The sequence below is a fragment of the Metapseudomonas phytobenefica genome (genome assembly GCF_043392685.1).
GTDB lineage: Bacteria > Pseudomonadota > Gammaproteobacteria > Pseudomonadales > Pseudomonadaceae > Metapseudomonas.
In genome coordinates this window covers 55,069-99,819 of sequence record NZ_JBHZGM010000021.1, presented here as the reverse complement: position 1 = coordinate 99,819, position 44,751 = coordinate 55,069, and the positions used below count along the sequence as shown (strand labels likewise).

Sequence of the window (44,751 nt, the reverse complement as noted above, 5' to 3'; positions counted from 1 at the left end):
GGGCCGGAGTCGGAGGGTTGTTTCTGGATCACCGTCCAAGGCCCTCGAGACCAAGGACGGTGAAGATCTCCAAGTCCCGCTATCCGGTAGATCGCAAGGCTGCTCCTCTAAAGTGAACAGCATTACGGCCAAGCGCCGGGCTTTCTCATTCAACGTGGCGCGATTCAGTCGATGACCGCGCGGCCCTTGGGCTGCGCTTCGCCGCCGCCGAGGCTGTGCAGGGAGGCCAGGTAGCGCTGGCCCTTCTCGGCGTCGTACATGCCTTCCCACTTGGCGATCACCAGCACCGCCAGGGCGTTGCCGATCACGTTCAGGGCGGTGCGCGCCATGTCCATGATGCGGTCGACACCGGCGATGAAGGCCAGGCCTTCCAGCGGGATGCCGACGCTGCCCAGGGTGGCCAGCAGCACCACGAAGGACACGCCCGGAACCCCGGCGATGCCCTTGGAGGTGACCATCAGGGTCAGCACCAGCAGCAGCTGCTGGCCGATGGACAGGTCGATGCCGTAGAGCTGGGCGATGAAGATCGCAGCGATGCTCTGGTACAGGGTCGAACCATCGAGGTTGAAGGAGTAGCCGGTGGGCACCACGAAACTGCTGATGGCACGCGGCGCGCCGTAGGCTTCCATCTTCTCGATGATGCGCGGCAGCACGGTCTCGGAGCTGGCGGTGGAGTAGGCGAGGATCAGCTCGTCCTTGAAGATGCGCATCAGCCTGGTGATGGAGAAGCCGAACAGGCGGGCCACCAGGCCCAGCACCATGAAGGCGAAGAAGGCGATGGCGAAGTAGACCAGCACCACCAGCTTGGCCAGCGGCAGCAGGGAGGCGAAGCCGAAGTTGGCCACTGTCACGGCGATCAGTGCGAAAACACCGATGGGCGCGTAGGCCATGATCATGTGGGTGACCTTGAACATGGTTTCGGACACGCCCTGGAACACCTTCACCAGGGGCTCGCGGGTCTCGCCCGGCAGGCTGGACAGGCCAAGGCCGAACATCACCGAGAAGAAGATGATCGGCAGCATCTCGCCACGGGCCACGGCGGCGAAGATGTTGGAGGGGATCAGGTTCAGCAGGGTCGAGATCAGTGCATGGTCATGCTGCACTTCCTGGGCGGTCTGCTGATACCTGGAGATGTCCACCGTGCCCAGGGTGCTCATGTCGATGCCGGAGCCGGGCTGGAAGAAGTTGGCCAGCAGCAGGCCGACCACGATCGCCACCGTGGTGATGATCTCGAAGTAGAGGATGGTCTTCAGGCCGATGCGGCCGAGCTTCTTGGCGTCGCCCACGCCGGCGATGCCGACCACCAGCGAAGCGATGACGATCGGGATGACGATCATCTTGATCATGCGGATGAAGATATCGCCCGCCGGTTGCAGGACGTTGGCGATCCACCAGGCCTTTTCCGCGCTGAAGTGGTTGAGCAGGGCGCCAATGGCGATACCCAGCACCAGCCCAATGAGTATTTGCCACGCGAGGCTCAGTCTGGCCTTGGTCATAGTCGTCACCCTCTGATTTCTTGTGGAAGTCGGGAGCACGGCACCGTCCGGGATGGCCGGGCGGACCGCAAAAGGGGCGACATGATTCATAGGAGGCTAACGATCGTCTAATGCCGTAACCGCCTACCCTATGCCGAATCAGCATGACGAATAACAGATGGAACGGCGGTTCCAGAGGCTGCGAAATAGCAATTTCGACATGGGCAGGGCCCCGATGGGGCAGTAGAGGGTGGATTGATGAAGCGCGATCCACCCGGTTCTGAAGGCGATCCGGGTGCGCCATGCGCACCGGCGGTTTGACCTGGTGCGCACAGCGCACGGCCATCTGCTCGGGCTGGCAGTCAGCAAGGTTGCAGGGTGGATAACTGGAATGGCGCTTCCGCTGCCCACCGGGAGCTGGAGGACATCCAGCTCCCGGCAGCAGCTCTCCCGACCTGGCCCGCATGGCTGCGGAGGCACCCCATCTGCCCCTAGGTCACGCCGCTCCTGACGACGCGGAACAACCCGGCCCCCTGGTCCCTCGGCCCGTCAGCGGGCCTTGATCCCTATGGCCTTCAATGCCAGTTCGCGTCCGCCTTCATGGCTCGTCGAGCCAGCGGAAACTGGCATGTCGACTGGACGACTTACCGGACGGCAATGCATCCGGCACCTGCACATAGAGTCCCCCAACGTCGCCCTTGTTCCAGCGGCAGGCGACATGCGGCGCGGGCAGGGCGACCAGCGCCTTGCTCCGGCCTGCCATGCGACCGCCTCAGGGCGCTCGTCGGCCAATGATGAAGGACACCACGAACAACACCAGAAAGATGACGAAGAGGATCTTCGCGATGCCTGCGGCCGTCCCGGCGATGCCGCCAAATCCCAGCACGGCGGCAACGATGGCGATGACGAGGAAAGTAAGTGCCCAACTCAACATGGACTTCTCCTTCTGCTTTGGTGTTTTCAGCGCAGCGGCCGACGGCACGGCTGCGTCCTGGCGACCGGCACGGCGCAGGGCGTCGTGTCGAAGGGTGTTGCAAAGCCGTGGATGGCCCGGCGCAACCAGGCAAGGCCGCACAGCGAAGCGCTCATGACAACGGTAAGACTCCACATGGCGAGACTCCTTCTGCGAAATCAGAAGACCCAGCGCAGCTGGGTAGCGACTTCGCTCTGCACGGGCTGACTCACTTCGTGCAGCGGCCCGTCGGCCCGCACCGGTGCCGTGCTACTGCTCTGTTCCGCGGGGATCTGCGGCAGCGCAGGCCGGGCACCTTCGTGCAGGAGGTAGTCGGCGAACATGCCGAGCACTGCCAGAAGCCCGATCACCAGCACCATGAGCCACCTGGGCGAGTGCCACTGGAAACCTTTCATTCTCGAATCCTCCCCTTGGGCGGATGTTCGATCGACCTCGGGACCACGAGCGCGGCCCGTGCCACCCGGGGCTCCGAATACAGCTGAAGTTCACTCGCTTGCGCCGGCTTCCCTGTCAACTCCAGCGGACACTCCCGCCCGGCTCCGCGGACGGCTCGCCGCCTTTCAAAAGGCCCGGAACCTCCCTGTTCCAGGCGGAGTGCTCCTGCGGTGCGCAGAGGTCACAAGAGGTGGAAAGACCGACGCGCCTTCAGGTACCGGGAATATCGCAAGGCCTGTGCCAGTCGCTCGATTGGAAGAGTTTCCCTGTCAATCAGCGAGTTAGCGTCCAGCCCAGGCATTGCTGTGCTTGCATGCTGCAAGGCCTGCAGAAAAAGCACGTGCAACTTGCACGACGATTCTTGGACTAACTTTCTATGACGCGGAAATGGAGCGAGATCATGGAACAGGCAAGCGAGAACCAGGGACGAATTCTCTTGGTGGATGACGAAGCCGCCATCCTGCGCACTTTCCGTTACTGCCTCGAGGACGAGGGCTACAGCGTCGCCACGGCGGGCAGCGCGGCCCAGGCCGAGGCGATCCTGCAACGGCAGGTGTTCGACCTGTGCTTCCTCGACCTGCGCCTGGGCGAGGACAACGGCCTGGACGTACTGGCGCAGATGCGCGTGCAGGCGCCCTGGATGCGTGTGGTGATCGTCACCGCGCATTCGGCGGTGGATACGGCGGTGGACGCCATGCAGGCCGGTGCCGCCGATTACCTGGTCAAACCCTGCAGCCCGGACCAGCTGCGCATGGCGGCGGCCAAACAGCTGGAAATGTGCCAGCTCACCGCCCGCCTGGAAGTCCTGGAAGGCGAGATGCGCCGCGCGGGCGATGGCCTGGCGTCCGAGAGCCCGGCGATGATGACGGTGCTGGAAACCGCGCGACAGGTGGCCGGCACCGACGCCAACATCCTTCTCCTCGGCGAATCCGGCACCGGCAAGGGTGAGCTGGCCCGCGCCATCCACAGCTGGAGCAAGCGGGCGAAGAAGTCCTTCGTCACCGTCAACTGTCCTTCGCTCTCGGCCGACCTCATGGAAAGCGAGCTGTTCGGTCACAACCGTGGCGCCTTCACCGGGGCGAGTGAAAGCACCCTCGGCCGGGTCAGCCAGGCCGATGGCGGAACCCTGTTCCTCGATGAGATCGGCGACTTCCCCCTGAGCCTGCAGCCCAAGCTGCTGCGCTTCATCCAGGACAAGGAATACGAGCGTGTGGGCGACCCGGTGACCCGCCGTGCCGACGTGCGCATCCTCGCCGCCACCAACCTCGACCTGGAGGAAATGTCCCGCGATGGCCGCTTCCGCGAGGACCTGCTCTACCGCATCAATGTGATCGCCCTCAGCCTGCCGCCGCTGCGCGAGCGCCACGAAGACATCCTCGACCTCGCCGAACGCTTCCTGGCGCGCTTCGTCGGCGAATACGGGCGCCCCGCGCGCGCCTTCAGTGAAGAGGCGATCGCGGCGCTGCAGGGTTACCGCTGGCCGGGCAATGTGCGCGAGCTGCGCAACGTGATCGAGCGCGCCAGCATCATCTGCAACCAGGAGGTGGTGGACGTCAGCCACCTGGGCCTGGGCGACGCGCCCGCCGCCAACGCGCCGCGTGTGGGCGGACCGCTGAGCCTGGAGGAACTGGAGCGGGCGCATATCGCCGGGGTGCTGGCCAGCAGCGACACCCTGGACCAGGCCGCCCGCACCCTCGGCATCGACGCTTCCACCCTGTACCGCAAGCGCAAGCTCTACGGCCTCTGAACGAGGCAACGGCGATGCGACTGCGCACGCGGCTGTTCCTGAGCATCTCGGCGCTGATCACCGTCGCCCTCGTGGGCCTGCTACTGGGGCTGGTCAGCGTGACCCAGATCGCCGGCTCCCGGGAGCGGCTGATCAACCAGTCCTTCACCACCCTCGACCTCGGCCAGCGCATGCGCCAGCACCTGGGCGACCAGATGGTCAATCTGCTGGGCGAGGAAGTAGACGTCGCGGCCCTGCAGGACGCCCAGCAGAAGTTCATGGAGGCGCTGCAGGAAGGCCTGGATTCGACCGCCGACCCGCAGGCCCACGAGCAGTTCGAAAAGATTGCAGCCTCCTACCAGGTCTTCCTCGATGTTGTGCGCCAGCCTGCCGACCTGCGCACGAGCCTGCTGGACCAGCGCGAGACCGACCGCGCCCTGGAAGCCCTGCGCGGCGATCTGGCGGAGCTGCAACGTCATGCCCTGGCCATCGTCAGGACGGCGGAAACGGCGACCCGTGACCGCGCCCAGCTGATCGCCGGGCTGCTCGGACTGGTCAGCGTTGCCGTGCTGTTGATCGGTTTCATCACCGCCCAGGGCATCGCCCGCCGCTTCGGCGCCCCCATCGACGCCCTGGCCAAGGCGGCCGACCAGGTGGGGCGGGGAGATTTCCAGGTCACCCTGCCGTTGTCGCCGGTGAACGAGATGGCTGCGCTGATCCGCCGCTTCGGCCTGATGACCGAGGCCCTGCGCATGTTCAAGGAAACCAACGTGGAGAAATTGCTGGGCGAGCAGCAGCGCCTGAAGGCGGTGCTCGACAGCATCGATGACGGTTTGCTGATCCTCGATCGCCAGGGACGCATCCAGCACGCGAATCCGGTGGCCCTGCTGCAGTTGTCCTGGGAGGAGCCGCCGTACGGCCTCCTCCTGTCGAAGGCACTCGGCCGACCGGAACTGGACGAGCAGGCCCAGCGCGTACTGCGCGGCGACGCTCTGGAGAGCGAGCCCGAGGACCTGGTGGTCATGGTCGACGCCGAACAGCGCCTGCTGAGCTGGCGCATGGTCCCGGTGGCGCTGGAAGGTGGGCGCCTGCTCGGCGGCGTGATGGTGCTGCGCGACGTGACCGAGGAACGCGCCTTTGAGCGGGTACGCAAGGAGTTCGTGCTGCGTGCCTCCCACGAATTGCGGACGCCGGTGACCGGCATGCAGATGGCCTTCGGGCTGCTCAATGAGCGCCTGCGCTTCGACCCGGAAAGCCGCGAGGCCGACCTGCTGACCACGGTGGACGAAGAGATGCAGCGGCTGGTGCGGCTGATCAACGACCTGCTGGACTTCTCCCGCTACCAGAGCGGCGTGCAGGCCCTGGAGCGTACCCCTTGCGACCTGGAAGAGCTGCTCTGCGCCTTGCGCCAGCGCTTCAGCGCCCAGGCCGGCGAACGCGGCATCGAGATCGAGCTGGAACTGCACCCGCCGCTGCCGCAGGTGAAACTGGACCGCCTGCAGATCGAGCGGGCGCTGGACAACCTGATGGGCAATGCCATCCGTCACAGTCCGGACGGCGGACACATCCGCCTGGAGGCCCGGCGTCACGGCGAACGGGTGCTGGTCAGCGTGACGGACGACGGCGACGGCGTGCCTTTCAGCCAGCAGGCGCGGATCTTCGAACCCTTCGTGCAGGTCGGCCACCGCAAGGGCGGCGCCGGCCTGGGCCTGGCGCTGTTCAAGGAGATCGTGCAATTGCACGGCGGACGTGTCGGCCTCTATTCACGGCCGGGGCAGGGTGCGCAGTTCTATATGACCTTGCCGGTGTAGGGGCTGAAGTCCCTCACAGGCGCTGCTTTCATGCCGCTCGTCCCCCTGCGCAACGATTCCGCGCGGTGTCCGGGAGGACTACGGCGTTTTGGTCCGTTAGACATGCAACAGCTCACGCAAACATAGCCGATTCATTCGCCAAGCAGGCCGAAGGCATGCCAGCAGGGTTGAAAGGGGCAGCTACGCTGCCTTTGGCCAATGAATTCACCCGTACCACGAGAAGTCCGTACCGCAGGTGGATTCGTCGCTCGAGCCCTAATGCGGCATCCCGTTGAGCACCAGCAACAGCGCGGCGGTTTCGGCGTCGGGCTGGCCGTCGAACAGCCGCTGGCGGTACTTCATCTGGAAGGCGGCGATGACGTTGCGGGTTTCCTTGTCCAGCACGCCGGTCTGCGGCGTGGTGTAACCCTGGCGCGCCAGCTGCTGCTGGAACCAGCCGACGGTGGGCAGGGCCATGGCAAAGCGTGCCTGCTGGCGGGCCACCGCGCTGGCGTCCGGCCAGGGCACCAGGCCAGCGTCGGCCAGGCGTTTCCAGGGGAACAGCGGGCCCGGGTCGACCTTGCGCTGGGGAGCGATGTCGCTGTGACCGATGATGCTGCCGGGGGGCAGGTTGTGGCGCTGGACGATGTCCTTGAGGAGCAGGATCAGGGCGTCGATCTGCTCGTCGCTGAAAGGCTGGTAGACGCGGCCACCCGGGGCTTCGCGATAGCCATCGTTGACCAGCTCGATGCCGATGGTGCTGGCGTTCAGCCAGGTGCGGCCCTGCCATTCGCTTTCCCCGGCATGCCAGGCGCGGCGGGTTTCGTCCACCAGGCGGTAGATCTTCGCCGGGTGGTCGCCGATCAGGTAATGGCTGCTGACGCCGTCGCGGGTCAGCAGGCGCAGGGAACTCTGCATATCGGTGGAGGTGTAGTGCAGCACCACGTACTGCACGCGGCTGCTCTGGCTCACCGAGCGATGGCTGTCGTCGATTTGCAGCCCGCCGGCGCAACCGCCCAGCAGCAGCAAGGCGAGGCTTAGAACGAAGGACTTCATGGGGTCAGGTGCAGGATGCTTTGCAGGTTGTCGAGCAGCATGTCGATGCTGAGCATGATCAGCAGCATGCCGGTCAGGCGTTCCACGGCCATCAGCCCGCGATCGCCGAGGAAGCGCTGGAGAAAGGCGGCCTGCAGCAGGATCAGGGCGGTGCAGGCCCAGGCCAGGATCACCGCCACATAGAGCTCCCAGAGCTCGCCCTGGTGGGTGTTGCGCAGGGTCATCAGCACGGCGAGGGCCGACGGACCGGCCACGGCCGGGGTGGCCAGGGGCACCAGCATCGGCTCGCCGCCGGGCAGGTCGCCGAGCACGCCTTCCGGACGCGGGAAGATCAGGCGCAGGGCGATGATGAAAAGGATGATCCCGCCGGCGATGGCGATGGACTCGCGGGACAGGCCCAGCCCGCTGAGGATCTTGTCACCGAAGGTGAGGAACAAGAGGAGCAGGGCGAGGGCGAACAGCAACTCGCGCAGCGCCACCTTGAGACGGCGCTCGGGGGCCACGCCCTTGAGGGCGGCGATAAAGATGGCGATGTTGCCGAAGGGATCGGTGACCAGAAAGATCAAGACGGCAATGCCGAGGATTTCCATGGGTTGCTCCCCTGAACCAATGGGCAGAAGTGTAATGGGCCGCTGCGCTGGCGTCTGCGCGCAGCTCCCGGGGTGGAGGGTGAAGCTGTTGCGAAATCTTCCCCGGAGGCTGCCCCGGGAGAAAAAGGGCGCGGATTATAGCCCACTGCCACCGCGGGTTATCGGACATGGGGCCTGTCGGCGGGGATGAACGGCAAGGTGAAAAAGACTGCCGCGGGTAATGTTGTAGGTAAGGGAAGTCCCCGCCGAGGAAGACCGCCATGCGCCGCGCGCTGCTCTGGTTGAAGCAGGATCTCAGGCTCGACGATCACCCGGCGCTCCAAACAGGGCTCCAGGCGGAGCGCCTGTTGCCACTCTATGTCTTCAATCCCGACCTGCTGCGTCCCTCGCCCTTCGGCACGCGCCGGCTCGGCGTGCATCGCGCGCGTTTCCTGCTGGAAAGCCTGGCGGCGCTGGATGCGGGCCTGCGCCAGCATGGCTCGCGGTTGATGGTGGTGCAGGGCCGCGCCGAACTGGTGATTCCCACCCTGGTGGAGCACCTGGGCCTGGATGAAGTGCTGACCCTGGAAGAGATGGCGCCCTACGAGCGCGATGAGCTGCGCCGGGTGCGCCAGGCGCTGGAGGTGCCGCTGACCGAGCTGCCGGGCAACAACCTGCTGCGCGAGGAAGAGCTGCCCCGTCCACTGACCGAGCTGCCCTCGGTCTTCAATCAGTTCCGCGATCTGCTGGAATCTCGCCTGCATGTCTTCCAGCCGCGCCCCGCCCCCCAAAGCCTGCCTCCGCTGCCCAGTGGTGCGGCCAGCCTGATGGAGCCGCTGCCGACCTTGTCCCGCCTGGGCCTTGGCGAACCCCAGGGGGTGCCGGCCACCGCCTTTCCGTTTTCCGGCGGCGAACCGGCGGCCCTGGCGCGGCTGCGCGATTACCTGTGGGAAACCCAGGGCGTGCATCAGTACCAGGAATCGCGCAACGGCATGATCGGCAGCGAGTATTCGTCCAAGCTGTCGCCCTGGCTGGCCAATGGCAGCCTGTCGCCACGCCGCGTGGCCGCCGAGCTGCACCGCCTGGAGGGACAGCACGGCCGCAACAAGTCCACCGAGCAATTGCGGATGGAGCTGCTCTGGCGCGAGTTCTTCCGCTGGACGATGCTGCGCTACGGCAATGCCCTGTTCCGCGCCGATGGCCTGAAAGCCACCGCACAGGCCGCGAAAAACCTCGATGAGCGCTACCTGCACTGGTGCAACGGACGCACCGGCATGCCGCTGGTGGACGCCAACATGCGCGAGCTGATGGCGACCGGCTGGATGTCCAGTCGTGGTCGCCAGATAGTCGCCGCCTACCTGGTCAACGACCTGCAGCAGGACTGGCGCTACGGCGCGGCCTGGTTCGAAGAACACCTGCTGGACTACGACCCGGCGAGCAACTGGGGCAACTGGGCCTACCTCGCCGGCGTCGCCAGCGACCCGCAACGCGCTAGGGCCTTCAACGCCCTGCGCCAGGCCCGCCAGTACGATCCGCAAGCGACCTACGTCAGCCTCTGGCTACCGGAGCTGCGCGGCCTGCCGATTGAACAGCGGCACACGCCGTTCATGCTCAGCGAACCGCAGTTCGCCGGGCTCGACTATCCGCGCCTGGAGCACATTCCGGAAAACTGGAAGCCTTATATCTCCAGCGCGGCCTGACCCTGCGCGCCGGTTTCGCCGCGTCCGGACGGCGGCTGCGCCAGCACGACGCGATTGCGCCCCTGATGCTTGGCCCGATAGAGCGCCTGGTCGGCACGCTGGAAGACGGCGTCACCGGGCTCACCGGGCACCAGGCTGGCCAGCCCGGCAGAGAGGGTGATGGACACCCGCTCGCCCTTGAAGTGGAAGGGGCAGGCTTCGATGGCCGCACGCAGGTCTTCCAGCAATCGCTCGCCGCCCTCCACGGGGGTGGAAGGCAGCAGCAGGACGAACTCCTCGCCGCCGAAGCGGGCAATGAAGTCGGTCTTGCGCAGGCGCCGGCTGAGCTCGCCGGCGATGATCTTCAACACCTTGTCGCCGGCCAGGTGGCCGAAGCCGTCGTTGATGCGCTTGAAGTGGTCGATGTCGATCACCGCCAGCAGCAGGTCGCCGCCGTAGCGCTGCTGCCGGGCCTGTTCGAGCTCCAGGCGCTCGTTCCAGGCGGCGCGGTTGGGCAGGCCGGTCAGGGGGTCCTGCAGGGCCTTCTGGCGCTGGGCCTCGAGGTTGTCGTGGAAAGCCCTGGCTTCGTCTTCCATGTTCGCCACCCGGGCCATCAGCGCCTGCAGGCGCTGGTTCACTTCCTGTTCGCGAGCCGAGCGCTGCTGCTGGTAGCGGTCCATGGTGTCGAGCAGACCGTCGAGGCGGTGTTCCAGGCTCTGCTTCAGATGCTCCAGGTCGGTGGCGTCCTGCACGCTGGCCTGCAGGCCGCTGACCTGTTCGCGCAGCTGCTGGTCCAGGGCGCGGGCGCTGTCCAGCGACTCGGCATAGCCTTCCTGGGCGGCGCCGAGGTGTTCGAGAAACTGCGCCAGGCGCTGGTTGAGCTGTTTCAGGTAGCCGGCGAACTCGCGGTGGCCAGTGTCGGTCACCGCCAGCACCAGCACGCGGAAGTCATCCAGCACCGGCACCAGTTCGTACCAGTTGAGCCCGCCCTCCAGGCGCTGGCGCAGCATCGCGGCCTGGGGCTGGTGATGTTCCGGCAGGTCCAGCTCATCGAGCAATGAACGCAGGCTGTCGGCCACGTGGGGCGCGATGGCGCTGTAGCCGGGCTCCGGCATGGCCGGCAGGGCGTACTCGGGGTCGCCCTCCCCGATCAGGATGGCGGCGGCCAGCGGCAGGCTGTCGAGGGTGCTGTTGTGCGCCGGGGCAGCCGCGGCGGGCTCGATGGAGGCCGGCAGCGGGCGGGGGGAAGCAGCTTCGGCTTCGCTCGGCGGTCGCTGATCAGCGGGCTCGGGCAGGGCCTCTGCCGGAGGAGCGGCTTCGCCCGCCGGGGAAGGCTGTTCGTCTTGCGGAGTGGCAGGCGCGGTGTCGGCCGAAGGCGCGTCGCGCCCGCTGCCGAGCAGGCGCTGCAGCAGACCGGGCCTGGCGACCGCCGTGTCTTCACCGACCAGCGCCTGTAGCGCCTGGCCCTGGAGCATGCCTAGCTCGGCCAGCACGGCCGGCAGCTCACGGGACTGGCGCGCACGTTCATCAATGCGCTTGGCGAACTGCTTGAGACCCTTGCGCACTTCACGCGGCAGGTCGAGGGCGAGCAGGCGGCTGGTGATGCCGGTCAGGGCGCTGACGTTCTGTTCCACACGCTGCTGGCGGCGTTGCTCGGAGTCCAGCACGGCCTTTTCCAGGCGCGGAATCAGGGCCGCGAGGCCGGCGTCCATCTGCTCGCCGCGGATGATTTCGCGCAGCTCCTGCATGCACTGGTCGACCGCCTTGTCGGAGCCCTCGGCCGCCAGGGAGCTGCGCACCAGGCCACGACGCAGCAGGTCGAGACGGGCATCCCAGCGCTTTTCCAGCTTTTCCTGTTCTTCGAGGCTTTCCAGGTATTTGCTTTTCCAGCGCTGGGCGTCGTCGCTCATGCAGGGATTCCGCGCTTGGGTTGGCTGAGGGCCAGGGGTAGGTCGGCCTGCAGTTCGGCCGGCAGGCGGATGTCCACGGCCACGGGCAGGTGGTCGGATATGGGCTGGCTGAGCACCGCCACCCGCTCCAGGGTCAGGCTGGGGCTGAGCAGGATGTGGTCGAGGCAGCGCTGCGGCCGCCAACTGGGGAAGGTCGCTTCGACCTGAGGGGCGAGGAGGCCGAGGTCGCGCAGGGGCGAGCGCTCCAGCAGGTCGTTGGCGTGGGTGTTCATGTCACCCATCAGCACCAGGTGGCGATAACCGGCCACCAGCTCACGGATGTAGGCCAGCTGACGAGTGCGGGTACGGGCGCCGAGGGACAGGTGCATCATCACCACGGCAAGAGCCCCGGGGCCCTTGCCGAAGCGCATCAGGATCGCGCCGCGACCGGGTGGCCCCGGCAGCGGATGGTCTTCCAGCAGGCTGGGTTGCAGGCGGCTGAGCAGGCCGTTGCTGTGCTGGGCGATGCGCCCGAGATTGCGATTGAGTTGCTGGTACCAGTAAGGAAAGTCGCCAAGCTGGGCGAGGTGTTCGACCTGGTTGACGAAGCCGGAGCGGATGCTGCCGCCATCAGCTTCCTGCAGGGCGACCAGGTCATAGTCGCCGAGCAGGCTGCCGATGCGCTGGAGGTTTCCGGCGCGGCCCGTGTGCGGCAGCAGGTGCTGCCAGCCACGGGTCAGGTAGTGATGGTAACGCTCGGTGCTGATGCCGACCTGGATGTTGAAGCTGAGCAAGCGCAGGCGGCCATCGGCAGGCAGCCCACCCTTGTCGCAATGGGGGTTCACCCGTGCATCGCACGAGCTCGCCGCCCGCTCACCCACCCAGCGTCGCAGCATAGGGCGAATGCGCCGCTTACTTCGCGGCGCGCTCCTTCTCGATCAGGTGATCGGCGACCTTGAGGGTCTGCTCCGGGCCGCCCGAGGAGCTGATGTCGAAACGGTACTTGCCATTGACCACCAGGACTGGAACGCCGGTGATCTGGTAGGCCATGGCCAGCTTCTTGGCTTTCTCCATCTGGCCCTTCACGGCAAAGGAGTTGTAGGCCTTGAGGAAGGCGTCCTTGTCCACGCCCTGGGTGGCGAGGAACTCGGCCATTTCCTCCGGGGTAGCCAGCTTCTTGCCTTCCTTGTGGATGGCATCGAACACCGCTTTGTGCACCTGATGCTCGACCTTCATGCTTTCGAGGGTGATGAACAGCTGGCCGTGGACGTTCCACAAACCGCCGAACATCGCGGGAATACGCACGAAATTCACGTCTTCCGGCAGCTTCTCGGCCCAGGGGTTGAGGGTCGGTTCAAACTGATAGCAGTGCGGGCAGCCGTACCAGAACAACTCCACCACTTCGATCTTGCCGGGCACGGATACCGGAACCGGGCTGCTCAGCTCGACGTACTGCTTGCCGGCCACGATGTCGTCAGCCTGGACGGCGCTCATGCCCAGCAGGCTGGCGCCAGCAAGAACGGCGGAAAGAATCAGGTTACGCATGCTTCACTCCTTGAGGGGTAATGGGGCCGCGAGGGCCATGATTCGACCTGCGGCTACACAGCGGGTTCCGGCCATTGTAGCGGGCCGCAGAACGAAAAAGGGTGGCCGAGGCCACCCTTGTTCAGATTCCAGACCACGGGCCTTAGTGCAGGCCCTGGATGTAGCTGGAAACCGCTTCGATATCCTTGTTGCTCAGCTTGGCCGCGATGCTGCGCATGACCATGCTGTCGCCATCGTTGGTACGGGTGCCTTCGCGGAAATCGGTCAGCTGCTTGGCCACGTATTGGGCATGCTGGCCACCCAGGTGCGGGAAGCCGGCAGCCGCGTTGCCGGAGCCGTCGGGAGCGTGGCAGCCGGTGCAGGCCGGCATGCCCTGATCCAGCTTGCCGCCACGGAAGAGGGCTTCGCCAGCGGCGACCACTTTCGGGTCGGCGGCGCCGACGCTGCCCTTCTGGCTGGAGAAGTAGGCGGCGATGTCGGCCATGTCCTGCTCGCTGAGGTTGTTCAGCAGGCCGGTCATTTCCAGCACGGTACGGTTACCGTCCTTGATGTCCTTCATCTGCTTGAGCAGGTAGCGCTCGCCCTGGCCTGCCAGTTTCGGGAAGTTCGGGGCGGCACTGTTGCCATCCGGACCGTGGCAGGCGCCACAAACAGCGGCCTTGGCCTGGCCAGCCTGGGCGTCGCCAGCGGCGTGGGCCATGCCGGTGATGCCCAGGGTCAACAGCAGACTCACGATTACTTTGTTCATCAGCTAATCCAACTACGGCTAAAGGGTGAAGGTGTTATGCGCCGGGCTACTTTATTGGCTCATCCACTGGATGACGGCCTTGTAGTCCTCGGCACTGCAATCCATGCACAGGCCTTTCGGCGGCATGGCGTTCAAACCATTGGTGACGCTCTGCACCAGAGTGTCCATGCCCTTGGCCAGTCGCGGTTCCCAGGCAGCCTTGTCGCCTTTTTTCGGCGCCATCGGCAGCTGACCAGAGTGACAGGCACCACAGGCCCTGTTGAAAACCGCTTCCGGGTCCTGAGCCGCCTGAGCGGCGAAGGACAGCGCCGCAAGGCTAGCGACGAGCAGTACTTTCTTCATGATCAACCTCATCGGAGGGCATTGCCGCGCATTCTTACGTGCGTCGGTCGTTGCCGTGGACACCAGACCCTGGGGGATAAAGCGCACACTAAATCCGCGGCATTATATACTGGCGATGCATAAACGGAAACGAAACCGCCCTATGCGACACCACGTCGCACCCCTGGATTCCCCATGTCATTGAAGAACCCCATTCTTGGTCTGTGCCAACAGGCCCGCTTCCTCATCAGTGCCGCCAAGGTCGACCAGTGCCCGCCGGACAGCGGCCTGGAAGTGGCCTTCGCCGGACGCTCCAACGCCGGCAAGTCGAGCGCGCTGAACACCCTGACCCACGCGAACCTGGCGCGCACCTCGAAGACGCCGGGCCGCACTCAGCTGCTGAATTTCTTCTCCCTCGACGAAGAGCGTCGCCTGGTGGACCTGCCCGGTTACGGCTATGCCAAGGTGCCGATCCCCCTCAAGCAGCACTGGCAGCACCACCTGGAGGCCTACCTCAGCAGCCGCGAAAGCCTCGCCGGCCTGGTGCTGCTGATGGACATCCGCCACCCGCTCACCGACTTCGACCGCCTGATGCTGGACTGGTCCAGCGCCGGCAACATGCCCATGCATATCCTGCTGACCAAGGCCGACAAGCTGGCCTTCGGCGCGGCGAAGAACGCCCTGCTCAAGGTGCGCCAGGAAATCCGCAAGGGCTGGGGCGAGGGCGTGAGCATCCAGCTGTTCTCCGCGCCCAAGCGCCAGGGCGTCGAGGAAGCCCATGCGGTGCTGGCGCACTGGCTGCAGCTGGATCAGGAAGAAGACGAGGCCGAGCAAGCCTGAACTCCGGACAAAAAAAACCCCGGACTTCGTATGGGGAGGGGGAAGTTCGGGGTCTAAGTCTGAACCGCTAGGGCGGGGTTCAGATATCTGCCAACACTAAACACAGCAAAAGGAGCATCGAAAGGCTTCACCAGCCATTCAAGTCTGTGACTCCCGCGCTTTGCAAAAAGTTCAGAGCCTTTCTGAAAACACTTTGCTATCAAAAAAATCTGCTTATTCGATTCAAGACTAAACATCTGTTTCAGCCGCGAAACAGATACCCTCCCCGAAGGCGCACTCAGTGCGCCTCATCCCAGTTGTCACCCACGCCCACTTCCACCACCAGCGGCACATCCAGTTCGGCGGCGCCGCCCATGAGCGTACGAATCTGCCCGGATACCTGGTCCACCAGGTCCTCGCGTATTTCCAGCACCAGTTCGTCGTGCACCTGGAGGATGACGCGGACGTCCAGGCCGCTCTCCTGCAGCCACTTATCCACAGCCACCATGGCGCGCTTCATGATGTCGGCCGCGGTGCCCTGCATGGGCGCGTTGATCGCCGTGCGCTCGGCGCCCTTGCGCATGGCCTGGTTCTTCGAGTGGATTTCCGGCAGGTACAGGCGGCGGCCGAACAGGGTTTCGACAAAGCCCTGCTGCGCCGCCTGCTCGCGGGTGCGCTCCATGTAGGCCAGCACGCCGGGATAGCGGGCGAAGTAGCGGTCGATGTAGGCCTGGGCTTCCTTGCGCTCGACGCCGATCTGCTTGGCCAGGCCGAAGGCGCTCATGCCGTAGATCAGACCGAAGTTGATTGCCTTGGCGCTGCGGCGCTGGTTCGGAGTGACCTCGTCCAGCGGCACGCCGAACACCTCGGAAGCAGTGGCACGGTGCACGTCGCGGTCATGGCGGAAGGCATCCAGCAGGCCTTCGTCCTTGGCCAGGTGGGCCATGATGCGCAACTCGATCTGCGAATAGTCCGCCGCCAGCAGCTTGTAGCCCTTTGGCGCGACGAAGGCCTGGCGGATGCGCCGGCCCTCGGCGGTGCGAATCGGGATGTTCTGCAGGTTCGGGTCGCTGGACGACAGCCGCCCGGTAGCCGCCACCGCCTGGTGGTAGGAGGTGTGGATGCGCCCGGTGCGCGGGTTGATCTGCTCCGGCAGCTTGTCGGTATAGGTACTCTTGAGCTTGCTCAGGGTGCGGTACTGCATGATCACCTTGGGCAGTTCGTAATCCTGCTCGGCGAGTTCGGCGAGCACGTTCTCGGCGGTGGAAGGCTGGCCGGTGGCGGTCTTGGCCAGCACCGGCAGGCCGAGCTTTTCATAGAGGATGGCGCCGAGCTGCTTGGGCGAGCCGAGGTTGAACTCCTGCCCGGCCAGCTCGAAGGCCTGGCGCTCCAGCGCCACCATCTTCTCGCCCAGCTCCAGGCTCTGCTGGCCCAGCAGCGTGCCGTCGACATAGGCACCATTGCGCTCGATGCGGGCCAGGACCGGTACCAAGGGCATTTCGATTTCGCGCAGGACCCTGGCCAGGGAGGGAATGGCTTCCAGCTTCTGCCACAGGGTCTGGTGCAGGCGCAGGGTGATGTCCGCATCCTCGGCGGCATAGGGGCCGGCCTGTTCGATGGCGATCTGGTCGAAGGTCAGCTGCTTCGCGCCCTTGCCGGCGATGTCCTCGAATCGGATGGTGCTGTGCCCCAGGTACTTGAGGGACAGGCTGTCCATGTCATGACGGGTGGCCGTAGCGTCCAGCACATAGGATTCGAGCATGGTGTCGAAGGCGATGCCTTGCACGGCGATGGGCGTGGTGGCATTGGCCAGGACGTTCATGTCGTACTTGGCATGCTGGCCGACCTTGGCTTTGTCCGGGTCTTCCAGCAGCGGCTTGAGGGCCTTGAGCACGGCGTCGCGGTCGAGTTGTGCCGGTACGCCCATATAGCTGTGGGCCAGGGGCACGTAGGCGGCTTCACCGGCTTGCACGGCGAAGGACACGCCCACCACCTGCGCCTGCTGGGCGTCGATGCTGGTGGTTTCGGTGTCGAAGGCGAACAGCGGGGCGGCTTCCAGCTTTTTCAGCCAGGCGTCGAACTGCGCCTGCTCCAGGATGATCTCGTAGCGCGCCTCGGCCTTGGCCGGTGCAGCTTCAGCGAGTTCCAGCTGCTCGCCGCCAGCCTTGGCCTGGCGCTGCAGCTCGTCCAGCCAGGTCTTGAATTCCAGGGTGCGATACAGCTCGGCCAGGGCCTCGCGGTCCGGTTCGCCGGGGTGCAGGGAATCGATCTCGACGTTCAGCTCGACGTCGCACTTGATGGTCGCCAGCTTGTAGGACAGGTAGGCCATGTCCTTGTGCTCTTCGAGCTTGGCCGGCAGAGTCTTGGCGCCGCGAATCGGCAGGCTGGGCACCTTGTCCAGGTTGGCATAGAGGACATCCAGGCCGCCGCCCACGCCGGTGAGCAGGCCGAGGGCGGTCTTCTCGCCGACGCCGGGCACGCCGGGAATGTTGTCCACCTTGTCTCCCATCAGCGCCAGGTAGTCGATGATGAGTTCAGGACCGACACCGAATTTCTCCTTCACGCCATCCACGTCCAGCGTGCTACCGGTCATGGTGTTGACCAGCGTAATGTGCCCGTCGACCAGTTGCGCCATGTCCTTGTCGCCGGTGGAGATCACCACCGGACGCCCGCCCGCCGCACTCTGCCGGGCCAGGGTGCCGATCACGTCGTCGGCCTCCACGCCCTCCACGCAGAGCAGCGGCAGCCCGAGTGCGCGCACGCTGGCATGCAAGGGTTCCACCTGCACGCGCAGTTCATCCGGCATCGAGGGGCGATTGGCCTTGTACTCGGCGAACATTTCATCGCGGAAGGTGCCGCCCTTGGCGTCGAAGACCACCGCGAAGGGGCTGTCCGGGAACTGCCGGCGCAGGCTCTTGAGCATGTTCAGCACACCTTTGACCGCGCCCGTGGGCAGGCCGGCCGAGGTGGTCAGCGGCGGCAGGGCATGGAAGGCGCGGTACAGGTAGGAGGATCCGTCCACCAGGACGAGAGGGGCTTGGCTCATGCGTGAAATCAACCTTTATTCACCGGACCCGAAGTAGAATGGACCGATCATTGACGAAAAGGGACAAGGTTACCATGCGCGCACTGAACCGCCTTTTGCTGGCCAGCCTGCTGGCTATCGCTCCGGTTGCCACCTTCGCCGCAGAGGAGCCGTCCGCCGAGCCGGACGTAACCATCCGCCAGGAGGGCGACAAAACCATCCAGGAATACCGCGTCAACGGTTTCCTCTACGCCATCAAGGTGACCCCCAAGGGTGGCAAGCCGTACTTCTTGGTCCGCGCCGACGGCGAAAGCAATTTCGTCCGCTCGGACTATCCCGACATGCTCATCCCGGCCTGGGAAATCTTCAGCTGGTAGCGCACACGCAACCCCGTAACAAGGTAGTCCAATGTCTGTATTCACTCCCCTTGAACGCTCGGAACTGGAAGCTTTCCTCGCCCCCTACGGGCTGGGCCGGCTGAGGGATTTCCAGGGCATCGCCGAAGGCTCCGAGAACAGCAACTTCTTCGTCAGCCTGGAAGAGGGTGAATACGTACTGACCCTGGTGGAGCGCGGCCCGGTCCACGACCTGCCGTTCTTCATCGAACTGCTGGACGTGCTCCACGACGCGGACCTGCCGGTCCCTTTCGCGCTGCGCACCGGAAGCGGCGAAGCCCTGCGCGAACTGGCCGGCAAGCCGGCGCTGTTGCAGCCGCGCCTGGCAGGCAAGCATGTGCACCAGCCCAATGCCCACCACTGCGCCGAAGTCGGCACCCTGCTGGCGCGCCTGCACCTGGCCACCCGCGAACGAGTGCTGGAGCGCAAGAGCGATCGCGGCCTGGACTGGATGCTCGCTGAAGGTCCGGCGCTGGCCCTGCAACTGGACGAAACCGCCCTGCCGCTGCTGCGTGACGCACTGAAGGAAATCGGCGCGGTGAAGGCGCGCTTCCTCGCCCTGCCGCGCGCCAACCTGCACGCCGACCTGTTCAAGGACAATGTCCTGTTTGATGGCACGCACCTGTCCGGCGTGATCGACTTCTACAACGCCTGCTCCGGGCCGATGCTCTATGACCTGGCCATCTGCCTGAACGACTGGTGTTCGGACGCCGACGGCCGCCTCGACCACCCGCTCGCCTGTGCCCTGCTCGGCGCCTACGCCGCGCTGCGCCCCTTCACCGCCGCCGAAGCCGAACTCTGGCCGACCGCCCTGCGTATCGCCTGCGTACGCTTCTGGCTGTCGCGCCTGATCGCCGCCAATGCTTTCGCCGGGCAGGACGTGCTGATCCACGATCCCAATGTGTTCCAGTTGCGCCTGGCGCAGCGGCAGAAGATGGATGTGCCGCTGCCGTTTGCACTCTGATGCACACCTTGCTTCGCATGTCCGGTCGTTCGCCGGGGCAACGCATGCGTTGCCTTTCCCGGCTCACCCGCACTTGGAATAGCCGCAGTTGAGGCAGGTCGCGCAGCCATCCATCTGCACCACCGCCTGGGTATTGCACTTGCCGCAGAGCTGGGCGCCGGGCGGGAAGCCTTCGCCGGGTTCGGCGGTAGTGATGCCCTGGCTGGCCTCGTAGGCGGCACGCTTTTCCGCGAGGTAGAGCCGCTGTTCCTCGTCCAGCTTCTGGCCTTCCATCAGGCCGATGGCGACCAGGTGACGCTCCAGCACGGCGCCGATCTCGGCCACCAGCGACGGCATGTAGACGCCACCGCGCTTGAGGTAGCCGCCGCGCGGATCGAACACCGCCTTCAGCTCCTCAACCAGGAAGGTGCAGTCGCCGCCCTTGCGGAACACCGCCGACATGATGCGGGTGAGGGCGACGATCCACTGGAAGTGCTCCATGCCCTTGGAGTTGATGAAGATCTCGAAGGGCCGGCGCTGCTCGAAGGCGGTGCCGGGGTTGAGCACGATGTCGTTGATGGTCACGTAGAGCGCGTGCTCGAACAGCGGCGACTTGATCTTGTAGGTGGCGCCCACCAGGGTTTCCGGGCGCTGCAGGGTTTCGTCCATCTGCACCACTGCAGCCGCTTCCTCGGCGGCCTTGCGGGCCTTTTCCTGTTCCAGGTCCACCAGGCTGAAGCCCTTGATCTTCTTCTCGATCTTGATGGTCATGACCGCCTCCGGTCGTTCAGTACTTGCCGTAGTAGCCTTCCTTCAAGGCCTCGAACAGGTTGGCGGCGGTGTGTACCTCGCCGTCGTACTCCACCTCCTCGTTGCCGCGCAGCTCCACCAGGGTGCCGTCCTCCAGCTCGAAGCGGTAGACCGTCCGCTCCAGGTCCGCGTCCTTGACCAGCACGCCCTGGAAGGCCGCCGGATTGAAGCGGAAGGTGGTGCAGCCCTTGAGGCCCTGGCGCCAGGCACGCAGGTAGATGTCCTTGAAGTCCTCGAAGGGGAAATCGGTGGGCACATTGGCGGTCTTGGAGATGGACGAGTCGATCCACTTCTGCGCTGCCGCCTGCATGTCCACGTGCTCGGCCGGGCTGATGTCGTCGGCGCTGACGAAATAATCCGGCAACCGCTGCGCCGGGTGCTCGGCATCCGGCCGGGCCTGGCTGTTGAGCAGGGCGCGGTAGGCCAGCAGCTCATAGCTGCGCACTTCGATCTTCTCCTTGGTCTTGCGCCCGGGGCGGATCAGGTTGCGCGAGTACTGGTGGGCGAAACTCGGCTCGATGCCGTTGGAGGCGTTGTTCGCCAGGCTGAGGCTGATGGTGCCGGTGGGGGCGATGGAGCTGTGGTGGGTGAAGCGCGCCCCCACCTCGGCCAGCTCGGCCACCAGTTCCGGGGCGTACTCGGCGATGCGCTGCATGTAGCGGGAATAGCGGGCATGGAGGATGCGGCCGGGCACGCGGTCGCCCACCTTGTAACCGTCGTCGACCATTTCCGGGCGCTTGCGCAGCATGGCGGCGGTAACCTCATAGTCGCGCGCCAGAATGGGCGCCGGTCCCTTCTCCCGCGCCAGCTCCAGCGCCACCTGCCAGCCGGCCAGGGCCATTTCCCGCGTCACTTCCTCGGTGAACACACAGGCCTCGGTGCTGCCATAGCGCAAGCGCAGCAACGCCAGCGCCGAGCCCAGGCCGAGGAAGCCCATGCCGTGGCGGCGCTTGCCGAGGATTTCCTCGCGCTGCTGCGCCAGCGGCAGGCCATTGATTTCCACCACGTTGTCGAGCATGCGGGTGAATACCTGCACCACGGCACGGAAGCGCTCCCAGTCGAAATGCGCGTCCTCGGTGAATGGCTCTTCGACGAACGAGGTGAGGTTGATCGAGCCCAGCAGGCACGAGCCATAAGGTGGCAGTGGCTGCTCCCCGCACGGGTTGGTGGCGCGGATCGCCTCGCACCACCAGTTGTTGTTCAGCTCGTTGACGCGGTCGATGAGGATGAAGCCCGGCTCGGCGAAATCGTAGGTGGAGACCATGATCATGTCCCACAGGTGCCGGGCCTGGACGCGGCCGTAGACCTTGCAGGCCACCAGGCCGTCCTCGCGGGTGATGTAGCCCTCATGCACCGGCCAGTCACGCCAGATCACCTGGGTCGGGTCGCCGAAGTCGAGTTCCTCGCGCTCCTTGGGGTGTACCGGGAAGAGCAGCGGCCATTCGGTGTCGTTCTCCACCGCGTGCATGAAGGCATCGCTCACCAGCAGGCTGAGGTTGAACTGGCGCAGGCGGCCGTCCTCGCGCTTGGCGCGGATGAACTCGCGCACGTCCGGATGGCAGACGTCGAAGGTGCCCATCTGCGCGCCGCGGCGACCGCCGGCGGAGCTCACGGTGAAGCACATCTTGTCGTAGATATCCATGAAGGACAGCGGCCCGCTGGTCTGCGCGCCGGCCCCGGAAACATAAGCGCCATGAGGGCGCAGGGTACTGAATTCGTAGCCGATGCCGCAGCCGGCCTTGAGGGTGAGCCCGGCTTCATGGACCTTGCCGAGGATGTCGTCCATGGAGTCGAGGATGGTGCCGGAAACGGTGCAATTGATGGTGGAGGTGGCGGGCTTGATGTCCTGGGCGCCGGCGTTGGAAATGATGCGCCCGGCAGGGATGGCGCCGTTGCGCAGCGCCCAGAGGAAGCGTTCGTACCAGTGTTCGCGGGCCGCGGCGTCGGCCTCCACCTCCGACAGGGCGCGGGCCACGCGCTGCCAGGTGGCGTCGGGGGTGAGGTCGATCGGCGTACCGTCCCTGTGCTTGAGGCGGTACTTGCTGTCCCAGATGTCTTCCGACGCCGCCTGCAAGGCGATGCCGTGGTTACCCTGGACCTGCCTGGGGGTTCCCGTCCTGGCCATCCGCTGCCCTCCCTCGATGAAGAGTCCAGACTAGTCTGACCACGAATGCCGGCCGCTGATCCACATCAGGACGGCCCGCGGCCTCTCTCTCACATTAGCAGGCGACCCTTTCGACGCTGGCAGGATGCGCCGTGCGCACCACGCGGGCTCCAGTGCACACACCCTGCAGTCGAGATCAGAGAGCCTCCAGGCAGCCCGCCAGGCCGTTGCCCAGGTTCTGCAGCAGGGTCTCGTAGCCATTGGCAGCCAGCGGGGCGTTCATGCCCATGGCATCCAGTTCGGCCAGGCGTACCGGGAGTCCGGCGCTCAGGGTTTCGGCCAGGCGCGGACGCATCGGTGGCTCGCTGAACACGCAGCTCGGGCCAGCCGCCTGCAGCCGTTCGCGCATTGCGGCGACGTGGCGGGCACCGGGCTGGACTTCGCTGGCCACGCTGAATACCCCGGCATGGCGCAAACCGTAAGCGGCCTCGAAGTAGTCGAAGGCCTCGTGGAAGACGAAGAACGGCTTGTCGGCGACCTTGGCCATGCGTGCCTCGAGGGCGGCATCGAGCCGACCGAGGCGGCCCTGGAACGCCGTCAGATTGGCCCGGTAGCGGGCCGCATTGGCCGGGTCGGCGGCAGCCAGGTCGGCAGACATGCGCGCGGCAATCACCCGGGCATTGGCCGGCAGCAGCCAGAGGTGGGCGTCCAGGGAGCCGGGGCGATGGTCATGGTCGTGCTCGTGTTCGTCGTGCTCGGCCTCGTGCTCATCCTCGAGCGCCTGGAAATGGCGCAGGGTCATGCCGGGTTCGTCCTGCAAGGCCACGGCGGGCTTGTCGCGTCCTTTCAGCACGCGGGGCAGGAAGCCTTCGAGGTCGGGGCCGACCCAGTAGAACAGGTCGGCCTCGCGCACCCGGCGCACGTCGGAAGGGCGCAGGGCGTACTGGTGCGGCGAGGCTCCAGGGGGCAGCAGCACCTCCGGCTGGCCGGCGCCGTCCTGCACGGCGGCGGCGATCAGTTGCAACGGTTTGATGCTGGTCAGCAGGCGCACGTCGGCCTGGGCCGACAGGGCGCAGGCACCAAGGAACAGGGAGACGAATAGACGGAACACGGCACAGACTCGGCAGAAAAAGAGTTATAGAATAACGTCTCTTTCTCCGGACGTCGTCGCCATGCTCAAGCCGATCAGCGCAAAAGCCCCCCTGGCCTGCCGCCCCCACGATCACTCCCATTGCGTGTCCAACGCCCTGGCCGAGGCCGAAGTCATCTGCGGCCGCCAGGGCCTGCGCCTGACCGCCCTGCGCAAACGCGTGCTGGAGCTGGTGTGGCAGAGCCACAAGCCGCTGGGCGCCTACGACATCCTCGGTGTGCTGACCGAGGAAGATGGCCGCCGCGCGGCGCCACCCACCGTCTACCGCGCCCTGGATTTCCTCCTGGAAAACGGCCTGGTGCATCGCATCGCCTCGCTCAACGCCTTCGTCGGCTGCAACCATCCGGGCAAGTCCCACCAGGGCCAGTTCCTCATCTGCCGAAATTGCCAGACGGCCATCGAGCTGGAGCAATCGAACATCAGCCAGGCCATCGTCGACAGCGCGAAATCCGTCGGATTCACCGTCGAGGGCCAGACCGTCGAAGTCGTCGGCCTCTGCGCCAGCTGCCAGGTGGCCGCATGAGCGACGTACTGATTCGCCTCGAAAAGGTCGGCGTCGACTTTTCCGGGCAGCCGGTGCTGCAGGACGTGCACCTGTCCGTGAAGGCCGGGGAGATCGTCACCCTGATCGGCCCCAACGGCGCCGGCAAGACCACCCTGGTGCGCACCGTGCTCGGCCTGCTCAAGCCGGACAGGGGCGAGGTCTGGCGCAAGCCGCGGCTGCATATCGGCTACATGCCGCAGAAGCTCCAGGTGGATGCCACCCTGCCGCTCACCGTGTTGCGCTTCCTGCGCCTGGTGCCGGGCGTGGACCGCAAGGCGGCCCTCGCCGCGCTGGATGAAGTCGGCGCCGTACAGGTGATCGACAGCCCGCTGCAAAGCATTTCCGGCGGCGAATTGCAGCGCGTGCTGCTGGCCCGCGCCCTGCTGCGCGAACCCGAACTGCTGGTGCTCGACGAGCCGGTGCAGGGTGTCGATGTCGCTGGCCAAGCCGAGCTCTATCGCCTGATCACCCGCCTGCGCGACCGCCACGGCTGCGGCGTGCTGATGATTTCCCATGACCTGCACCTGGTGATGAGCGCCACCGACCAGGTGGTCTGCCTCAACCGCCACGTCTGTTGCTCCGGGCACCCGGAACAGGTCAGCGGCGACCCGGCCTTCGTCGAGCTGTTCGGCCAGGACGCCAGGAGCCTCGCGGTCTACCACCACCATCACGACCACGCCCACGACCTGCATGGCGAAGTGGTGAAGCAACCCTTCCCCAGCGGCACCCGTTTCACTCCCGTCCACCAGCACGGCCCCGACTGCAACCATGGCTGATTTCCTGCTCAACGCACTGCTCGCCGGCCTCGCCCTGGCCCTGGTGGCCGGCCCTCTCGGCTCCTTCGTGGTCTGGCGGCGCATGGCCTACTTTGGCGACACCCTGTCCCATGCCGCGCTGCTCGGCGTGGCCCTGGGGCTGATGCTGGACGTCAGCCCGACCCTGGCCGTGACCGTCGGCTGCGTACTGCTGGCAGTGCTGCTGGTGACCCTGCAGCAGCGCCAGCCACTGGCGTCGGACACCCTGTTGGGCATCCTCGCCCACAGCACCCTGTCCCTCGGCCTTGTGGCCCTGAGCTTCATGAGCGAAGTGCGTGTCGACCTGATGGGCTACCTGTTCGGCGACCTGCTGGCGGTCAGCCGCACCGACCTGGCCTGGATCCTCGGCGGTAGCGCCCTGGTGCTGCTGGTGCTGATCCCCATGTGGCGGCCGCTGCTGGCGATCACCGTGCACGAGGAACTGGCGCGGGTGGAGGGCCTGCCGGTGGCAGCGATCCGCCTCGCCCTGATGCTTTTGATCGCAGTGGTGATCGCCGTGGCGATGAAGATCGTCGGCGTGCTGCTGATCACCTCGCTGCTGATCATCCCGGCCGCCGCCGCCCAGCGCCACGCCCGCAGCCCCGAGCAGATGGCCCTGGGCGCCAGCCTGCTGGGCCTGGTGGCGGTCTGCGCGGGCCTGGCGCTGTCCTGGTTCAAGGACACCCCGGCCGGCCCGTCCATCGTGGTCTCCGCTGCCGGCCTGTTCCTCTGCAGCTTCGCCCTGCCGCGCCGCGCCTGAGACGCCTCTGGAAATGCCACCATCGCGGCCGTTTTGCCCCTGTTTTTTGTCCTGATCGGTACCGCAGTGTAGAATCGCGCGTTTTTTGAGCAATCAGAGACCTGCCGGAATGAAGTCGTTCGCCACTCGTTGCCTGCCCGTTGTCGCCTTTTCCCTGCTGCTGACCGCCTGTCAGACCGCCCAGCAAGTGGCCGAGGTACCGACTGACGATCTGGCCAGCAGCTTCCGGCATCTCGACAAGGACCTTGCCAAGGGCAGGCTCACCGAAGCCGAGGCCCGGCTCAAGGCGCTGGAAGAAATGGCCGCCGATGACACCCGCCTCGGGCAATACCAGCGCCAGCTGGCCGATGCCTGGCTCAAGCGCGGCCAGGACGCCCTGCAGCAAGGCGACCTGGACAACGCCGCCAGGGCCCTCAGCCACGCCCGCGGCCTGATGCCCCAGGCACCCGCCCTGACCGCGGGCCTGGACGGCACCCTCGACCAGGCCGGCCACACCGCCGGGGCCGCCACTGCCGGGGAAAATGCCGCACACCCGGTGCTCAGCCCGCGCCTGTGAACGTCACAGCCGGCGGCAGCTAGACTCCACGCAGTCCGCCTGTCGCTTATTCCCACCTGCTATAGCCATAGGCCCATAAAGATTTTCTGTGCCTATGTGCCAGCAGGTAAACTTGCCGGTTTTTAGCCGATCCGGCTAACGACGAACCCACAAGGTTTCCGCAGTGATCGAATTCCATAACGTCCACAAGGCGTACCGCGTCGAAGGCCGCGAAATCCCGGCCCTGCAGCCGACCGACCTCGCTATCCGGAGCGGCGAAGTGTTCGGCCTGATCGGCCACTCGGGCGCCGGCAAGAGCACCCTGCTGCGCCTGATCAACCGCCTTGAAGAACCCACCGGCGGTCGCATCGTCATCGATGGCGAAGACGTCACCGCCCTGGACAGCGAGGGCCTGCGCCGCTTCCGCCAGCGCGTCGGGATGATCTTCCAGCACTTCAACCTGCTGTCGTCCAAGACCGTCGCCGAGAACGTCGCCCTGCCGTTGAAACTGGCGGGCGAGCTGTCCCGCCCCGAGATCGAGCGCCGCGTCAGCGAACTGCTGGACCGCGTCGGCCTCAGCGACCACGCGCGCAAGTACCCGGCACAGCTTTCCGGCGGCCAGAAGCAGCGCGTCGGCATTGCCCGCGCCCTGGCCACCCAGCCGAAAATCCTGCTCTGCGACGAGGCCACCAGCGCCCTCGACCCGCAGACCACCGCGCAGGTGTTGCAACTGCTGGCCGAGATCAACCGCGAGCTGAAGCTCACCATCGTCCTGATCACCCACGAGATGGACGTGATCCGCCGGGTCTGCGACCGCGTGGCGGTGATGGATGGCGGCGTGATCGTCGAGCAGGGTGCGGTGGCCGATGTGTTCCTGCACCCGCAGCACGTCACCACCCAGCGTTTCGTGCTGGAGGATGAGCAGGTCGACGAGGGCGAGCAACGCGATGACTTCGCCCACGTCGACGGCCGCATCCTGCGCCTGACCTTCCGTGGCGAGGCCACCTACGCCCCGCTGCTGGGCACCGTAGCGCGCCAGACCGGCGTGGACTACAGCATCCTTGCCGGGCGCATCGACCGTATCAAGGACACCCCCTACGGCCAGCTCACCCTGGCCCTGACCGGCGGCGACATCGACGCCGCGCTTGGCTGTTTCCGCGAGGCGGACGTGCACCTGGAGATCCTGCGCTGATGGAAGCCCTGCTCGCCAATATCGACTGGTACGAAATCTGGCTCGCCACCCTCGATACCTTCCTCATGCTCGGTGGCTCGCTGCTGTTCACCGTGCTGCTCGGCCTGCCGCTGGGCGTGCTGCTGTTCCTCACCGGACCGCGCCAGCTGTTCGAACAGAAGGCGGTCTACGGCCTGCTGTCGCTGCTGGTGAACGTGCTGCGTTCGCTGCCCTTCATCATCCTGCTGATCGTGATGATCCCCTTCACCGTGTTCATCACCGGCACCTCCCTGGGGGTTGCCGGCGCCATCCCGCCGCTGGTGGTGGGCGCCACGCCGTTCTTCGCGCGCCTGGTGGAAACCGCCCTGCGCGAGGTGGACCGCGGCATCCTCGAAGCCACCCAGGCCATGGGCGCCACCACCGGCCAGATCATCTGGAACGCCCTGCTGCCGGAAGCCCGGCCGGGCATCTTCGCCGCCATCACCGTCACCGCCATCACCCTGGTGTCCTATACCGCGATGGCCGGCGTGGTGGGCGCGGGCGGCCTCGGCGACCTGGCCATCCGCTTCGGCTACCAGCGCTTCCAGACCGACGTGATGGTGGTCACCGTGGTCCTGCTGCTGGTGCTCGTCCAGATCCTGCAAACCGTCGGCGACAAGCTGGTGGTGCATTTTTCCCGTAAATGACCAGGCGCCGGCGCCCGTTGCGCCGGCCCGATGACTTCCCACAAGGAGCCGCTCATGAAGAAACTGCTGGTGGCCTTCGCCGCCCTGACCGCCCTCTCCGCCCAGGCCGACACCCTGAAAGTGGCCGCCACCCCGGTGCCCCACGCGGAAATCCTCGAGTTCATCAAGCCGCAGCTGGCCAAAGAAGGCGTGGACCTGCAGGTGAAAGTCTTCACCGACTACGTACAGCCCAACGTGCAGGTTGCCGAAGGCCGCCTGGATGCCAACTTCTTCCAGCACCAGCCTTACCTCGATGAGTTCAACAAGGCGCGCCAGACCAAGGTGAAGCTGGTGCCCGTGGTCGGTGTGCACGTCGAGCCCTTCGGCGCCTACTCCAGCAAGGTGAAGTCTCTGGCCGAACTGCCCGAAGGCGCCCAGGTGGTCATCCCCAACGACGCCACCAACGGCGGCCGCGCCCTGCTGCTGCTGGACAAGGCCGGCGTGATCAAGCTGAAGGACAACACCAGCATCACCGCCACCCCGAAGGACATCGTCGAGAACCCGAAAGGCATCAAGGTGCGTGAACTGGAAGCCGCGACCCTGCCGCGCGTGCTGAACCAGGTGGACCTGGCGCTGATCAACACCAACTACGCCCTGGAAGCCAAGCTGAACCCCACCAAGGACGCCCTGGTAATCGAAGGCAGCGACTCGCCCTACGTGAACATCCTGGTGTCCCGCGAGGACAACAAGGCCAGCGCCGACATGCAGAAACTGGCCAAGGCCCTGAACAGTCCCGAGGTGAAGAAATTCATCGAGGAGAAATACCAGGGCGCCGTGGTTCCGGCGTTCTGATCGCGTCCTGCTGAATGAGAAAGCCCGCTCGATCGAGCGGGCTTTTTTGTGGGTGTCATGTGGGAATTCATTCGCGATTGAAATCGCCCCCACAAACAAATCGCACGGTACGCCCGTTTCGTGTCAGCCCTTCGGCGCCACCAGCCCCGGCAGCTGCTCCTTGAGTTTCTGGTTGTTCAGCGGCGAGCGGATGAATCCGCGCTGGGTGCCATCCGGGCCGAGGACCACCAGGTTGCCGCTGTGGTCGACGGTGTAGTTTTCCTTGCTGGTATCGGCCGGAATGAAGGGAATGCTCACCGCATTGGCCAGTTGCTGCAGGGTGGGCAGGTCGCCGGTGACGCCGACGAAGCTCGGGTCGAAGTAACCCAGGTATTGCTTGATCTGCTCCGGGGTGTCGCGGTTCGGGTCGACGCTGACGAAGACGAAGCGCAGGTTGTCCTGCGCCTGCTGCGGCAGCAGGCCCTTGAGCTCACGCATCTGCGCCAGGGTGGTGGGGCAGATGTCGGGGCAGAAGGTGTAGCCGAAGAACACCAGGCTCCACTTGTCCTTGAACTGGTCCACCGCGATCTTCCGGCCGTTCTGGTCGACCATTTCCAGCGCCGGCAGGGCGCGGCTCTGGGGCAGCAGGACGATGCCGGCGTCGAGCAGCTTGGCGGGGTCGGCCTGGGCCTGGCTGGTCAGGACGCGGTGCACGGTGAGGCCGAGCACCACGGCCACGATAGCGACAAGGACGAAGACGGTTTTCTGGATTCTGGTCATAGGTTCAGCATCAGGTAGTGGTCCACCAGCAGGGCGATGAACAGCAGGAAGAGGTAGGCGATAGAGTACTTGAAGGTCTTGATCGCAGCGTGTGGCTTGCTGTCACGGTACAGCACCCAGGCCCACTGCAGGAAGCGCGCCCCCAGGGCCACCGCGCACGCCAGGTAGAGCACGCCGCTCATGTGGATGACGTAGGGCAGCAGGCTGACCGCGAACATCACCAAGGTATAGAGCAGGATGTGCACCTTGGTGTAGTGCTCGCCGTGGGTCACCGGCAGCATGGGAATGTCGGCCTTGGCGTATTCGGCCTTGCGATGGATGGCCAGGGCCCAGAAGTGCGGCGGGGTCCAGGCGAAGATGATCAACACCAGCAGCAGCGGCTCGGCGGAGACATGCCCGGTGACTGCGACCCAGCCCAGCAGCGGCGGCGCGGCGCCGGCCAGGCCGCCGATGACGATGTTCTGCGGCGTGGCGCGCTTGAGGAAACCGGTGTAGAGCACCGCGTAGCCCACCAGGGACGCCAGGGTCAGCCAGGCGGTCAGCTCATTGGTGAAGGCCAGCAACAGCGCCTGGCCCAGCACGGCCAGCACGAAGGCGAAGCTCAAGGCCGCCACCGGCGAGACGCGGCCATTGACCACCGGGCGTTTCAGGGTGCGCGCCATGATCGAGTCGATGCGCCGATCCACCACGTGGTTCACCGCCGCCGCCGCACCGGCGCAGAGGCCGATGCCGAGGTTGCCGAACAGCAGCACCTGCCAGGACACCCCGGCACGGGTGGCGAGGAACATGCCCACCAGAGAGGTGATCAGCATCAGCACCACCACCTTGGGCTTGGTCAGTTCCAGGTAATCGCGCCAGCTGGCGCGGGTCTGGCTGTGTCCTTGGCTGAGCAGAATGGCCATGGCGTTTTCTCCTTGGTGATCCGGTTACTTGCCTTGCGGGGTCAATGCCGTAGGAGCGAGCTCTGCTCGCGAACCTCCGCCGCCGCCAATTTCGCGAGCCGAGCTCGCTCCTACAAAAAGAGCCGCGTTGCGCACCCGGTAATTGGTAGTGACCAGCAGCAGCAGCAGCAGGGCGCCGCCGCCGTTGTGGGCCACCGCTACCGGCAGCGGCAGGTGGAAGATCACGTTGCTGATGCCCAGGCCCACCTGCAGGCACAGGGCGGCCAGCAGCAGGGCGGCCAGGCCCTTGAGGCCGGCGGCGCGCAGCTGCCAGGCAAGGGCCAGCAGCACCAGGGTCACCACCAGTGCGCCGAGGCGATGGGTCATGTGGATGGCGGTGCGGGCATCGCTGTCCAGTTGCCCGCCCAGGTAGTTGGGGCCGATGTGCTGGGTGAGGTGGAAGCCGTTGGCGAAGTCCATGGCCGGCCACCACTGGCCATGGCAGGTGGGCAGGTCGACACAGGCCACGGCCGCGTAGTTGGAGCTGACCCAGCCGCCGAGGGCGATCTGTCCGATCACCAGCGCCAGCCCCAGGGCTGCCCACAGCCGCAGCCGCTGCGGCAATTGCAGCGGCGGGAAGGCGTTGGACAGCCGCAGGCTCAGCAGCAGCAACAGCGAGAGCGTGGTGAAGCCACCCAGAAGGTGCGCGGTCACCACCTGGGGCCAGAGCTGCAGGGTCACCGTCCACATGCCGAAGGCGGCCTGGGCGACGACCACCGCCACCAGCAGCAGTGGCAGCTTCAGCGGCTGGCCGTCACGTCCGCGAAGGCGCACGGCGTGGATGGCCAGGCCGAGGATCACCAGGCCGAGGGTACCGGCGAAATAGCGGTGGACCATCTCGTTCCAGCCCTTTTGGGCCTCCACCGGTGCGTGGGGGAAATTGGCCTCGGCATGGGCGAGCTGGGCTTCGGTCTGCGGCACGCTGATGAAGCCGTAGCAGCCAGGCCAGTCGGGGCAGCCGAGGCCGGCGTGGGTCAGTCGGGTGTAGGCGCCCAGCAGCACCACCACCAGCGCCAGCAGGGTGGCGAAGAGGGCGAGGCGGAAGCCGGGCCGGTTCTTGTAGGTATCCACAGCAGTCGCTCCTCACCTTTCCGAAGAAAGGGGTCGATCAACCGATATTGGAAAGCTTCAGCAGGTGGCGCAGGTCGTTGAGGATCTGCTTGCCGCGGGCCGTGCCGTCGTAGCGCAGGACGAGGTTGCCGTGGGGGTCGACAATCCACAGGCGGGCGCCTTCCTGGTCGCCAGCGGCCTTTGCGTAGGTGACCACGTCCAGTTCGTAGCGTTTCAACTGCGGATATTCCCGCTTGAGCTTGTCGGCGTAGTCCGCCGGTACCTCGGCAGCCGCCAGGGAGTGGCCGGCGCGCGACGCATCGCGACCCAGGCCGATGTGGATCTGCCGCGCCAGGTAGACCAGCTCCTGGCATTCGGCCTCGCAGGCGCCCGGTGCGGTGACCAGCAATTGCCAGGTCTCCTGCGGCGCGGCGCCCTGGACGCCGATGTCGGCGTCGGTCTGGCCGTTGCCGATCAGGGTGCCGTGGTAGCTGCGGCCTTCCGGTACCCAGAAGCTGAACTTGTACATGGCGGTGGCCAGCATCATCGGGCCGATCACCACCATCAGGATCAGCAGCAGCTGGATGCGCCCGCGGCGACGCGGCGGCGCGGCCTCAGGCATGGCGAGTGCTGGGTTCATTGTTGTTCTCCCGTCCTTTGCGCAATCCGAAATAGATGAACAGGCCGAACAGGGCCGTCGCCAGGGCGAACCACTGCACGGCGTAGCCGATGTGTTTTTCCGGCCCCATGGCAACCACCGGCCAGTCGCTGCGGTAGGTCGCCGGGCCTTCCTCGAGGCGCAGCTCCAGGGGCAGGCCATTGCGGCCGAGGTGTTGCCAGAGGGCGGCGGCATCCACCTGGTTGATCAGTTGCGGCCAGCCGCTGGCCTGCAGGTGCTTGAGTTCGAACGCAGCGCCCGGCGGCACATAGGCCCAGGCCACTAGCGCCTGCTCACCGTCGGGGGTAGTGAAGGCCGGTGCCACGCGGCGATCGGGCCAGGGCAGCCAGCCACGATTGACCAGAAGCCACTGGCCGCTGGCGCTGTCCTGGAAGGGTTGCAGCAGTTCGACGCCGGCCCTGCCGTCGCGGATGCGGCTGTCCAGCAGCAGGCTGTGGGCGGCGTCGAACTGGCCGTTCAGGCGCACCCGCAGGTAGGCCGGATCGGGGTTGCCGCGAAGGCGCTCGACATCCACGGGGGCGGCAATGCGACGGGCATCGGCGGCCGCCAGAAGCTGGCGTTTTTCCTCAGCGCGGGAGAGCTGCCAGAAGCCCAGCCCGAGCAGCACTGGCAGCAGGGCGAGCACCACCAGGGTGGGTGCCAGGCCGGGCCGGAAGGCGCTCAAGGCCGCCGTCCGTGAGGCTGAACAGGGCTGGCTATACTGCACAACATCCCCCTTGCCCGGAGTCACGCATGCTCAAGGCTGCGATCGTCCTCATGTTGCTTGCCACGGTGGTCAGCCTGTTCAGCGGCCTTTTCTTCCTGGTCAGGGACGAAGGCCGCAGCTCCCGCGTGGTCAATGCGCTAACGGTTCGTGTAATCCTGGCCACCCTGACCCTGGCGCTCATCGCCTGGGGTTTCTACAGCGGCCAGTTCGTTTCCCATGTCACCTGGTAAGCCAGAAGCCCCCACCTCTGGCCACCGCCTTCACAGCACGTAGACGAAGGTGAACAGGCCGATCCAGACCACGTCCACGAAGTGCCAGTACCAGGCCGCCGCCTCGAATCCGAAGTGGTGCTCGGGGTCGAAGTGGCCGCGCAGGATACGCACCAGCATCACCGTCAGGATCAGCGCCCCCAGGGTCACGTGGGCGCCGTGGAAGCCAGTGAGCATGAAGAAGGTGGCGCCATAGATGCCCGAACCCAGGGTCAGCCCCAGTTCCTTGTAGGCGTGGATGTATTCCTCGGCCTGGAAGCCCAGGAAGGTCGCACCGAGCAGGACGGTCAGCGCCAGCCAGAGCTTGAGCGGACCGCGCTTGTTCTTGCGCAGGGCGTGGTGGGCGAAGGTCACGGTGAAGCTCGAGCTCACCAGCAGGATGGTGTTGATCAGCGGCAGGTGCCACGGATCGATCACCGCCTTGGGCGGCGGGAACAGCTTGGCGTCCGGGTTGTTCAGCAGCGGCCAGGTGTACTCGAAGTTGGGCCAGAGCATGTTGGCGATGCCCTTGGCGCCCTCCCCGCCCAGCCAGGGGCCGGCGAAGTAGCGCACGTAGAACAGCGCACCGAAGAAGGCGGCGAAGAACATCACCTCGGAGAAAATGAACCAGCTCATGCCCCAGCGGAAGGAACGGTCCATCTGCGAGCTATAGAGGCCGCCGCGGCTCTCACGGATGACATTGCCGAACCAGCCGAACAGCATGTAGGCCAGGATCAGGCCGCCAACGAAGAAGATGATCGGCCCGTTGGATTCCGGGCGCGCCGCCTTGAGATCGTTGAACCAGGTGCCCACGCCATAGACCGTGACCAGCAGGCCGATGGTGGCAATGATCGGCCACTTGCTCTGGGCCGGAACGTAATAGTGCTCGTGACTAGCCATCGTTGTTGTTCTCCTTATCGGCCCGTCAGCCGTCATTCCTGGCGACTGGTGGCTTGCGGGCAGTGATATCGAACAGCGTGTAAGCGAGGGTCAGGTGATGCACATCGGCCGGCAGGTCGCGGTCGACGATGAAGCGCACCGGCATCTCGATGCGCTGGCCAGGCTGAAGGACCTGCTGGGTGAAACAGAAGCATTCGGTCTTGTGGAAGAACGCCGCCGCCTTCGACGGCGCCACGCTGGGAATGGCCTGGGCCGTCATCGGCTTGTCGGTGGGGTTGTAGGCGATGAACAGCATCTCGTTGCTCGCCCCCGGGTGCACCACCAGGTCATCCGCCCTGGGGCGGAATTCCCAGCTCATTCCCGCCGCGTTGGTGGCGAGGAACTGCACCCGCACCTGGCGCTGCTGGTCTTCGTTCTGCGCCCCCTCGTAGGCCGACCCGGTGGTCTTGCCGTTGATGCCGAAGGCCTGGCACATCACGTCGTAGATCGGCACCAGGGCAAAACCGAAGGCGAACATCACCACCACCAGCAACAGCAGGCGCTGGATCAGGCGGCGAGTGCTCATTTCCCCGCTCATCTCACTTCACTTCCGGCGGCGTGCTGAAGGTGTGGTAGGGCGCCGGCGACGGCACGGTCCACTCCAGGCCCTCGGCACCGTCCCAGGGTTTGGCCGGGGCTTTCTTGCCGCCACGGATGCACTTGATGACGATGAACAGGAAGAGGAACTGGGTGGCGCCGAAGCTGAAGGCACCGATGGACGAGATCATGTTGAAGTCGGCGAACTGCAGGTTGTAGTCCGGAATCCGCCGTGGCATGCCCGCCAGCCCCACGAAGTGCATGGGGAAGAACGCCATGTTCATGCCGACGAAGCTCAGCCAGAAATGCAGCTTGCCGAGGGTCTCGTCGTACATGTGGCCGGTCCACTTCGGCAGCCAGTAGTAGGCCGAGGCGAAGATGCCGAAGATGGCGCCGGGCACCAGCACGTAGTGGAAGTGAGCCACCACGAAGTAGGTGTCGTGGTACTGGAAGTCCGCCGGGGCGATGGCCAGCATCAGGCCGGAGAAGCCGCCGATGGTGAACAGGATGACGAAGGCCACTGCGAACAGCATGGGCGTCTCGAAGGTCAGCGAGCCTTCCCACATGGTGGTCACCCAGTTGAACACCTTCACCCCAGTGGGCACGGCGATCAGCATGGTGGCGAACATGAAGAACAGCTCACCGGTCAGCGGGATGCCCACGGTGAACATGTGGTGCGCCCAGACGATGAACGACAGGAAAGCGATGGACGCGGTGGCGTAGACCATCGAGGTGTAGCCGAACAGCGGCTTGCGGCTGAAGGCCGGGATGATCGAGCTGACCGCACCGAAGGCGGGCAGGATCATGATGTACACCTCGGGGTGGCCGAAGAACCAGAACACGTGCTGGAACAGCACCGGGTCACCGCCGCCTGCTGCGCTGAAGAAGCTGGTGCCGAAGTGGATGTCCATCAGCATCATGGTCACGCAGCCGGCCAGCACCGGCATCACCGCGATCAGCAGGAAGGCGGTGATCAGCCAGGTCCAGACGAACAGCGGCATCTTCATCAGGGTCATGCCCGGGGCACGCAGGTTGAGGATGGTGGCGATCACGTTGATCGCGCCCATGATCGAGCTGATGCCCATCAGGTGGATGGCGAAGATGAAATAGGTGACGCTCTCCGGCGCGTAGGTGGTCGATAGCGGCGCGTAGAAGGTCCAGCCGAAGTTCGGTCCGCCACCGGCGCTGAACAGGGTGCTGACCAGCAGGCCGAAGGCCGCCGGCAGCAGCCAGAAGCTGAAGTTGTTCATGCGCGGCAGGGCCATGTCCGGCGCGCCGATCATCAGCGGGATCATCCAGTTGGCGAGGCCGACGAAGGCCGGCATCACCGCACCGAACACCATGATCAGGCCGTGCATGGTGGTCATCTGGTTGAAGAATTCCGGCTGCACGATCTGCAGGCCGGGCTGGAACAACTCGGCGCGGATCACCATCGCCATGGACCCCCCGAGGAGGAACATGGCGAAGCTGAACCACAGGTACATGGTGCCGATGTCCTTGTGGTTGGTGGTGAGCACCCAGCGCATCAGCCCCTTGGCCGGGCCGTGGTGGTGATCATGCCCGGCATGATCGTGGTCGATCACTGCACTCATGTCAGTCTCCCTATAGGCCGGTGTCTTCTTCATTGGCTTTCCGCCTGTTTCAGGGCCAGCACTTCCTTCGGAGTCACCATGTCCCCGGTGTTGTTACCCCAGGCATTGCGCTCGTAGGTGATGACGGCGGCGATATCGACTTCGGACAGCTGCTTGCCGAAAGCGGCCATGGCAGTGCCCTGCTTGCCGTGGAAGACGATGTTCAGGTGGTCGGCCTTGGGACCGGTGGCGATCTTCGACCCCTTGAGTGCCGGGAACATGGGCGGCAGGCCCTGGCCCTCGGCCTGGTGACAGGCGGCGCAGGCGGTGTGATAGACCTTGTCACCCCGCTCGACCAGTTCCTCCAGGGTCCATTCCTTGTCGGTCAGCTCCTTCTGCTTGACGGTCTCTTCCTTGCGAGCCGCCAGCCATTTGGCGAAGTCCTCCTGGGACTTGGCTTCGACCACGATGGGCATGAAGCCGTGGTCCTTGCCGCACAGCTCGGTGCACTGGCCACGGTAGAGGCCGGGCTTCTCGATGCGCGTCCAGGATTCGTTGACGAAGCCGGGAATGGCGTCCTTCTTCACCGCCAGCGCCGGCACCCACCAGGAGTGGATCACGTCGGCGGCGGTGATCAGGAAGCGCACCTTGGTGCCCACCGGCACAACCAGCGGCTCGTCGACTTCCAGCAGGTAGTGCTCGTCCTTCGGCGCCTGGTTGTGGATCTGCTCGGCGGGCGTGGACAGGTTGCTGAAGAACTCCACGTCCTGGCCCAGGTACTTGTAGTGCCATTTCCACTGGTAGCCAGTGATCTGCACATCCAGTCCGGATTCGGAGGTGTCGTAGATGTCGATCAGGGTCTTGGTCGCCGGCACCGCCATCAGCACAAGGATGACGAAGGGCACGACGGTCCAGAGGATTTCAACCGTGGTGCTTTCGTGGAAGTGCGCCGGCTGCTGGCCGGTGGAGCGGCGGTGGATGATCATCGACCAGAACATGGCACCGAAGACCACGACGCCAATGACGACGCAGATCCAGAAGATGGTCATGTGCAGATCGAAAACGGTGCGGCTGACCTCGGTTGCACCAGGCGCCATGTTGACTGTCCAGGCAGCCTCCGCCTGGCTGAGAACAGACAGCAGCAGGAGTCCCATCCAGACTCGTGGATGTCGCATCATTGCGGGTTCCCCTTCTCGTTCTTGTTATCCCGCCGGCTGGGCCAACGGCTTGGGGACGGCTGCCCGGACTACCAAACTCGGACCGCCGACCTCGGCACGCAGGTGCACAGTCGGGTTCCATCAGGTAATGCCTTTCGAGTCGGAGTATAGACAGGGACTTCCGGTGCGCAACGCGACCGAAGAAATGGCTGAAGCCGCGTAAGCCTTGTCCTAAACGCCACGGGTGGCACGGGTCGCGAGCAGATGGCAAAGTGCTGTTATAGCCCGCCCGAATAACCACTTGGAAATTATGACAATCCAGTCTTAGCAGTTCCGCTCAGCGAGCTAAGGTCTTGTCTTCAACTTTTCATTCACCTGCCACCGCCATGTCCTTTTCAGGAGCAGTCATGAACACCGCCGCACTGCGCGAACTCATCCAGCGCGCTCTCCAGAACGAAGTCGCCTCCTCCCAACTGACCCGGATACTGGAAGCCCAGGTCGCCAGCCTGCACCCCGCCATTCGTCTTCCGGAAGAGGATGCCCAGGGCGTGCTCGCCCGTTTCATCGCTGCCTATGTGGAACAGGTCCCGGACGTGCTGGATGCCGCCGCCAATGTCGCCCGTGAAGCCGGGATCGAAGCCCGCATCAGGCCGGTGCTCCGGGTCGCCGAACAGTTCTTCCTGCAGCCCCCGGCCCTGATGGCCGGCCACGAAGGCCTGGAGGGCCTGCTCGACGAGGCCTACCTGGCGCATCGCCTGGTGGAAGAGGTCAATGACCGCTACATCCTGCACTTCGGCCAGCCGCTGATCCCGCTGGATACCACGGTGGCCAATCTGATCGCCCACAACCTGATCGGCGAACCCTTCGCCAACCAGCTGGATGAAGCCGTGCACCATGCCGTGGACGGCCTGCTGGACGACGAAGTGTTCAGCCAGCCCTCGGCCCGGGCCTATCGCCAGCAACTGCACGACCCCAAGGTGGAGGAAGCCTGGAAACGCTGGCCGTGCATGTCCCAGCAACTGGGCGTCGGCCTGGAGCTGAACCAGGGCCAGCGCTCCGCCAGCTGAAATCTTCGCGGGCTACGCCATACCCTGTGGGAGCGATTTCAATCGCGGATGAATTCACTCCCGCAGGAATAAGAAAGGGCCGCACCGGCAGCCCCTTTTTTCGTCAATCCGCCAGGTAGCGCGGCCGTGGCGTGGCCATTGGCAGCGGGCCGTCACCGATCGCGCGGAAGCGCCCCAGCTCGGCATCGTAGGCCTTGATGACGGACGTCTCGATGTCATAGACCCAGCCATGGATGAACAGCTGGCCGCTGGCCAGGCGCGCCGCCACCGAAGGGTGGGTGCGCAGGTGGTCCAGCTGGGCCACCACGTTTTCCTCGGTGAGCACTGACAGGGACTCGTGGCTGACGCAGCCGCAGTTTTCCTGGACCACCACCTTGGCCACCTCGGCATGGCGCAGCCAGGCCTTTACCGTGGGCATGCGCTCCAGGGTCTGCGGGTCCATCACCGCCTTCATCGCGCCGCAGTCGGAGTGGCCGCAGATGATGATGTGGTGCACACCGAGGGCCATCACCGCGAACTCGATGGCCGTCGAAACGCCGCCATTCATCTGGCCGTACGGCGGCACCACGTTGCCGACGTTACGGGTGACGAACAGATCGCCGGGCGAGCTCTGGGTGATCAGCTCGGGGACGATCCGCGAGTCGGCGCAGGTGATGAACATGGCGCGGGGTTTCTGCTCATGGGCAAGCTTCTTGAACAGTTCTTCCTGTTGTGGAAAGACTTCGTCGCGGAACCGCTGTAAGCCCTCGACTATGTTGCGCAGGGCCTCTTCCGCACTCTCACCACGTTGCTTGTCGTGCTCGTTGCTCATGCTGCCAACCTCGGTCATCGTAGGAATTGTCTGTTCTGCCGCCAATTATCCACTGATTGTCGGCATTTGAATTCCTACAGGACTGTCGTTACAGCCCGTCGAGTCACACCTCAAAGCAACGCCATCTGTCCGCCAGGCGGACAGAAGCGCGAACAATCCAGTTCATAGTCGCGTCGCCGGTTCAGTCCCAGCTTGCGGATGGCCACGGCAAAGCGCTGCGCCAGCAGTTCGGCGAAAGGCCCCTGGCCCTTGAAGCGGTGACCAAAGCGGCTGTCGTAGATTTCCCCGCCCCGGCACTGGCGAATGATGCTCATCACATGGGCGGCGCGCTGCGGGTAGTGCGCCTGGAGCCATTCCTCGAACAGCGGTCCCACCTCCCTGGGCAGACGCAACAGCATGTAGTTCGCCTGCCGCGCACCATTATCCCGAGCCGCTTCCAGCAGGCTCTCCAGTTCCATGTCATTGATCATCGGGATCATCGGCGAACAGAGCACCCCCACCGGAATGCGGTGTTCACTGAGCACACGGATCGCCCGCAGGCGCGCCGACGGAGCGGCGGCGCGAGGCTCCAGGGTGCGCTTCAGTTCGTCGTCCAGGGTGGTGAGGCTGATCATCACCGCCACCAGGTTCTGCTCCGCCAGTTCGCCGAGCAGGTCGAGGTCGCGCAGTACCAGCGAGCCCTTGGTGACGATGGTCACCGGGTGGCGGTAGCGCAGCAGCACTTCGAGGGTCTGGCGGGTGAGGCGGTACTCGCGTTCGATGGGCTGGTAAGGATCGGTGTTGGACCCGAGGTTGATCGGCGCGCACTGGTAACCCGGCTTGGAGAGCTGCTGTTCGAGCAGGGCGATAGCATTGGTCTTGGCGATCAGCCGGGTCTCGAAATCCAGCCCCGGCGACATGTCCCAGTAGGCATGGCTGGGTCGGGCATAGCAGTAGATGCAGCCATGCTCGCAGCCACGATAGGGGTTCACCGAACGGTCGAAGGGCAGGTCCGGCGACTGGTTGCGGGTGATGATGCTCTTCGCGGTTTCCTGCCGGACTTCGGTCGCGCGGCTGGGCGGGACTTCCTGGAACCAGCCGTCGTCCATCGCCACCGACGTGATCGGTGCGAAGCGATTGAAGGGGTTGCTGGCCGTACCACGGCCGCGAGGTGGGAGAGGGACGGACATGGGGGGACTCCACAAACTGTATATCTATACAGTATATGGAGATTCTTCCTGCGACCAGTCGGATTCTGCCGGGCGGTGCGTCTGCCGTGGCAGGGATTCAGGCCCCCTCTCCCTCTGGGAGAGGGGCTGGGGGAGAGGGAGGTTCCGGCTAGCTGGGCGTTCGCAATTGCAGACCTGCGGTCTGCCTGGCGAATGAATTCGCCCTTCTACAAGGACGGCGCTCCGCGAGCTTGCGAAACCCAACGCGGCGGCCTGGCTGAGCAGCGTTGGGCCTCGTTCCTCGGACCAACCTACGGAACTGATTGACATGCAATGAACTATCGTCCGGAGAGGCGAACAGTCAGCCCACCGTAGCCATGCTGGCCAGGGGACCCGCCCAGTTCGAGATGCCCCTGTGCGGCCAGCTCGCGGGCGCGCCAGTAGGCGAAGAAGTCCGTGACAAAGAAGCCGTCGCTCCGCCCCATCAACTCCGCCATCACCCGCGCCAGTGGCCGCCAGTCCGGTGTGCAGGCGCCGAGGAGGATGGCGTCTATCTGACGATGGTCCTCACCCTGGAAATCGCCCTTTTGCCAGCGGCGGATATCGGCATTGCCGGCCACGGCGGCGCGCCACTGGCTGGCGAGCAACGCCTTGCGCCCGGCATCGACCGGCTTCGGCAGGAAATACGCGCCCATTTCGGCGGGGGCGATCATGCCTACCGCGCGGCGCCTCCCGACGCGGCTGTCGCCGGTGCCGCAAGGCACCTCCCGGAACGGCAGGTCGCTGCCTTCCAGGGCGGCCGCGACACGGGCCAGCAGAAGTTGTTCGGAACAGCTGTCGCCATGCCAGACGGTGACCGGTCGATCCTGCCGTTTCAGCGCGGCGAGCCAATCGGCATCGGCACAGAGGTCCGTGGCGAAATCCGGCCGCGGCGTCACCGCACCGGGCCAGACATCCAGCCAGAACTGCGCACGGACCGAGCAGGGCGGCGTCTCGACATCCACCAGCGGCCCAACCGCCAGGTCGTCACGCAGCACACGCAACGCGCGGGCGGCGACGTCCTCGCCGATGACGCGGGTTACGCCTTGCGCCGCCACATCACCACAAACCAGGTGCCACATGCGCCCGCCTTGGCCTCGTGCTTACTCGCTGGGCTTCTTCAGCTTGGGATTGGGGAAGAACTGCACCGACTGCACCTTGGGATCGGCCACCTTCGGCTTCACCTGGTTGACCCGGGTGCCCAGTTCCTTCGGCACCGACTGGCCCTGGGCATTCAGGGTGTCGGCGTAGCCGCAGGCCACGCACTGGCGGTGCGGCACACCGTCCTCTTCCCACATCTGGATCTTGTCCATCTCGCTGCATGCCGGGCACACGGCGCCGGCGATGAAGCGTTTCGGTGTGGCAGTCATGCTGCGTCCTCCGTCAGGCCGCTGTGGCGCAACAGGGCGTCGATGGAGGGCTCGCGACCACGGAAGTCGACGAACAGCACCATGGGCTCCTGGGAACCGCCACGGGCCAGGATGGCCTCGCGGAATGCGCGGCCGGTGGCCGGATTGAGCACACCCTCTTCCTCGAAGCGGGAGAAGGCATCGGCAGACAGCACTTCCGCCCACTTGTAGCTGTAGTAACCGGCTGCGTAACCGCCGGCGAAGATGTGCGCGAAGCTGTTGGCGAAGCGGTTGAACGCCGGCGGACGCATCACCGCGACTTCGGAGCGGACCGCCTCCAGCACGTCGAGGACACTGCGGCCGTCGCCGTGGGTGGCATGCAGTTCGAAGTCGAACAGGGAGAACTCCAGCTGGCGCACCATCATCAGGCCGGACTGGAAGTTCTTCGCCGCCAGCATCTTGTCCAGCAGGTCCTGGGGCAGCGGCTCGCCAGTCTGGTAGTGGCCGGAGATCAGCGCCAGGCCTTCCGGTTCCCAGCACCAGTTCTCCATGAACTGGCTGGGCAGCTCCACCGCGTCCCAGGCCACGCCATTGATGCCGGATGCACCGGCATGCTCGACGCGGGTCAGCAGGTGGTGCAGGCCGTGGCCGAACTCGTGGAAGAGGGTGGTGACTTCGTCATGGGTCAGCAGGGCCGGTTTGTCGCCCACAGCCGGCGTGAAGTTGCAGACCAGGTTGGCCACCGGGCTCACCAGTTCGCCACCGGCATTGCGGCGCTTGTCGCGGGCGCCGTCCATCCAGGCGCCGCCGCGTTTGTTGGCACGGGCATAGAGATCGAAGAAGAAGCGGCCGACGTGCTGGCCGTTCTCGCTGATCTCGAACAGGCGCACGTCCGGGTGCCAGGTATCGAAGCCGGACAGCTCGCGGATTTCGATGCCGTAGAGCTTCTGCACGATGGTGAACAGGCCGGACAGCACCTTGTCGACGGGGAAGTAGGCGCGCAGGGCTTCCTGGGAAATGCTGTAGCGCTGCTCGCGCAGCTTCTCGCTGAAGTAGCCCACGTCCCAGCTCTGCAGGTCGCTCACGCCGCGCTCGGCGGCGAAGGCCTTGAGCTCTTCCAGGTCCTTGGCGGCGAATGGCTTGCTGCGCTTGGCGAGATCGCGGAGGAAGCCCAGCACCTGCGGGGTGGACTCGGCCATCTTGGTGGCAAGGGAGAGGTCGGCGAAGTGCTCGAAGCCCAGCAGCCGGGCCAGTTCCTGGCGCAGGTCAAGGATTTCGGCCATCACCGGGCCATTGTCGTTCTGCCCGGCATTCGGCCCCTGGTCGGAGGCGCGGGTGCTGTAGGCGGTGTAGACCTCCTGGCGCAAAGCGCGGTCGTCGGCGTAGGTCATCACCGCGTAGTAGCTGGGGAATTCCAGGGTGATCAGCCAGCCGTCCAGGCCCTTGGCCTCGGCGGCCTGTTTCATCTGTGCCTTGGCCGAATCGGTGAGGCCGGCCAGGGCTGCTTCGTCGTGGACCTGCTTGGTCCAGGCCTGGGTGGCGTCCAGCAGCTGGTTGGAGAAGCGGCTGCCGAGTTCCGACAGCTTCATCTGGATTTCGCCGTAACGCTGCTGCTTGTCGGCCGGCAGGTCGATGCCGGACAGGCGGAAGTCGCGCAGTGCGTGGTCGAGGATGGTCTTCTGCGCCACGTCGAAACCGGCAGCTTCGGGACCGCCGGCCAGTGCCTCGTAGGCCTGGAACAGCGCACGGTTCTGGCCCATTTCCGTCCAGTATTCGGACAGTTTGGGCAGGCACGCCTCGTAGGCATTGCGCAACTCGGGGTTGTTGCACACGGCATTCAGGTGGCTCACCGGGCTCCAGGCCCGACCCAGGCGCTCGCCCAGTTCGTCCAGCGCCAGCACCAGCCCCCGCCAGGTGGGGGTGCCATCCTGGCGTTCAAGCAGTTCGGCGATGGCGGCGCGGTTGTCGGCGAGAATCTGGTCGACGGCCGGTTCGACATGTTCCGGACGAATGGCGGAGTAGGGCGGCAGGTCGAAGTCTTGCAGGAGGGGATTGCTCAGGGTCACGGCATTCACCTGTATTCGAGGAAGGGCGGGCTGCACGAGGAGACGAGACACAGCCCGAATGGCAGCCATCTTAATTACAATCGCCGGCTGACGCAGCCTCAGGAATCTCTATGAACCCGATCAGAACCTACCAGGGCATCCGCCCCCAGCTCGGCGAACGGGTCTTCGTCGATGCCTCCGCCGTGGTCATCGGCGACGTGCAGCTGGGCGACGACAGCTCGGTCTGGCCGCTGGTGACCATCCGTGGCGACATGCACCGCATCCGCATTGGCGCGCGCACCAGCGTGCAGGACGGCAGCGTGCTGCACATCACCCACGCCGGTCCCTTCAACCCCGACGGCTATCCGCTGGAAATCGGTGACGACGTGACCATCGGCCACAAGGCGCTGCTGCACGGCTGCAAGGTCGGCAGCCGGGTGCTGATCGGCATGGGCAGCATCGTCATGGACGGCGCGGTGATCGATGACGACGTGGTGCTCGGCGCCGGCAGCCTGGTGCCGCCGGGCAAGCGCCTGGAAAGCGGCTACCTCTACGTCGGCAGCCCGGTGAAACAGGCCCGCCCGCTGAGCGACAAGGAAAAGGCCTTCTTCACCTACAGCGCGGCCAACTACGTGAAACTGAAGGACCTTCACATCGCCGAAGGCTACGGGGGCTGAGTTGGATTACCGCAACATACTCTTCGACCTCGACGGCACCCTTACCGACCCACGCGAGGGCATCACCCGCTCGGTGCAGTACGCGCTGGGCAAACTGGACATCCACGAGCCGGACCTGGCGAAGCTGGAGCACTTCATCGGCCCGCCGCTGCTGCAGTGCTTCATGCAGACCTACGACCTCCCCGAGGAACGCGCCTGGGAAGCGGTGAACCACTACCGCGACCGCTTCAAGGTCACCGGGCTCTATGAGAACCG

General features: G+C 65.4%; 46 protein-coding genes (1 of these 46 only partly in view). 17 read left to right on the top strand and 29 right to left on the bottom strand.

What is annotated here, in order from left to right:
• Window positions 1–164: 164 nt before the first annotated feature.
• From gltP to ACFW0B_RS17400, 4 genes are all read right to left on the bottom strand, one after another.
• The gene (gltP, locus tag ACFW0B_RS17415) at window positions 165–1,496 is read right to left on the bottom strand and encodes a glutamate/aspartate:proton symporter GltP (RefSeq protein ID WP_449150260.1); all 1,332 of its coding nucleotides are present in this window, start codon (window positions 1,494–1,496) and stop codon (window positions 165–167) included.
• 577 nt (window positions 1,497–2,073) lie between these two features.
• Window positions 2,074–2,238 (bottom strand): Ivy family c-type lysozyme inhibitor, encoded by a 165-nt coding sequence (locus ACFW0B_RS17410; RefSeq protein ID WP_449150259.1) that lies wholly within the window; start codon window positions 2,236–2,238, stop codon window positions 2,074–2,076.
• A gap of 9 nt (window positions 2,239–2,247) precedes the next feature.
• Window positions 2,248–2,409 (bottom strand): DUF1328 domain-containing protein, encoded by a 162-nt coding sequence (locus tag ACFW0B_RS17405; protein ID WP_151131149.1) that lies wholly within the window; start codon window positions 2,407–2,409, stop codon window positions 2,248–2,250.
• A gap of 197 nt (window positions 2,410–2,606) precedes the next feature.
• Window positions 2,607–2,843, bottom strand: a complete 237-nt coding sequence (locus ACFW0B_RS17400; protein ID WP_449150258.1) for a hypothetical protein — start codon at window positions 2,841–2,843, stop codon at window positions 2,607–2,609.
• 440 nt (window positions 2,844–3,283) lie between these two features.
• On the opposite strand from ACFW0B_RS17400, the gene algB reads away from it, so the two are divergent.
• A complete protein-coding gene (gene algB, locus ACFW0B_RS17395) occupies window positions 3,284–4,630 on the top strand; it encodes a sigma-54-dependent response regulator transcription factor AlgB (RefSeq protein WP_449150257.1) in 1,347 nt (448 codons plus the stop codon).
• Window positions 4,631–4,644: 14 nt separating this feature from the next.
• Window positions 4,645–6,420, top strand: a complete 1,776-nt coding sequence (locus ACFW0B_RS17390) for a KinB sensor domain-containing domain (protein ID WP_449150256.1) — start codon at window positions 4,645–4,647, stop codon at window positions 6,418–6,420.
• Window positions 6,421–6,675: 255 nt separating this feature from the next.
• On the opposite strand, the gene ACFW0B_RS17385 is transcribed toward ACFW0B_RS17390, so the two are convergent.
• Window positions 6,676–7,455 (bottom strand): N-acetylmuramoyl-L-alanine amidase, encoded by a 780-nt coding sequence (locus ACFW0B_RS17385; RefSeq protein WP_449150255.1) that lies wholly within the window; start codon window positions 7,453–7,455, stop codon window positions 6,676–6,678.
• Window positions 7,452–8,045 (bottom strand): MarC family protein, encoded by a 594-nt coding sequence (locus tag ACFW0B_RS17380; protein ID WP_449150254.1) that lies wholly within the window; start codon window positions 8,043–8,045, stop codon window positions 7,452–7,454. The genes ACFW0B_RS17385 and ACFW0B_RS17380 overlap by 4 nt, the downstream gene beginning before the upstream one ends.
• A gap of 260 nt (window positions 8,046–8,305) precedes the next feature.
• Between ACFW0B_RS17380 and ACFW0B_RS17375 the strand changes: the two genes are divergently transcribed.
• Window positions 8,306–9,724, top strand: coding sequence for a DASH family cryptochrome (locus ACFW0B_RS17375; protein ID WP_449150253.1), 1,419 nt, complete (start codon window positions 8,306–8,308; stop codon window positions 9,722–9,724).
• Here the strand turns inward: ACFW0B_RS17375 and ACFW0B_RS17370 are convergent.
• The 5 genes from ACFW0B_RS17370 to ACFW0B_RS17350 form a co-directional block, all read right to left on the bottom strand.
• Window positions 9,703–11,613: a diguanylate cyclase gene (locus tag ACFW0B_RS17370; protein ID WP_449150252.1), complete on the bottom strand. Its 1,911-nt coding sequence runs from the start codon at window positions 11,611–11,613 to the stop codon at window positions 9,703–9,705. The genes ACFW0B_RS17375 and ACFW0B_RS17370 overlap by 22 nt on opposite strands.
• Entirely contained in the window at window positions 11,610–12,488 is an 879-nt protein-coding gene (locus tag ACFW0B_RS17365) for an endonuclease/exonuclease/phosphatase family protein (protein ID WP_449150251.1), read from the bottom strand. The genes ACFW0B_RS17370 and ACFW0B_RS17365 overlap by 4 nt, the downstream gene beginning before the upstream one ends.
• 16 nt (window positions 12,489–12,504) lie before the next feature.
• A complete protein-coding gene (locus tag ACFW0B_RS17360; RefSeq protein ID WP_449150250.1) occupies window positions 12,505–13,137 on the bottom strand; it encodes a thiol:disulfide interchange protein DsbA/DsbL in 633 nt (210 codons plus the stop codon).
• 142 nt (window positions 13,138–13,279) lie between these two features.
• Window positions 13,280–13,885 carry a c-type cytochrome gene (locus ACFW0B_RS17355; RefSeq protein ID WP_449150249.1) on the bottom strand — a complete coding sequence of 202 codons (606 nt, stop codon included), beginning with the start codon at window positions 13,883–13,885 and terminating at the stop codon, window positions 13,280–13,282.
• Between the two features lie 51 nt (window positions 13,886–13,936).
• A complete protein-coding gene (locus ACFW0B_RS17350) occupies window positions 13,937–14,227 on the bottom strand; it encodes a c-type cytochrome (RefSeq protein WP_151131138.1) in 291 nt (96 codons plus the stop codon).
• Between the two features lie 174 nt (window positions 14,228–14,401).
• On the opposite strand from ACFW0B_RS17350, the gene yihA reads away from it, so the two are divergent.
• Window positions 14,402–15,046: a ribosome biogenesis GTP-binding protein YihA/YsxC gene (gene yihA / locus ACFW0B_RS17345; protein WP_449150248.1), complete on the top strand. Its 645-nt coding sequence runs from the start codon at window positions 14,402–14,404 to the stop codon at window positions 15,044–15,046.
• A gap of 277 nt (window positions 15,047–15,323) precedes the next feature.
• Here yihA and polA read toward each other — a convergent pair whose 3' ends face one another.
• Window positions 15,324–18,071: a DNA polymerase I gene (gene polA, locus ACFW0B_RS17340; protein ID WP_449150247.1), complete on the bottom strand. Its 2,748-nt coding sequence runs from the start codon at window positions 18,069–18,071 to the stop codon at window positions 15,324–15,326.
• A gap of 74 nt (window positions 18,072–18,145) precedes the next feature.
• Between polA and ACFW0B_RS17335 the strand changes: the two genes are divergently transcribed.
• Both ACFW0B_RS17335 and ACFW0B_RS17330 read left to right on the top strand, forming a co-directional pair.
• Window positions 18,146–18,427: a DUF2782 domain-containing protein gene (locus tag ACFW0B_RS17335; protein WP_449150246.1), complete on the top strand. Its 282-nt coding sequence runs from the start codon at window positions 18,146–18,148 to the stop codon at window positions 18,425–18,427.
• A 31-nt stretch (window positions 18,428–18,458) separates the two neighbouring features.
• The gene (locus ACFW0B_RS17330) at window positions 18,459–19,409 is read left to right on the top strand and encodes a homoserine kinase (RefSeq protein WP_449150245.1); all 951 of its coding nucleotides are present in this window, start codon (window positions 18,459–18,461) and stop codon (window positions 19,407–19,409) included.
• 63 nt (window positions 19,410–19,472) lie between these two features.
• Here ACFW0B_RS17330 and ACFW0B_RS17325 read toward each other — a convergent pair whose 3' ends face one another.
• The 3 genes from ACFW0B_RS17325 to ACFW0B_RS17315 all read right to left on the bottom strand — a co-directional run bounded on the left by ACFW0B_RS17325 (window position 19,473) and on the right by ACFW0B_RS17315 (window position 23,413).
• Window positions 19,473–20,159, bottom strand: coding sequence for a TSCPD domain-containing protein (locus ACFW0B_RS17325; protein ID WP_449150244.1), 687 nt, complete (start codon window positions 20,157–20,159; stop codon window positions 19,473–19,475).
• 16 nt (window positions 20,160–20,175) lie between these two features.
• On the bottom strand, window positions 20,176–22,323 hold the full coding sequence (locus tag ACFW0B_RS17320; RefSeq protein ID WP_449150243.1) for an adenosylcobalamin-dependent ribonucleoside-diphosphate reductase: 2,148 nt from the start codon (window positions 22,321–22,323) through the stop codon (window positions 20,176–20,178).
• A gap of 175 nt (window positions 22,324–22,498) precedes the next feature.
• Window positions 22,499–23,413 (bottom strand): zinc ABC transporter substrate-binding protein, encoded by a 915-nt coding sequence (locus ACFW0B_RS17315; RefSeq protein ID WP_449150242.1) that lies wholly within the window; start codon window positions 23,411–23,413, stop codon window positions 22,499–22,501.
• A 61-nt stretch (window positions 23,414–23,474) separates the two neighbouring features.
• On the opposite strand from ACFW0B_RS17315, the gene ACFW0B_RS17310 reads away from it, so the two are divergent.
• From ACFW0B_RS17310 to ACFW0B_RS17280, 7 genes are all read left to right on the top strand, one after another.
• Window positions 23,475–23,975 (top strand): Fur family transcriptional regulator, encoded by a 501-nt coding sequence (locus ACFW0B_RS17310; protein WP_449150241.1) that lies wholly within the window; start codon window positions 23,475–23,477, stop codon window positions 23,973–23,975.
• Complete coding sequence (gene znuC, locus ACFW0B_RS17305) at window positions 23,972–24,772, top strand: zinc ABC transporter ATP-binding protein ZnuC (RefSeq protein ID WP_449150240.1); 801 nt, start codon at window positions 23,972–23,974, stop codon at window positions 24,770–24,772. The genes ACFW0B_RS17310 and znuC overlap by 4 nt, the downstream gene beginning before the upstream one ends.
• Complete coding sequence (gene znuB / locus ACFW0B_RS17300) at window positions 24,765–25,550, top strand: zinc ABC transporter permease subunit ZnuB (RefSeq protein WP_449150239.1); 786 nt, start codon at window positions 24,765–24,767, stop codon at window positions 25,548–25,550. Before znuC ends, znuB begins: the two co-directional genes overlap by 8 nt.
• A 109-nt stretch (window positions 25,551–25,659) precedes the next feature.
• Window positions 25,660–26,106: a hypothetical protein gene (locus ACFW0B_RS17295; RefSeq protein ID WP_449150238.1), complete on the top strand. Its 447-nt coding sequence runs from the start codon at window positions 25,660–25,662 to the stop codon at window positions 26,104–26,106.
• A gap of 163 nt (window positions 26,107–26,269) precedes the next feature.
• A complete protein-coding gene (locus ACFW0B_RS17290; protein ID WP_449150237.1) occupies window positions 26,270–27,277 on the top strand; it encodes a methionine ABC transporter ATP-binding protein in 1,008 nt (335 codons plus the stop codon).
• On the top strand, window positions 27,277–27,942 hold the full coding sequence (locus ACFW0B_RS17285) for a methionine ABC transporter permease (protein ID WP_449150236.1): 666 nt from the start codon (window positions 27,277–27,279) through the stop codon (window positions 27,940–27,942). Before ACFW0B_RS17290 ends, ACFW0B_RS17285 begins: the two co-directional genes overlap by 1 nt.
• A 54-nt stretch (window positions 27,943–27,996) precedes the next feature.
• On the top strand, window positions 27,997–28,773 hold the full coding sequence (locus ACFW0B_RS17280; protein ID WP_449150235.1) for a MetQ/NlpA family ABC transporter substrate-binding protein: 777 nt from the start codon (window positions 27,997–27,999) through the stop codon (window positions 28,771–28,773).
• Between the two features lie 123 nt (window positions 28,774–28,896).
• On the opposite strand, the gene ACFW0B_RS17275 is transcribed toward ACFW0B_RS17280, so the two are convergent.
• From ACFW0B_RS17275 to ACFW0B_RS17255, 5 genes are read right to left on the bottom strand one after another with little or no spacing between them, the layout of a single operon-like run.
• A complete protein-coding gene (locus ACFW0B_RS17275; RefSeq protein ID WP_449150234.1) occupies window positions 28,897–29,532 on the bottom strand; it encodes an SCO family protein in 636 nt (211 codons plus the stop codon).
• Window positions 29,529–30,434 carry a heme o synthase gene (gene cyoE, locus ACFW0B_RS17270; protein WP_449150233.1) on the bottom strand — a complete coding sequence of 302 codons (906 nt, stop codon included), beginning with the start codon at window positions 30,432–30,434 and terminating at the stop codon, window positions 29,529–29,531. The genes ACFW0B_RS17275 and cyoE overlap by 4 nt, the downstream gene beginning before the upstream one ends.
• A 24-nt stretch (window positions 30,435–30,458) precedes the next feature.
• The gene (locus tag ACFW0B_RS17265; RefSeq protein WP_449150232.1) at window positions 30,459–31,544 is read right to left on the bottom strand and encodes a COX15/CtaA family protein; all 1,086 of its coding nucleotides are present in this window, start codon (window positions 31,542–31,544) and stop codon (window positions 30,459–30,461) included.
• Window positions 31,545–31,581: 37 nt separating this feature from the next.
• The gene (locus tag ACFW0B_RS17260; protein WP_449150231.1) at window positions 31,582–32,163 is read right to left on the bottom strand and encodes a hypothetical protein; all 582 of its coding nucleotides are present in this window, start codon (window positions 32,161–32,163) and stop codon (window positions 31,582–31,584) included.
• The gene (locus ACFW0B_RS17255; protein ID WP_449150230.1) at window positions 32,138–32,866 is read right to left on the bottom strand and encodes an SURF1 family protein; all 729 of its coding nucleotides are present in this window, start codon (window positions 32,864–32,866) and stop codon (window positions 32,138–32,140) included. Before ACFW0B_RS17255 ends, ACFW0B_RS17260 begins: the two co-directional genes overlap by 26 nt.
• Window positions 32,867–32,934: 68 nt before the next feature.
• On the opposite strand from ACFW0B_RS17255, the gene ACFW0B_RS17250 reads away from it, so the two are divergent.
• Window positions 32,935–33,138 carry a twin transmembrane helix small protein gene (locus ACFW0B_RS17250; RefSeq protein ID WP_449150229.1) on the top strand — a complete coding sequence of 68 codons (204 nt, stop codon included), beginning with the start codon at window positions 32,935–32,937 and terminating at the stop codon, window positions 33,136–33,138.
• 30 nt (window positions 33,139–33,168) lie between these two features.
• Here the strand turns inward: ACFW0B_RS17250 and ACFW0B_RS17245 are convergent, their stop codons facing one another.
• From ACFW0B_RS17245 to coxB, 4 genes are read right to left on the bottom strand one after another with little or no spacing between them, the layout of a single operon-like run.
• Entirely contained in the window at window positions 33,169–34,056 is an 888-nt protein-coding gene (locus ACFW0B_RS17245) for a cytochrome c oxidase subunit 3 (RefSeq protein ID WP_449150227.1), read from the bottom strand.
• A gap of 25 nt (window positions 34,057–34,081) precedes the next feature.
• The gene (locus ACFW0B_RS17240) at window positions 34,082–34,633 is read right to left on the bottom strand and encodes a cytochrome c oxidase assembly protein (protein ID WP_449150225.1); all 552 of its coding nucleotides are present in this window, start codon (window positions 34,631–34,633) and stop codon (window positions 34,082–34,084) included.
• A gap of 1 nt (window position 34,634) precedes the next feature.
• Entirely contained in the window at window positions 34,635–36,224 is a 1,590-nt protein-coding gene (gene ctaD / locus ACFW0B_RS17235; protein WP_449150223.1) for a cytochrome c oxidase subunit I, read from the bottom strand.
• Between the two features lie 29 nt (window positions 36,225–36,253).
• A complete protein-coding gene (gene coxB / locus ACFW0B_RS17230; protein WP_449150221.1) occupies window positions 36,254–37,381 on the bottom strand; it encodes a cytochrome c oxidase subunit II in 1,128 nt (375 codons plus the stop codon).
• 386 nt (window positions 37,382–37,767) lie between these two features.
• Between coxB and ACFW0B_RS17225 the strand changes: the two genes are divergently transcribed.
• Window positions 37,768–38,427 (top strand): hypothetical protein, encoded by a 660-nt coding sequence (locus ACFW0B_RS17225; protein ID WP_449150219.1) that lies wholly within the window; start codon window positions 37,768–37,770, stop codon window positions 38,425–38,427.
• A gap of 103 nt (window positions 38,428–38,530) precedes the next feature.
• Here ACFW0B_RS17225 and ACFW0B_RS17220 read toward each other — a convergent pair whose 3' ends face one another.
• From ACFW0B_RS17220 to prlC, 5 genes are all read right to left on the bottom strand, one after another.
• Window positions 38,531–39,238: a carbonic anhydrase gene (locus tag ACFW0B_RS17220; protein WP_449150217.1), complete on the bottom strand. Its 708-nt coding sequence runs from the start codon at window positions 39,236–39,238 to the stop codon at window positions 38,531–38,533.
• Window positions 39,239–39,348: 110 nt separating this feature from the next.
• The gene (locus tag ACFW0B_RS17215; RefSeq protein ID WP_449150215.1) at window positions 39,349–40,407 is read right to left on the bottom strand and encodes a PA0069 family radical SAM protein; all 1,059 of its coding nucleotides are present in this window, start codon (window positions 40,405–40,407) and stop codon (window positions 39,349–39,351) included.
• A gap of 317 nt (window positions 40,408–40,724) precedes the next feature.
• Window positions 40,725–41,507 carry a DUF1835 domain-containing protein gene (locus ACFW0B_RS17210; protein WP_449150213.1) on the bottom strand — a complete coding sequence of 261 codons (783 nt, stop codon included), beginning with the start codon at window positions 41,505–41,507 and terminating at the stop codon, window positions 40,725–40,727.
• Window positions 41,508–41,528: 21 nt separating this feature from the next.
• Window positions 41,529–41,795, bottom strand: a complete 267-nt coding sequence (locus tag ACFW0B_RS17205) for a YheV family putative zinc ribbon protein (RefSeq protein WP_449150211.1) — start codon at window positions 41,793–41,795, stop codon at window positions 41,529–41,531.
• Window positions 41,792–43,840, bottom strand: coding sequence for an oligopeptidase A (gene prlC, locus ACFW0B_RS17200; protein ID WP_449150209.1), 2,049 nt, complete (start codon window positions 43,838–43,840; stop codon window positions 41,792–41,794). The genes ACFW0B_RS17205 and prlC overlap by 4 nt, the downstream gene beginning before the upstream one ends.
• 110 nt (window positions 43,841–43,950) lie before the next feature.
• On the opposite strand from prlC, the gene ACFW0B_RS17195 reads away from it, so the two are divergent.
• Together ACFW0B_RS17195 and ACFW0B_RS17190 are read left to right on the top strand one after the other, a co-directional pair.
• Window positions 43,951–44,496, top strand: coding sequence for a gamma carbonic anhydrase family protein (locus tag ACFW0B_RS17195; protein WP_449150207.1), 546 nt, complete (start codon window positions 43,951–43,953; stop codon window positions 44,494–44,496).
• A 1-nt stretch (window position 44,497) separates the two neighbouring features.
• Window positions 44,498–44,751, top strand: partial view of an HAD family hydrolase gene (locus tag ACFW0B_RS17190; protein WP_449150205.1) — the 5' end (the start) only. 391 nt of this gene lie beyond the right edge of the window; 254 of the gene's 645 nt are visible here — the first part of the coding sequence; its start codon is at window positions 44,498–44,500; its stop codon lies off the right edge, out of view.

What these genes read in the sequence shown, in the direction of transcription:
- ACFW0B_RS17240 (WP_449150225.1), bottom strand. Translation starts at nt 34,633, where the DNA reads ATGAGCGGGGAAATGAGCACTCGCCGCCTGATCCAGCGCCTGCTGTTG.
- ACFW0B_RS17205 (WP_449150211.1), bottom strand. Translation starts at nt 41,795, where the DNA reads ATGACTGCCACACCGAAACGCTTCATCGCCGGCGCCGTGTGCCCGGCA.
- ACFW0B_RS17330 (WP_449150245.1), top strand. Translation starts at nt 18,459, where the DNA reads ATGTCTGTATTCACTCCCCTTGAACGCTCGGAACTGGAAGCTTTCCTC.
- coxB (WP_449150221.1), bottom strand. Translation starts at nt 37,381, where the DNA reads ATGATGCGACATCCACGAGTCTGGATGGGACTCCTGCTGCTGTCTGTT.
- ACFW0B_RS17260 (WP_449150231.1), bottom strand. Translation starts at nt 32,163, where the DNA reads ATGAACCCAGCACTCGCCATGCCTGAGGCCGCGCCGCCGCGTCGCCGC.
- znuB (WP_449150239.1), top strand. Translation starts at nt 24,765, where the DNA reads ATGGCTGATTTCCTGCTCAACGCACTGCTCGCCGGCCTCGCCCTGGCC.
- ACFW0B_RS17275 (WP_449150234.1), bottom strand. Translation starts at nt 29,532, where the DNA reads ATGACCAGAATCCAGAAAACCGTCTTCGTCCTTGTCGCTATCGTGGCC.
- ACFW0B_RS17390 (WP_449150256.1), top strand. Translation starts at nt 4,645, where the DNA reads ATGCGACTGCGCACGCGGCTGTTCCTGAGCATCTCGGCGCTGATCACC.
- polA (WP_449150247.1), bottom strand. Translation starts at nt 18,071, where the DNA reads ATGAGCCAAGCCCCTCTCGTCCTGGTGGACGGATCCTCCTACCTGTAC.
- ACFW0B_RS17310 (WP_449150241.1), top strand. Translation starts at nt 23,475, where the DNA reads ATGCTCAAGCCGATCAGCGCAAAAGCCCCCCTGGCCTGCCGCCCCCAC.
- ACFW0B_RS17215 (WP_449150215.1), bottom strand. Translation starts at nt 40,407, where the DNA reads ATGTCCGTCCCTCTCCCACCTCGCGGCCGTGGTACGGCCAGCAACCCC.
- ACFW0B_RS17280 (WP_449150235.1), top strand. Translation starts at nt 27,997, where the DNA reads ATGAAGAAACTGCTGGTGGCCTTCGCCGCCCTGACCGCCCTCTCCGCC.
- ACFW0B_RS17355 (WP_449150249.1), bottom strand. Translation starts at nt 13,885, where the DNA reads ATGAACAAAGTAATCGTGAGTCTGCTGTTGACCCTGGGCATCACCGGC.
- ACFW0B_RS17360 (WP_449150250.1), bottom strand. Translation starts at nt 13,137, where the DNA reads ATGCGTAACCTGATTCTTTCCGCCGTTCTTGCTGGCGCCAGCCTGCTG.
- yihA (WP_449150248.1), top strand. Translation starts at nt 14,402, where the DNA reads ATGTCATTGAAGAACCCCATTCTTGGTCTGTGCCAACAGGCCCGCTTC.
- ACFW0B_RS17350 (WP_151131138.1), bottom strand. Translation starts at nt 14,227, where the DNA reads ATGAAGAAAGTACTGCTCGTCGCTAGCCTTGCGGCGCTGTCCTTCGCC.
- ACFW0B_RS17380 (WP_449150254.1), bottom strand. Translation starts at nt 8,045, where the DNA reads ATGGAAATCCTCGGCATTGCCGTCTTGATCTTTCTGGTCACCGATCCC.
- ACFW0B_RS17285 (WP_449150236.1), top strand. Translation starts at nt 27,277, where the DNA reads ATGGAAGCCCTGCTCGCCAATATCGACTGGTACGAAATCTGGCTCGCC.
- ACFW0B_RS17210 (WP_449150213.1), bottom strand. Translation starts at nt 41,507, where the DNA reads ATGTGGCACCTGGTTTGTGGTGATGTGGCGGCGCAAGGCGTAACCCGC.
- ACFW0B_RS17410 (WP_449150259.1), bottom strand. Translation starts at nt 2,238, where the DNA reads ATGGCAGGCCGGAGCAAGGCGCTGGTCGCCCTGCCCGCGCCGCATGTC.
- ACFW0B_RS17325 (WP_449150244.1), bottom strand. Translation starts at nt 20,159, where the DNA reads ATGACCATCAAGATCGAGAAGAAGATCAAGGGCTTCAGCCTGGTGGAC.
- ACFW0B_RS17250 (WP_449150229.1), top strand. Translation starts at nt 32,935, where the DNA reads ATGCTCAAGGCTGCGATCGTCCTCATGTTGCTTGCCACGGTGGTCAGC.
- ctaD (WP_449150223.1), bottom strand. Translation starts at nt 36,224, where the DNA reads ATGAGTGCAGTGATCGACCACGATCATGCCGGGCATGATCACCACCAC.
- ACFW0B_RS17365 (WP_449150251.1), bottom strand. Translation starts at nt 12,488, where the DNA reads ATGCTGCGACGCTGGGTGGGTGAGCGGGCGGCGAGCTCGTGCGATGCA.
- algB (WP_449150257.1), top strand. Translation starts at nt 3,284, where the DNA reads ATGGAACAGGCAAGCGAGAACCAGGGACGAATTCTCTTGGTGGATGAC.
- ACFW0B_RS17405 (WP_151131149.1), bottom strand. Translation starts at nt 2,409, where the DNA reads ATGTTGAGTTGGGCACTTACTTTCCTCGTCATCGCCATCGTTGCCGCC.
- ACFW0B_RS17195 (WP_449150207.1), top strand. Translation starts at nt 43,951, where the DNA reads ATGAACCCGATCAGAACCTACCAGGGCATCCGCCCCCAGCTCGGCGAA.
- ACFW0B_RS17385 (WP_449150255.1), bottom strand. Translation starts at nt 7,455, where the DNA reads ATGAAGTCCTTCGTTCTAAGCCTCGCCTTGCTGCTGCTGGGCGGTTGC.
- ACFW0B_RS17320 (WP_449150243.1), bottom strand. Translation starts at nt 22,323, where the DNA reads ATGGCCAGGACGGGAACCCCCAGGCAGGTCCAGGGTAACCACGGCATC.
- cyoE (WP_449150233.1), bottom strand. Translation starts at nt 30,434, where the DNA reads ATGGCCATTCTGCTCAGCCAAGGACACAGCCAGACCCGCGCCAGCTGG.
- ACFW0B_RS17400 (WP_449150258.1), bottom strand. Translation starts at nt 2,843, where the DNA reads ATGAAAGGTTTCCAGTGGCACTCGCCCAGGTGGCTCATGGTGCTGGTG.
- ACFW0B_RS17335 (WP_449150246.1), top strand. Translation starts at nt 18,146, where the DNA reads ATGCGCGCACTGAACCGCCTTTTGCTGGCCAGCCTGCTGGCTATCGCT.
- znuC (WP_449150240.1), top strand. Translation starts at nt 23,972, where the DNA reads ATGAGCGACGTACTGATTCGCCTCGAAAAGGTCGGCGTCGACTTTTCC.
- ACFW0B_RS17225 (WP_449150219.1), top strand. Translation starts at nt 37,768, where the DNA reads ATGAACACCGCCGCACTGCGCGAACTCATCCAGCGCGCTCTCCAGAAC.
- ACFW0B_RS17295 (WP_449150238.1), top strand. Translation starts at nt 25,660, where the DNA reads ATGAAGTCGTTCGCCACTCGTTGCCTGCCCGTTGTCGCCTTTTCCCTG.
- ACFW0B_RS17245 (WP_449150227.1), bottom strand. Translation starts at nt 34,056, where the DNA reads ATGGCTAGTCACGAGCACTATTACGTTCCGGCCCAGAGCAAGTGGCCG.
- gltP (WP_449150260.1), bottom strand. Translation starts at nt 1,496, where the DNA reads ATGACCAAGGCCAGACTGAGCCTCGCGTGGCAAATACTCATTGGGCTG.
- ACFW0B_RS17370 (WP_449150252.1), bottom strand. Translation starts at nt 11,613, where the DNA reads ATGAGCGACGACGCCCAGCGCTGGAAAAGCAAATACCTGGAAAGCCTC.
- ACFW0B_RS17375 (WP_449150253.1), top strand. Translation starts at nt 8,306, where the DNA reads ATGCGCCGCGCGCTGCTCTGGTTGAAGCAGGATCTCAGGCTCGACGAT.
- ACFW0B_RS17220 (WP_449150217.1), bottom strand. Translation starts at nt 39,238, where the DNA reads ATGAGCAACGAGCACGACAAGCAACGTGGTGAGAGTGCGGAAGAGGCC.